Genomic DNA, 54,662 nt, shown 5'->3' on the forward strand with positions numbered 1-54,662 from the left:
GAGCCAGGCCCAGGTGTCGGGACGGTCAGGCATGCGTTTCATTCCATGATCCAGAGTGGTTGGGTTCAAGGGCGCGGTGCGGGCTGTTCAGTCCCATAGGTTCACCATCTGCCGTTGCGGGGCGGCGGCTCGGGCTTCTGGCATTTGCACCAGGAGACCTTGCGGCAAGGTCGGGCCGTGGTCGGCAAGGCCGGGGTTGGCTTCGAGTACTGCTTCGGTGACACCAGCGGTACGGCCGTAGTGACGCCAACACAGGGCATCGACGGTGTCGTTTTGTTGGGCGCGGATGCTGACGGCCATCAGATCAGCTCCACAGTGGTACGGCCGAGGCCGAGGAAGTCACGCACGGCCCAGCGCTGATCGCGGCGCAATTCGTCGATGCTCGGGGCCAGTTCTTCGGCGTTCTGGTTGCCGCTGTTGGTGCTGTCGTAGGAGCGGTAACGCTCGCAGATCTCCGCACCGGTCGCGGCGTAGATCGCCCGTTGATAGAGGTGAACGAGTTCAGATTTTCCTTCGATTTGCTCGGCCGGGACGTCCCCGAGGATGGCGTAGCCTTCGGCCTGTTTGGCGCGGCGCCAAGTGGCGAACTCGCGGTTCACGCTGATGGCGGCGGCGATGGTCGCGGTTTCCAGTCGGATCGGCGTGACGCTGGAGTCGATGCGCAAAGTGCCGCGCACGTCATCGAGGTCGATCGATGGCCAGAAGGGGTCGGTGTTGATGTGGCCGCTGGAGGCCGGAGTAGTGCTGCCGCCCGCTACGAATCCGCTCATGAATCTGCGCTCTGTTGTAGGTCGCCGGTGGTCGGGGCTTCACGTTCAGGAGGAGCGGCCAGGCCGATCCGCCCCGAGCCGGCGGGGTGCGTGGGGACGCTCGGTTAGCTGCCAGCGGCAGCAAGTTTGTTGAGCAGGCGTTCGGCCCGCTCCAGATCCTTTTTGCCACCGCAGGCGTCGTGCAGGTCGATGGCTTTTTTCAGCAAGTCGATGCCGGCTTGAACCTGGCCGGGTTGGCCGGGCTTTTCGTCGGTGACGCCTTCTAGTGTTGCGCGGCCCATGGCGAGGAACAGCTTGGCGCGTGCCTGGTCGGGCATGTCTTCGGCGTCGGTCAGTTCGGCGGTGCGGTGCAGGACGGCCAGGTCGAACGGCTCGCCGACCTTCTGCGCCTTGAATGCGGCAGTCGCGACCTCTTCGGCGACGAGGCAGCCGGTGGTGCGTTCGAAGCGGTCCGGCATGACCATTTTGTGTTGCAGCACGTACTGCGCGATGTCGAGGCCACCGGTGAAGTCGCCGGCATCGAAGCGCCAGACCATGATGGTGGTCAGCACTTCGTCTTGAGCGCCTTGGCCAGCGTCCAGCACGCCTTGCACGTAGGGGATGTACTCGGGCAACAGCTGACGTTTGAGTTCGGCTTTGCCCTGGTTCGATTGCACCTGTTTCAGGCGCAGGCGATCTTGCAGCAACTGGTTGAGCTGATGTTCGTAGGCCGTGGCGCCGGCCATGGTTTGCGTGGGTTCAACGGCTGCCGCCTCCTTGGCGGCAGTGACGCGTTGAAAATGACGACGGCAAGGGTTTGTCATGGTCGTTCCCTCAAACCAGGGTGATGTTTTCGGCCATGGCTGCACAGCCAAGGTCCTCGATCACATAGCTTTCGTTGACCGATTCGAAGTTCTCGATCCGGTCGCGTTTTGCGTTGTCGACGACGGTGCGGCGGCGGGTGCCTTCCTGCCAGTAGATCGACAGGTTATCGAGGCGAGTCACCAGAAGGCCGTTGGGCGGGAAATGCGGCACGCGAACGGCCGGCAGATTACCCAGACGTTTCTGGCTGGTCACGATGTCAGCAGCCAGCATTTCAGTTGGTGCCTGCGTTTTGTTGATGATCGGGAAGTACTTGTCTGCCAACAGCTGACGGCCGCAGATGACCACCAGATCGGTGTCTTCCTGATACCACGGGTCAATAAACTCGTTAACCATGCTGACAACCAGTGCATCGATGTTTTCGAAGTCCTTACCGGCTCCGATTTCGATCTTGCCGCTGCCAGCCGCTACCTCGGCCATAACGCGGGCTTCGTTTTCGGTGCGCATTTTTTGCAACCAACCGATGTTGACGTCCTGCAACAGCGGGTTGGTGGCCGGGTTCGACGTGGCGGCACGGCTGGTACCGTTCCAGCCGATCATGATCCGGTTGAGTGCCTGGGCTTTGATGATCGCGTCGCGAATACGCGCCTGGAAGTCTTTGAACTTCGCCCACTGATCCAGCTTTTGGTAACGCAGGCCGGTGTCGAAGTTGGTTTGCGTGCAGGTGTACCCGCGATTGTCCAGGCTGCTCGGGTCACGGGGTTCGCGATCCTTCACGGTGGTGTCGGTAGTGCTCGCAATCGTGCCATCGATACCGATGCCGATTTTTTCGCCGGACTGTTCGGAAACACCGTAAATATTGATCGAGCTGAGGAACGAACTGGATTCCTGAATACGGGTTTCCAGCGTCTGGGCAACGCTCGGCGCGGCGGTGAATTTGGTGGTGACGTCGCTTACGCCGTGCAACTGGGCCAGCTGTTGGAGGTAAGCGTTGAACAGAACTCGTGTGTCGTTACGCATGGTGATCGTCCTTCGTTTTCGGGGCTTTGGTGGGGCTGACTGTCAGCAGTCGGTCACGACCGAGTTATCGCCACCGGTTACCGGAGGGCGCGTCTTTTGGCTGTGGTCTTGGGTGGTGGAGAGCTTGGTCTTCAACTCGGTGAAGTCCTTGCTCAGTTGATCCAGCCGGGTACTCAGGCCGGCGGAGAATTTCTTCTCGGCGGTCAGTTGGTCCGGCAGGTCCTTGACGTGCTCGGCGACGGCTTCGACGGCTTGGCTAATCTGCGAGAACTCGGCGTCATCCTTGGCCTGTTTGCCGCCGAGAAGGATTTGCACCTTGCTGAACAGCTGAGCGCCGAGGCTTGGTTTGTCCTCGATTTCTTCAAAGGTCAGCTCGGTTTCCAGCGCTTCGGTGAACATCGAAGTCGCGGAGTAGTGGCGATCCTTGAACGGGTTTGCGTCTGGCTTCTGCGCCGAGAACGCCAAAACATCAGTGCCGAGGCTGGCCGGGGAGTCGGTTACCGCGAGCCCGACGATGTACGCCTCACCGGTGTCGGCAAAGCTGTCGTCGATTTCGATGGACGTGTAAATCTTCTGCTTCGCCTTGTTCATAGCAATCAGATCGGACGTCGGCTCAACCTGGGCAAACAGCGCCAGTTTCTTTTGGCCGTTGATGTCCACTTCTTCGGTCTTGACGGCCAACACGTCGCCGTAGGCCTTGAATGGGCTGTCAGGCATCACACTCCGGTAATGCTCCAGCCAGATGCGGGCGCCGTAAGTGGACGGGTTGAAGTTCTTCGCAGCCTGTTCCAGCCAGGTACGTTTGATGATGCGCTTGTCCGAGGTAGCGCCCTCGACGGCGACGCGGAACCAGTTGCTGCGAAATTTCTTCATGCCGGGAATCCTCATTGCGTAGGGCGCCTGCTGTTGGCTGAGCAGTGCGTTGCGATGAGGGGCATGGTCGTGACGCGCGCGAGTTGCGGCAACGAGGCGGGACTGTAAGGCCGGGGACTACAAGGGACGGTGCTATTGAGTCGCGGTCGCGGGCGGCAGCATCGCGGCCATGACTACGACCGCACTGCTGCCCATCGATCCCCGCCGCCAATCCAAGTTCCTCTACTGGATGGGTTGGCGTATCTGCGAGATTGCTGAGGCTACGGGCGAAAAGGAAAAAACGCTACACAGCTGGAAGGCCCGCGATGAGTGGGACCGGGCTGACAACGTCGAGCGTATCGGCGGAGCGCTGGAAGCGCGGTTGGTGCAGTTGATCCTCAAGGACAATAAGAGCGGCGGCGACTTCAAAGAGATCGACCTGCTGCACCGGCAGTTGGAGCGCCAAGCGCGGATCCAGCGCTTTCAGGGGGGCGGTACCGAAACCGACCTCAACCCGAATCTGGCGAAACGCAACGCCGAGCCGAAGAAAAAGGCGGTCAAAAACGAGATTGATGAAGACCAGATCGAGCTGCTACGCGAGGCCTTCGTCGATGGCTGTTTCGACTATCAGAAGGACTGGTACCGCGCCGGCAATCAGCGCACACGCGTCATCCTCAAGAGCCGGCAGATTGGCGCGACTTACTACTTCGCCCGCGAGGCGTTCATTGATGCGCTCGACACCGGGCGCAACCAGATTTTCCTGTCGGCTTCGAAGAACCAGGCCTACCTGTTCCGGGGCTACATTCAGGCGTTCTGCCGCGAGATTATCGGCGTCGAGCTGACTGGCGATCCCATCGTTTTGCCCAACGGCGCCGAGCTGTTTTTCCTCGGTACCAACGCGCGTACCGCCCAGGGCTATCACGGCAATTTCTACTTCGATGAGTTCTTCTGGACGTTCAAGTTCGAGGAGTTGAACAAAGTCGCTTCGGGCATGGCGATGCACAAGAAGTGGCGCAAGACCTACTTTTCCACGCCGTCGAGTATGGCCCATGAGGCCTACACCTTCTGGACGGGCGAGCGCTTCAACAAGGGCAAGCCCGCCGCGCAGCATACGAAGGTGGACGTGTCCCACGGCGCGCTCCAGCAGGGCCGGTTCTGTGAGGATCGGTTGTGGCGGCAGATCGTCACGATTCTGGACGCGGAGCGGGGCGGGTGCGACCTCTTTGACATTGAAGAGCTGCGCCGCGAATACAGTCCCGAGGCGTTCGCCAACCTGCTGATGTGTGAGTTCGTCGACGACGGCGCGAGCATCTTCCCACTGACCCTGTTGCAGTCGTGCATGGTGGACAGCTGGGTCGAGTGGGCCGAGGACTACAAGCCCTTCGCCATGCGGCCGTTCGGCGACCGCCAAGTGTGGATTGGCTACGACCCGGCTGAGACGGGCGACTGTTCCGGCATGGTCGTGGTCGCGCCGCCCCTGGTACCGGTTGGCAAGTTTCGCATCCTCGAACGCCACCAGTTCCGGGGCATGGACTTCGCCGCGCAAGCCGCGTTCATCAAGAGCGTCTGCGATCGCTACTGGGTGACCTACATCGGGATCGACGTGACCGGTCTGGGCAGCGGCGTGGCCCAGCTGGTACGCCAGTTCTTCCCGGCGGTGACTACATTCAGCTACTCACCCGAAGTCAAAACCCGTCTGGTACTCAAGGCCTACGACGTAATTCACAAGGGCCGGCTCGAGTTCGATGCCGGCTGGACCGACATGGCCCAGTCGCTGATGGCGATCCGCAAGACCGTCACCGCCGGCGGACGCCAGTACACCTACACCGCCGGCCGCAACGACAACACCGGCCACGCCGACCTGGCTTGGGCGCTCTTTCACGCATTGCACCACGAACCGCTTGAGGGGCAGACCACTGCCAATACCGGGCGTATGGAGATCTATTGATGACCGAACAAATGGCCAACCAGACGTTGCCCGCCACCACATCCACCACAGGCGCCGGAACTCAGGTGTTTTCTTTCGGCGAGCCGACGCCGGTGCTGGGTGGTCGGGAGGTTTTCGACTATCTGGAGTGCTGGTTCAATGGGCGGTGGTATGAGCCGCCGCTGTCGCTCGACGGGCTGGCCCGGTCGGTGGGGGCGAGCGTGCATCTGCATTCGGGATTGATGTTCAAGCGGAACCTGTTGAGCAAGACGTTTATCCCGCATCCGCTGCTTTCGCGGGCTTCGTTTGAGCAGTTTGCCTTGGACTTTTTGTGCTTGGGTAATGGCTATTTTGAGGGGCGGCGTTCGCGGCTGGGTGGGGTTCGCAAGCTTGAAACCCCCTTGGCCAAGTACATGCGTGCTGGGCCGGATGGGCAGTTCTACCAAGTGCGGGGGTGGAAGGATGAACACGCGTTTGAGCCGGACAGTATTTTTCATTTGCGTGAGGCGGATCTGCACCAGGAGATTTATGGGTTGCCGGAGTGGATCAGCGCTTTGCAGTCGGCGTTGCTGAACGAGTCGGCGACGCTTTTTCGGCGCAAGTACTACGAGAACGGCAGTCATGCCGGGTTCATCCTTTACATGACGGATGCGGCGCAGACCGAGGCTGACATCGATGCTTTGCGCAAGGCGTTGAAGGAATCGAAGGGGCCTGGCAACTTCCGCAATCTGTTCGTCTACTCGCCGACCGGCAAGAAGGACGGAATTCAACTGATCCCGGTCAGCGAGGTGGCGGCGAAGGATGAATTCAACTCGATCAAGAATCAGACGCGGGATGATGTGTTGGCGAGCTTGCGGATTCCACCGCAGTTGATGGGGATTGTTCCGCAGAATGCGGGTGGGTTCGGGTCGATTCGGGAGGCCGCAATGATATACGCTGCGAATGAACTGGAGCCTATTCAAACTCGGATGATGCAAATAAACGACTGGTTAGGCGACGAAATTCTTACTTTCACATCCCTAACATATGATCGTATTGAATGAATATATATGCTAATGGCACTGCGCCTAGTGCCATTTAGAGCGAAGCGATTTTAAGATTGCTCCGCGTCGCTGTCTGTTGGTTGGTTGATAAGTTTTGTAAGTTCTTTCCCCACTTCTGGATCTGCAAGCATTATGGATAAGACGCGCTCCAGTGCCTGTTTGTCATCACAGTTATATCTGTCGTTTCCAAATTTAATTTCGCAGGGATATCCATTCTTATCAACCTTTATTTGCCCAATGTCGGCTTTTCTGAGCTTTGTTGATAAGGGGTTTGTAGCCACTATGTAAGTCGTGTAGGTGCTTTTCTCCGTTAGTTTCTTTTGAGAAAATATACCCAGTCCGAGTATGGTTTCTATCGTGGTATCGTTTCGGGTCTCGCGGGAAATCGTGATTTTACCGCCACTCGCCTCCGAGATCTGTGCGTCCATTTCATCAAAAACCGAATCTATTTCAGAGATCTTAGCTGCAGTATTCGCGGCGGCCTTTATACCCAAGTCAAAAGAATTTTTAAAGTTTGCCATATTAATTCACCTTTTCAATAATTCCACAGACAGGGATGTGGTCGAACTTTGATTTTGCGCTGATCACCATTTCCGCCAAACCAGGGACATCTATAATGTGCGCGTTGTTTTGTGCAAGTCGCCATTTTTTTGCCGAGACAAAAGCGTGGGAATAAATTATCTGATCGAATGTATGCCATCGAGTAGTTTTACCATTTTTATAAAAATAGCTTCCACCAAATTTTTTGTTCACACCCTCGTCTTGTCCCATTTGTCCCCAGTAAGGGTTATAAAATAAGTGCTTGCGTTTGTGAACTAAGTCGATGTCTCTCGTTGCCATAAGATGATGACTTAATGAGGTGTCGAATGGGTCATCATTGTAATCGCCGAGCAAAATTATATGCGGAGGTGTGATGCTGTCATTAAGTAACTTGTCGACCTCTATGCGGAGATTGACCCCGAGCGCGTGTCGGTCTGCATGATTTTGATCACACCACAGGCGGCTTGGCCAATGCGAAGCGAAAATATGAAATATAGTCTCACTTTGATTTTCAGCTATAACAATTTTTTGAGCAATTTTAAGCGTACTGCTACCCTTTGCGTAGATAATGTTTTCGGTGTCTAGAATTGTTATTTTGGTTGGTTTTGATATATAGCATATGTCAAATTTTGATTTCCCCGCCTTTGATATGCCACAGCGAAAATCTAACTCGCTGAATATTTCTAGCTCTTTTATGTGGCTCAGGTCCTCCATGGATATTTCTCCGAGAGCCAAAAAGTCCACGTTGCAAACGGTGAAAAGATAAGCAATTACCTCTATCGCGTTCTGCCTAAGATTCACGCATTGCCTACTGTTTCCAGTCGGTGCGAGGCTTGTATTCCACCAAGCAAAGGTAACCCTTTCGTGTGCCTCGGAGTCTTTATATACCATTGTCATAAATTGATCATTTGTGTACTTTCTTTTAATTTCAGTTGTTTGGATTTACCCATCGTTGACCGAAATACAAAAAATCTACGGGCCTGATTCTTGAAATTAGGGGATTTCCAATCCAGTAAGCTTTTCTATCTGTTTTCTAATAAAAGCTTTTCCAAGAGCTGACAGTGTGTCAAGTGTGAAGCCACCAGCTGCGGAGACGCCATCCTTTGTCATTTTCCACACAACCTCATCCCGAACCGAGTCGAGGAAATCGTGCCCCGCCGGAGTAAGCGCTCTAAATGAAAATTGACCATTAGCATTCATGCCGTGTCCACCGGCTGAGTCAATCCAACGGCTCATTAATATTTGATCGACATGATACATAACTTGATCGGAAGTGTAGCCGTCAACGGTGAGGTCGTCCTGACAGCTCACCATGGCAATTCCCCTCGGGCGCAACGGTAGGGCCTCTAGCTTTAACATCAGAAGTCGAATCAGGTCTGGATCGCGTTGCATCCTTATTCTCCAAGGCGAGTGCATATTTGCACCAACACACCATAGCCTCCTCTATCAGTCTCGCCAAGGGTATCCGCCGGCGGTTGGGAGGTGTACACGCGGATCCTGAGGTGGTGTGGCCTGCCGATGACTCCCTTATTCATCGAGTCGCCCAACGAGGCGGCCTTTTTCCGCCTGTTAGATCGCGTCAAAATGTAGCGCTTAGTGAGCGTAACGGCACGTATCAAGTCTGGCGCGCGCCGTCGTCCCCCCACCTCGCCTGCGGGCTAAATGGGTCTTTTTTTCCGCAGTCCTGCACCAGACGAAGCGCCCCCACGACCGGGCGCTGTAGTAGGGGCGACGAAGGTCAAAAAGCCTGCGGATCCCTGCGAAGGGTGGGTGTCTGACAGGACGGACCTGGCGAAGCGGAAGGCAGGTGGCAAAACCTTTCGATGCGGCTTTTTTCAGGAACGCCGTCGGAAAAAAGTAATGTGGTAATTCGAATATCGGGACACCGGCGAAAGCCCCGTATTCATTGGCTTTGCTCGCTTACTTCGGAAAGTAATTTTGAGTAATGAAAAAGGTAATGTGGCTGTAAGTGCTTGATTTATAAGCGCTGCACAAAAACAAACATTACTTCCTCAAAAGATAATTATCTTACTTCTACATTACTCAAAAATTACTTTATGCCGATCCTTTGCAGCCCAGTAAAATCAAGGCTCTCAGCCAGATTGATTGTACGGCTTACCAAAATTACCTTTTTCCGATGCCTTTCCCGAAAAAGGGCATCACCTATAAGGCCGGTCAGCCGATGGCCGCGCAGCTCACTAACGCAGATGATGAACAGACGCTCTCACGCAGGTCATTTCCGCCCGTACGGAGACGCTTGTAGGAAGTGCTGGGGATTGGAGCGACAGGCATGCTTGCGATTGATGCGGGAGGAACGCTGCTCGTCCCGCCTGGGAGTAGACGGCAGACGGTTGGTACGAAATTGGTACGAGGTTTATTTGATTGGGCTGAAAGCCGCGTGTTTAGCGGCCTGTAGAATTAGCCGTGCCAATCCATCATCGGGGCGACGGAGAAGCGGCGGGAGAGTGAGGCGTATGGGGCGATGATAGGTAGCATTGGCGGTTTGATGTCATTGAGGCAGGAGGAAAAGTTTACCAGAACCAGCAGTACCGCTCAGAAAAGTCTGCAATTGGCTTCGCTGAGTCTTCTTACCCGTTCTTATTTTTCTTTAATTTCAATGGGATATGTATAAATTGGATTTTTAGGTTAAAAAGCTGTTAGCTTACCAAAGGGATGATGTCGCTGTGGCATCACATGTGCAGCTTAGTTGCAAGGAGCATAGAATGGATGTGGTTGCAGTTATTAACTATAAAGGTGGTGTTGGAAAAACGACTGTTACATCCAATATAGCAGCAGAGCTGGCTTTCAAAGGTAAAAAGGTGCTCTTGCTGGATACCGATGCGCAGGCAAGTCTGACATTTTCATTCGTGCAGCCTGATGTATGGGATCAGAAGTATAAAGAATCACTCACCATCAAATCATGGTTTGACGCAATATCTCAAGGAAAAGAGCCGCCACCTCTAAATAAATTTATCATATCTCCGCCTCATGTTAATGCTTACTTGAAGCGTGCTGGGTCCACGGGTCAGATAGATCTGATATGTTCGCATTTAGGTCTAATCAATGTTGATCTTGAGCTGGCGACTCTGTTGGGTGGTGCAAATCTTCAACAGTCAAAGTTAAACTATATAAAAGTTCATGGGAAGCTGCGAGACGCGATTGAGGCGTTAGAGCGTGATTCGGATTATGATGTGTTATTGATAGATTGTCCTCCAAATTTCAATATCGTAACCAAAAATGCTATCGTAGCCAGCCAAAAAATATTGATTCCGGCGAAGCCTGATTATCTCTCTACGTTAGGGATAGATTACCTTAATCAAAGTGTTGATCAGCTGGTGCGAGAGTTTAATGAGTATGCAGCTATGGATGCGAAAGTCGTAAGTGTTTCGCCGGAGGTTCTAGGTGTTGTGTTCACGATGATCCAAATAACAAGCGGCGTGCCTATTGCTGCTCAGCGTCAATATATTTCCCAAACTAAGCGCTCTGGCATCTTTACATATGAGAATTTCTTCAGGGAGAATAAGACTATGTTTGCGAGCGCGCCTGAAAGTTTGATTCCTGCAGTTTTACAATATCATTCTGGTGGTACTTACGCTAATATAGTTGAAGAGTTAGGTCTGTTTGTTGAAGAGTTTGAGGGTACTTTGGAGGAGGTGTGACAATGTTAAAGGAGAGATATGATTTAGCATTTGCATTACGTCGTTATGCGGAAGCTATTGCTTCCTTAAGTGATGATGATTTGCTCAAGCTCGCTGACGAAACATATTCTGTTGAGGTAAAATTCTTACGCCGTCGAGGCAAAAGCGCTTCTGATGTGGAATTTTCCAAGGAGAATGTCAAGGAATTGGCTGAACGGTTAATTTCTATTGAAAGTAGGGATCAAGCCTTGGCCTTTTTAAATTCCAATTTCAGAACCAAAAAGAGCCTGGATAGCGTAGCGCGACTTTTAGATGTTCCTGTTCTAAAGTCGGATAAGATTGACGGTCTGGCTGAAAAAATTGTTGAAGCGACGGTCGGCGCTAGAAAAAGGTCAGAAGCCATTCAAGGTTATCGGAAAAATAACTCTGTAGTGGCGGGGGCAGAATCCTCTAAAGACAGCGTGGATTAACTGCAGTCTTTACTAAGTTGGTCACAGCTAGAAGCTGTGCCAAACTTAGAAAGACTCAGCGTAAATGGGTGGTTTAAGATGGGTGTTATATTCCGTTTGGATCGCTAAGCGAATATTTGAAGCCCGTTCTTGAATAAGAGGGAAGTTGACGAGTTTATTCAGGCAGATAAAATTCGGCTGGACAGTTCCTGTCCCGTATCCTGTCTCTTTTCTACTTCTTTACGTCTACTTGGAGTTTTTACCATCCTATGTCACTGACGGTCGCTGAACAGGTTTGGTAGCTCATCAGTATTCACCAGTGATGCCATTCTATATAGACGCATTTTTTTTGCGACTATATAGAGTGGATTATTTTTGATAACAATAAGCTCTCTTGCGTACTGTGGTTGTTTTGACGTTAGCTGATTAGTGGTCTGCTATATCAATTCCATCCAGCCCAGTTAATAGGTCGTCAGAGAAATCTAGGATTGGATGCGGGATGTCAGCCAAAATTGACTCTCGATCGCAATGACGTAAAAAAAAGTACAGAGAAGAGTCTATGATCTTCAATAATTTACTACCTCGATCATAATCTACAAAAGGTGGTTGAATTCTCTTGTTTATTTGGTGTTGGGTGATATTGTGTAGGAATGCCCCGAGGTCGCCTGATCTTACGTCATCCGGCCTGTGATGTACCCTTCGAATTCCTTCAAGCAATGTAGAGCGAGAAAGTCCCTGCTCTATGTTGTCTAAGTCAGTTTTTAAGAGGAGGTGAATGAAGTAGAAGGGGAAGGCTAGAGAAGGCTTGCCGCTTTGGTTGCTAGTTTTTCGAGCGATATCAACGAATGATTCGAAGTTCCGAATATGCCTTCCGCCGTAATCGCTTGCTTTTGTTGCAAGCGCAGCGGCTAAATGATCTTTTGTTATTGTTGTTGTAAAGTTTGCTGTTTCCGTAATGCCGGCTGCGATGCAACATTGTTTGCAGAGTTCTTGGACCACGCCCACGCTGTCAAATGAGGATTTTATCAATGCTTCCTGAATGTTGCTAAAGTCAGCGTTAAGTAGGTTGGAGCCCTTTTCAATTAATTTTGCGAAATCTTCATTTAACCATGGTTCTACGGGAACTTCGGTGACACGGTCTAAAAGGTCTCCGTTGAATTGTACTAATCTATTTGCCTCGCGCCATATTCCAAGAACAATAAAAATTACACCTAGGTCTTGGAATACTCGTAAGTCATAGGCCAGTCGTTCCTGTACTTCTAGGGAGAGGTAGTGAAAGTTCTCAAGAACAATGAACTTCTCTACTCCTTTTTTTCTAAGTAATTCTGAGACGTCTTGGGCTAGCTCAAGGTTGTATTCGATGTACAGCTCTTTGGACGTGTTCGATTGTGTTTGTTTGTCGGCAGTTCCTCCCCCTAAGTTGCCTTCGCCCATGAATGGGACTTTTACTTTTATTCCTGCGTTAATATTTGAAGAGATTTCGAAGCTTAAACCTTGAGTGTCGCTTTCGAAATATGTGATATTGGATTGTCGTAGTATTGAGCGGTAAATGTCGATTGCTTGTGTCTGGGGGGAACATTCAACCTTGACATATTCGTCTGGATTTAAGTGTTTTAGTGTTAAGGAGGTTTTCCCTTGTTTTGATGAGCCGTAAACTATCACTTGATTTTTGTCTTTCAAAGCAGCACTAAAAAGCTCGTCTACACTTGGTCTTTCTATGTATGATTCAATAAGTTGACTGCGTACGCCGAAAACATCACTCGTTTTGTACTTCATTTGCCGTCCTTTATGAAACTGAAGTTTAATGATTTGTAACGGGTTGTGGTGTTTTTAAGCTGCTGTAGTGGCTATTGATATCGTCATTGCTTGAGTTTTTAACTAGATTGGCTGCGGGTTAGCTTGGAATTGGTTTTGTATTGATGATGGCGCCAGCCGTGTTTAGGTTCCAAGAAGATAGCGTCATGCCAAAAAAATGTACTCCCTCTATAACCACCATTCAATAAAAATAAATTGTTTAAAAGATTCTGGGTTAGGTGGATGTTGGACTATACAACCTTGCATTTCCCCTACTGCTAAGACTGAATCCCCCGGCTTGTGCCTCTAGCCCGCAGGTTCTATCGTCCCTACGTCACTGAAAACCAGTGATCGGGTTTGGTAGCCCGTTCCGTCAGAAGCACAAGACTACCGTCTTGCGACGACGTTTCTCGTCTTCGTTTTATGGTGGTCATGCGCGGGGCGTCTTCGGATGCGCCGGGGTTCCTGACGACCGGTCTACCAACCTGCGTATGGCCTCCACCCTTCGTTTGGTAGCGAGAGTGATGGCTCCTTTTCGTTAATCCGTCAGGAGTTACACCATGTTCAAACCAACACCCACCCCGCCAGAAACCGACCCCCGCATCCCCCTACGAATCCGCCAATTCCAAAAAACTCCACGAAGCCGCCGAGCGCGCCCTCGATCACTATCTCCTTCCCACCAGCCTAATCATGGGCAGCACCGATGAGCCCGAACGCATGTACCTCGCCAATCCGAAGTACGACATGGAATCCCTGTTGGCCAATGCCTGCGAAACCCTGGGTTCTGCCTCCGAAATGCTCAACAACTTTGCCGCGACGCTGGATAACTCGCGCCGCAAATCTGCGCTAGGCATTGCGCAGGTGGTGATGTTGGCGGAGTTGGCGGTGAATCAGGCGTTGGATAAGGTTGAAATCAAGCCGTAAACCCGTGTCCCTCTGTGGCATGCGGCACGCCGTTGCTGCAGAGGGGCGGGGTTCTGCATTGACATTTTCATCGTCTTTTCACGTCAATGGCGATGTGCCACAAATCATGATGGCAATGCGTCATCACGCCGCTCAAAAAGTTCAACGATTATACAAAAATATAAAGTTGTACAAGTTTTCGCAAAATTAATAGCATCCCTCCAGACACCTTTGCTGAAACGATAAATCCAGCGTGCAGAAGCTCTGTTTGCGATGTGACGGGTTTGTCTGCCGGTGCTCGCGTCGGGTCTCTTTTCGACGCTTCAACAGCATCGGCATTTGCATTTCCGGGACAGCTGGAGCGTCCCGTATTACGCCTTGGATGACGACCCCCGAATGTCTGGACGGTGACTGTGGTTACCGGAGATCAATTTTTGTGCCTGGCGTTTCGCGTCAGGACGTTTGAGGCTGAATATGGCAGTAGCATCGAATTTCCTCGGTGACATCAAAGTTTCCCGCAAGCTGGGAACCGGCTTCGGCATTCTTCTGCTGGCCGTTTTGGCGGTTGCCTTCATTGGCTATAACAGCAACAGCGTGCTGGTTGATCGCTTGAGTACGACGCGCCTGATCGGCACGTTGAATGACGCTACGCAAAATATGCGTCTGTCCGAGAAACAGTACGAAGCCGCCGCTGACGCAGCGTTCGCCGAGTCCTATAACGCGCAGTTGAATGTCTTGCAGGGCCTTGTGGGCAAGGCGCTGGACACCTTGACCCGCGCTGAAAACCAGCAAGCCTTGAAGGCTTTGCAAACCACGATTGTTGCCTACGACCAGAAGGTCAAACGGCTGATCGCTGCCGATCAGTCGACCACGGATGCGCTGAAACCGCTGACGGCGCTGTCGGACAAGTACGCGCAAACTTTTGCCGGCATGCTTGAAGGCACCACGACCAGTGCCTTGGCGTCTGCCGATGGAGAACGCGTTCGGGAGCTGCGCACGGTGGCCGATTTGCGCAATGGCATGACCACGTTTCGCCTGATGTTGCGTCGTTACATTGCGGTGCCCAACGACGTGAACAAAAAACTGCTGATGGAAACCATCGATAGCTTCTTGAGTGATATCAGCAAGGCGCGCACCAGCCTGCCGACGGCGCTGTCGAGCCAACTGGAAGAAGCCCACGCCGGCATGCGCCGTTATCGCGAAGTACTGGTGGAAGTGGCGGGGCTGTTTGAGCAGAAGCAGAACATGCGCGAGCAGGTCGACCAGGAAAGCAAGGCGATGGACAAGATCATGAGTGGCCTGATGGACACCCAGCAGCGCCTTGCGCATGAGGATCAGCATTCGGCTTTTATTCAGATGGCGGTATTGACTGCGTTGGCGCTGGTGATCGGGCTGTTGGCTTCGGTGGTCATCTCGCGCCAGATCACTGCGCCGCTAGCGCTGACGGTTGATCTGGCACGACGGATTGCCAAAGGCGACCTGACGGTCCAGGCCAGGTCTGCGCGCAAAGATGAGTTGGGCGATCTGCAAAACGCGATGCAGGAGATGGCGCAGAACCTGAACACGCTGGTGCAAGGTATCGGCAATGGCGTCACGCAGATTTCCACTTCTGCGGAAAAGCTCTCGGCGATGAGCGAGCAGACCAGCGCGGGTGTGCGTCAGCAAAAGAGCGAGGTCGATCAGGTCGCCACAGCGATGCATGAAATGGCTTCGACGGTGCAAGAGGTTGCGCGTAACACCACCGATGCCTCCGCTGCCGCGACCCTCGCCGATCAGCAGGCGCGCCATGGCAGCACGGTGGTCAAGCAGGCGACGGTGCAGATCAGCGAACTTGCCATGGCCATTGAAGAGTTGGGCGGTGCGATGAATGTGCTGACTCAGGACAGCGAGCAGATCGGCAAAGTCATCGATGTGATCAAAGCCGTCGCCGAGCAGACCAATCTGCTCGCGTTGAACGCCGCTATCGAAGCCGCGCGGGCGGGTGAGCAGGGTCGTGGTTTTGCTGTGGTGGCAGACGAAGTGCGCTCGCTGGCACAGCGCACGCAGGACTCGACCAAGGAAATCGAAGCGCTGATCGTCACCCTGCAACAAGGCACGCAAGCGGCCGCGACGCTGATGACCTCAAGCCGCGAACGCACCCTCGATACGGTGGTACTGGCGCAGAAAGCCGAATTGGCGATTACCGAGATCAATCAGTCCATCGGTACGATCCAGGAGATGAGTCTGCAGATATCGGCCGCCGCCGAGCAGCAAAGTGCCGTGGCCGACGAAATCAACCGCAGCATTGTCAGTGTGCGTGATGTGGCTGACCAGTCGGCTGTCGCCAGCGAAGAAAGTGCGGCGGCGACGATCGAATTGGCGTCCCTGGGGCAGGACCTGCAGCGAATGACCGCGCATTTCCGCACCTGATCTTTTCAACTTGGCGCACGCGGTGCCTTCAACTATTCAGGCGCCGCGGGGGCTGAAGTTATTGCGTTGTTTGCAGATAACTAAGGCCAGCAGCTGTTTTATTTATCGCCATGGAAGGTTGCACCCCGTCATCAGGTGGTTCATGACCGACTTTCCAAAATCATTCGCGTCTCCCGGAGGCTGCCAGGGCTGTAGGAACAAAGGCGTGCCGGAGATGGATTTCGCCTTCGCTTTCCAGCCCATTGTGGACCTGCGCGATCAAACGACGTTTGCCCATGAAGCGTTGGTTCGCGGCGTGAACGGCGAAGGCGCCTTGTCTGTCCTGGAAAAGGTGGACGATCAGAACCGTTATCGATTCGATCAACTGTGTCGAGTGCGGGCGATTTCCACGGCGGCTGACTTGGGCATGACGCAGTACCTGTCGATCAACTTTCTGCCGAATGCCGTTTACCGGCCGGAGATGTGTATTCGCAGCACGCTGGAAGCGGCGCGCACGTACGGCTTTCCGCTGGAGCGGCTGATCTTCGAGGCTGTGGAAGGCGAGCACGTCGAAAGCAACAAACACTTGATGAATATCTTGCGTGAGTATCGTGAGTTTGGTTTCAAGACGGCGATCGACGACTTTGGCGCAGGCTATTCCGGCCTTAACTTGTTGGCGGATTTTCAACCGGACCTGATCAAGCTGGATATGGCGCTGATCCGCAATATTCACCGTGACCGCGTACGCCAGACGATCGTGCGCAACGTGGTGAACATGTGCAGAGAGCTGGGCGTGGAAGTGATCGCTGAGGGCATAGAAAGTGCCGAGGAAAGAGACTTTCTCGCCGATTGCGGCATTTACCTGATGCAGGGCTACTGGTTCGCCAGGCCGGCCTTCAAATCATTGGCGCAGATCTCGACGAGTGCGTGGCAGGGGAGATCATCCAATCCGCGATCTTGTGCAAAACATTGATCACCACCAACACTGGCTGCCGTGGATGTCCTGCGCCTTAATGTCGGTTGTTCCGCGGTCACGGGGTGCGTCGGGTTTCCAGCAACGTAAATAGCCCCATGCCTGCGAGCATCGCCAATACGAAAACCATTGCTTGCCAGTGGCCCGTCAACAGGATGGTCACTGCCGGGCCAGGGCAGATGCCGGCTATCCCCCAACCGACGCCGAACAGCAGGCCGGCCAGGAATGCATTCAGTTTGAGCATGCTCAGATTCCCGACACCGCGTGCATTGAGCGAACCGTTCCCTCAATGCGCGCGTCGGCCGGGTTCCGTGGCTTACTGCGGCACCGCAATCCACTCACCCAACGTCTGCTGATACTTGCCACTGACCTTGCTCAAATGCAGCCACTGATCGACATACAGTTTCCAGCTGATGTCGTCGCGTGGCAGCAGGTAAGCCTTCTCGCCGTATTGCATGTATTGATGCGGATTCACCGCGCACAAACCGGGTTTGAGTTTCTGCTGATACAGCGCTTCCGAGGCGTCGGTGATCATCACGTCGGCTTTGTTGTCGAGCAGTTGCTGGAAGATCGTTACGTTGTCGTGCAGGGCCAGTTGCGCTTTGGGCAGGAAGGCGTGGACGAAGGCTTCGTTGGTGCCGCCGGCAGGTTCCACCAGGCGCACGTTGGGCTGGTTGATCTGGTCGATGGTCTGGTATTTGGACTGGTCGGCGCAGCGCACCAGCGGGATCTTGCCGTCAGTGTCGAGGGTGTTGCTGAAGTAGGCTTTTTTCTGCCGTTCCAGTGTGACCGAGATGCCGCCCATGCCGATGTCGCATTTGCCGGCCTGCATGTCGGGCATCAGGGTTTTCCAGGTGGTCTGCACCCATTGCACCTTGACGCCGAGGCTGTCGGCCAGGGAGCGGGCCATGCTGATGTCGATGCCTTCGAAGTCGCCGTCGCTGCGCTTGAAGGTGTAGGGCTTGTAATCGCCGGTGGTGCAGACGCGCAACTGGCCTTGTTGCTGAATGCTGTCGAGGTGGGACGTGGCGGGGTCGGCGTGAGCGCCAGTCGCCAGGGTCAGCAGGCCGCCGAGGATCATCGTGCTTTTTAGTGTTGTCATTGAGATCGGGCTTCTGAAAGGGAAGGTGGCCCAGTGTAGTGAAAGCCTTCCACGGGTGTCATCCCGGGTCCGGACTCAATGTGCCAAGCCACGCCACCAGCGCCACGATCAGCAGGGCAAGGGCCAGCTCCATCACGACACTGCGTCGCAGCGCGTTCGCGGCGATGAGGTGCTGGCCGTCGCGCAGCGATCGTTGCAGTGACGGTCCAAGATGAAAGCGGTTCAACGCAGCCAGCACCAGCATCACGGCAAACACCAGCACCTTGAACGCCAGCAGCTGTCCGTAGATGCCGAACAGCACTCCGTCGAGCCTTGGGCCGACGATGAAAAGATAATTCATCACGCCGGTGACCGACACCGTCAGCACGATCAACGCGCCCACCCATTCGAAGCGTTTCACTGCATCGGCGAGCAGGCGAAGGCGTGTGTCACCGATCCGCCCGCTCACCATCAACACCAGCGCCAGCAAGGCACCCAACCACGCTCCCGCCGCAAGCAAGTGCAAGATGTCGCTGAGAAAGTGCCAGAACCGCAGCCATCCTTCGTCCATCGCGCCATGCCCGCTCCACGCCAGCGAAGCGAGGGCAATGGCGCCTGCCAACGACGCTGGCCACAGACCCGGTCGGATCGCCACGATGGCCAACGCTGTCATCCGCAGTGCCCACGCCAAGCCGACGTCCGTTTCCAACACCATCATCTGCAGGTGCGGCCACAAGGCCGCGAGCTGTGTTTCGCCACTCATGGCGCGGGTCATCAGCACCAGCCCGGCCACTGACAGCAATGCCCCTGTCACCGCCATGCCCCGCAACAACGGACGGAACCGCAGCAGCGCGTTGAAGCTGTACAAGCCAAACAACGCCAGCCCGAACAACAGCAGCAAATCCACATACAAGGCGAACCGCAGGATGATGTTGAGCAGGTCCGCCATTGTTCACTTCACTTTGAACGTGACGTTACCGGTGATCGGGTGCGTGTCGGCGGACACCGCGCGCCACTGCACCTGATAGGTGCCGGCAGGCAGCGGGGCGAGCGGGGTGATCAGCATGGTTTTCGGATCGCTGCTGGCGCTGACTTTGGCTTTCATCGGCATCGGCGAGTGAGCCATGCCACCCATTTCGGTCATTACCAGTTTGGCCCCGGAGAATTGCGTGACCAGATTCTCGGAAAAGTGCAGCTCGATCCTGTTCGGCGCGGCACCTTCCGCGCCTTCGGCCGGCGTTGACGAAAGCAGTTTCGGGTGGGCCTGGGCGAGGGTGCTCAGGAGCAATCCGCTGGCAAATATCAGGGGCAGGGTCAATGTGCGCATGCAAGGTCTCCGGTTTGTTTTTGTAGAAGAATTCAGAACCACAGCCTGACCCCGAGGACGAGGCGCGCCTCACTGCGGTCCTCGTCTTCTTCGCGGGCATAGTCAGCGGTGTTGCCGTAAGTGCGATTCCACTTCACGCCGATATAAGGCGCGAATTCGCGGCGGATTTCATAGCGCAACCGCAGGCCCGCCTCGGTATTGGACAACCCTGAGCCGATGCCTCGCTGCGGATCGTTTTTGCCGTAGATATTCAGTTCAGCGGTCGGCTGCAGGATCAGTCGATTGGTCAGCAGGATGTCGTAGTCGCCCTCCAGGCGTACCGCACTCTGGCCGCCCTCGCCAATGAACGCCGTGGCTTCGGCCTCGAAGTTGTACAGCGCCATGCCCTGCACGCCGAACGCGGCCCAGGTTTGCGGTGCGCCGGGTTTGAAGTCCTGACGCACGCCGCTGACCACGTCCCACCACGGTGAAATGGCGTGGCCCCACAGCGCTTGAATTTCCGCGTCTTCAGTCTTGCCATTGTTGCGCTCGCCTTCAGAGCGCAGCCACAGCCGATCGGTATCCCCGCCGATCCAGCCGGACAGATCCCAGGCCAAAGCGCTGCCGTCATCGGCGTTCTGCCATTCGAGTTTGTCGGCAAGAAAGTAGCTGTTTATAACGCTGTCATGCACCTGATGACCGCCGGGGCTGGTGAACACCGCAGCGCGGTCGGCGTCGGTCACGGGCGGAATCGGCGTGCGGCTTTCGCTGGGCGCGGCGGGCTGCATCATGCCGTCGTCCATGCTTTGCATCGCCGAATGATCCATCCCGGGCATCTGGCTGTGGTCCATGCCGTGCATGGCGTCGGCGGCCATGGCGGAGGTGCCGGCGAGTAGCAGCGAGAACACGCTGAGTCGAGTCATGATCGGTCTCTTCATTCTTCCACCCGCACTTCGCGGAACATGCCCGTTTCCATGTGATAAAGCAGATGACAGTGATAGGCCCAGCGGCCGAGGGCGTCGGCGGTGACGCGGTAGCTGCGGCGGCTGCCGGGCGGCATGTCGATGGTGTGTTTGCGCACCTGAAAGTTGCCGTTTTCGTCTTCCAGATCGCTCCACATCCCGTGAAGGTGGATCGGGTGGGTCATCATGGTGTCGTTTACCAGCACCAGGCGGATGCGCTCGCCGTATTTCAGCCGTAGAGGCTCGGCATCGGAGAATTTGATGCCGTTGAACGACCAGGCGAATTTCTCCATGTGGCCGGTCAGGTGCAGTTCTATCGTGCGGCCCGGATCGCGGCCGTCCGGGTCCTCGAAGGTGCTGCGCAGGTCGGCGTAGGTCAGCACTCGGCGGCCGTTGTTGCGCAGGCCGAGGCCTGGGTCGTCGAGCTTTGGCGCGGTGATCATGGCCTGCATGTCCACCAGCGGATTGTTGTTTTCACTGTCGGGATGGGCTTGCATCGGGCCCATGCTGGAGTGATCCATGGCGCTCATGTCCATGCTGCCGTGATCCATGCCGCCCATGCCCATGTCGTCCATGCTCACCAACGGACGCGGATCCAGCGTCGGCACTGCTGCCGACATGCCGGCGCGTGTGGCGAGAGTGCCACGGGCGTAACCGCTGCGATCCATCGCCTGAGCGAAGAGGGTGTAGGCCTCGGTTTCAGGTTCAACGATCACGTCATAGGTCTCGGCCACGGCAATGCGCAGTTCATCGACGCTGACCGGTTTGATGTGCAGGCCATCGGCAGCCACCACAGTCATTTTCAATCCCGGAATACGCACATCGAAATAGGTCATGGCCGAGCCGTTGATCAGGCGCAGGCGCAGTTTTTCGCCGGGACGGAACAGCCAGGTGAAGTTGTCATCGGGGGCCTGGCCGTTGATCAAAAAGGTATACGTGGCGCCACTGACGTCGGCGATGTCGGTGGGGTTCATGTTCATTTGCGCCCACATCGTGCGATCGGCAACCGTGGCGCCCCAGCCTTTCTCACCGACATCGTTGATAAAGTCGCCGACGGTGCGTTTGTGGAAGTTGTAGTAGTCGGACTGTTTTTTCAGGGTCTTCATCAGTCTGGCCGGGTCTTCGTCGGTCCAGTCGCTGAGCATCACCACGTAGTCGCGATCGTACTGGAAAGGCTCTGGCTCCTTGGCCTCAATGACCAGCGGCCCGTAGACGCCGGCCTGCTCCTGTAAGCCGGAATGGCTGTGATACCAGTAGGTGCCGTGTTGCCGAACCTTGAACTGGTAAACGTACACGCCGCCCGGTTCGATGCCGTGGAAACTCAGACCCGGCACGCCGTCCATGTTCGCCGGCAGCAGAATGCCGTGCCAGTGAATCGAGGTGTCGGCGGTGAGCCGGTTTCGCACCCGCAGCGTCACGGTATCGCCTTCGCGCCAGCGCAACAGCGGGCCGGGCAGGCTGCCGTTGATGGTCATCGCTGTGCGCGCCGAACCCGTGAAATTGACCGGGGTTTCGCCGATGAACAACTCGAATTCGTTGCCGCTCAGTTCGTTGACGGGCGCGGCGCCGTTCAGCGCCCAGACCGGTGTCCGCCAGAGCCCGAGGCCACCGAGCAAGCTACCGGCGGCCAGGCCTTTGACAAAAGTGCGTCTTGTGAGAATGGAAGGCATGCGCTGGAAATCCCCGTCTGGCTCATGACAGAGAGACTAGCCAGCCCGGGCTTTCAGTTGGCTGAGGCAAACATTACAGTTTTGTCAGTTAACCCGGGCGGCTTAAAGCTCCAGCCCTTGCTGCACCACTTGCAGCAGATTGTTTTCCGTCAGCGCGATCGCATCCAGCTCCTGGCCGGTCTCGATAGTCTGCAACCACCAGTGACTCTCGCCATGCTCGTCAACCGTGCGCAGCAACGACTGATCGCGCCCCGGCACCTTGATCTCGACACGTCCGCAACCGTCCTCGGTAAACCGCGCAATCGGATCGAACATCAAACTGTGATGGTTGGCTTCGATCACCAACTGGTCGATGGCGTAGTCGTGGCTTTCGCCGTCCGGCGAACTTTCGCAAACGTGCGTAGGATTGCGCCGAATCTTCAACCCTACTTCGGTGACTGGCTGTAGCCAGGCTTCGATGCGGTGGTACAAGTCGTACACCTGAGCAGGCCAGCAATCGATTTCCAGCGCCGCATCAGCCTGGATATGCCGTGTCTGCTTGAGTCTGGCGGCGAGTTCGTCTGCTTTACTCATGTCGGTTCCCTTGTTGGATGTCTGCCTGTTCAGCGTAGACCTTTGAACGGCGCAGGGCCTTGCCTTGCGTCATGCGCTTGCAATACAAGCGTGTCGAAATCAGCACTGGCCAGGTCTGGCCAACAACGAAAACCACGGACGCAGGCGTCCCAAGGAACGGGTTAATGAAAAAGCTGTTTACAATTCTGGCGCTGATCGCGCTGACGGCCGGTAGCATCGGCATGAGTTCGGCGCGTCAGCCGGAGTCGAATAAAGCGCAGGCGGAATCGGTGGCGGGGGTGTTCGACTACTACCTGCTGGCGCTGTCCTGGTCGCCGACTTTTTGTCTGACGCACAAGGACGACGCGCAGTGCACCGGCAAGGGTTATGGTTTTGTCCTGCACGGTTTGTGGCCGCAATACACCAAGGGCGGCTGGCCAGAATCCTGCCCGCCGCTGACCAGGCTATCGGCGGCAGAAACCAGCAAGGGCCTGACGATGTACCCGACGAAAAAACTCCTTGATCACGAATGGTCCAAGCACGGTACCTGCAGCGGTCTTGGCGCGGAGGGCTATCTGGACAAGTCCGATCAGGCCCTCGGCGCGGTGAAGATTCCGCAGGCGTTACAGCCGTTCGGCTCGACGTCGTACTACTTCGAAGCGCAGGAGATTGTCGATCTGTTTCGCAAGGCCAATCCGGGTCTTCCCGAGGATGGAATTGCGGTGGTTTGCAGCGGCCCGCAGCTGTCGGAAGTGCGGGTGTGCATGGACAAGGATTTGCAGTTCGGCGCGTGTGGCAAAGGGGTGAAGACGCAGTGCCGGGCGGGGGATATTCGGGTGCCGCCGGTACGGTGAGCATCAGTAACAGCCTATGAAAAGAGGCGCTCGCACGAGCGCCTTTTTTTCGCCTGACGATTTGTAGCGTTTGGCAAATTCGCGCATGCTGCGCGCCTCAAAGGATCTGCACGACACATTGCAAGGAGCTGTTCATGAGCGGAAAACCCGCTGCCCGCGTCACCGACCCCACCGCCTGCCCGTTGCCGGGACATGGCACCAACCCGATCGTCAGCGGCTCGCCGAACGTGAATTTCGACGGACTGGCGGCTGCGCGCATCACTGACAAGTCCGCTTGCGGCAGCGCGATCAGCGGCGCTGTATCTGGCACCGTGTTCATCAATGGCCTGAACGCGGCGACGCTGGACAGCACCGGTGGCCACGGTAATGTCGTCATCGGCGGTTCAGGCACGGTGATCATTGGCGACACCGTAGTCGCGGCGCCTTTCAGTGGTCTGCTGCCGATGCCGGTGCACTTTACCGACAAGCTGAAACTGGTCAACGATGTGACCGGTGAACCGATGCTCAACCATCCCTACATGATCCAGCGCGCCGACGGGCGCATGGAGCATGGCGTGTCTGATGCCGACGGATTTACCCATGAAGTCAGTTCGCACCTGCCTGAAACCATCAAGCTGTTTCTGGAGGAGTGATGCAATGACGGCTGAGACGGTAACGTGCGCGAAGGGCAACACTTACAAGCTGCACAAGGAGCATACGCTGACCGACAAGAAGGATGTCAGTGCCAAGCCTGTGCCGGTGGAAAGTACCAAGGCGATCGTGCTTTTTATTGGCGGGGCTGGGGATAAGGAGAGTTATTACTTTTCAGGGCCTTTCGAAAACGTCAGCGATGCTAAAACCGTTTTCGATAAGCGAAATGACGCGTTGGAGAAGGCGGGGAAGTATAAGTCCAAGTGGCTTGGTTATAACGAAGTGCGAGGGAAGAAGGACATTCAGAAAAATGTGCTTAGTTTGATTCCCTATAAATCCTGCCCCATCTTCATCGTCGGTCACAGTCTGGGCGGCTGGAATGGTGCGCATCTGTCCAGTGTCATGTCCGGGTGGGGCTACGAAATCAAGATGCTGGTAACGCTCGACCCAGTGGGGGAAGGCACGCTGGTCTGGCTAGGGTCCGACATTTATGGAGACAAGCCAACGCCGGTAGCTAATTACTGGATCAACATAAAGGCTGTGCCATCGAGGCCTGATCAATCCGACTCAGTAGCTGATTTCGGAGAAAAATGGCAGATCAATAGCGGGCCAGATATCAATGTGAATATGAATACGAACCACGCTAATGCTTCAGCGATGTTCTTGTCGCCCATCGCCCAAGGACGGTCAGTGAGTGACCTTATGTACGATGCAATCAACAAGGAAACCTGTTGAATGAAGAAGTTGTCGGTTGGGCTCATGCTCATTTTCTGTACCTCTTGCGCCAAGGATCACAGTGTTCCTCCCGCAAACCTGAACTTTCATACTTTAGAAAGGGAGGGCAATAGCTCCCTTTACGCTTTTTATTATGGCTCTGACGTAGATCTATTGGATTTATTCAACAGGGGCAAAAGGGTAGGTGCCGCTTCGACAATGCTGAAGTGCGCACTGGGTGAAGACGAGGATTTTTCGATTACTAACCGGTTCAGGTATTCCGCATACGGTTTAATCGACGAAGATGCGTCGAACAAAGCACGGGGCAGATTCAACTATGTAACAAGTGCCTTTTTAAGCCAAACCCAAGATAACGGCAGCACGCAGGACAATCTTTCAGTACCGGAACTCAACGACCTGCTATCCCGCAAAAAAAACATACCCTGCAAAGTCGTCATCACCGCCTTCGGCTACAAACCCTACTACTCAAACACCATGAACATCCCCACCGCCGACCTGCTCCGCGAAATCAACAAACCCCAATAACCCTCCGGGGGGGATTCACGCAAATCCCCCCGCATCCACCCCCAATTCCCCACGCAAAAACTCCACCAGCCCCCGCTGCAACCCGCTCAACACTCCCTCGCGGCTAACCAGCGCCAGTTCCGTCGGCGCCAACTCCGGCAGATCCCTACACACCTCGTGCTCTGGCAATACCGCCGAAACCGGCAACACCGAAACCCCTAACCCAGATGCCACTGCGGCTTGAATTCCGGTCAGGCTGTGGCTGCCGAACGCCACTCGCCATGGTCGCTGCGCCACATCGAGCAGGCGAATCGCCCGCTGTCGGTACAGGCAGCCCTGCGGAAACAGTGCCAGCGGTAGCACACCGCTGGAGGTGTCGAATTCGGTGCCTTTGACCCATACCAGTCGTTCCGGCCAGGTAGCCCATGCCGGGCCGCTGTCGGGCTCGCGTTTGATCAGGGCAATGTCGATGTCGCCGGCGTCGAGGCGTTGGCGCAGATCGAGGCTCATGCCGCTGATGGTTTCCAGGCGCGCTTGCGGATGGTTGCGGGTGAAGCCGGCGAGGATCAGTGCCATGCGCCGGGCGTCGAAGTCTTCCGGCATGCCGATGCGCAGCACTTCCAGGTCGACGTCACTGGCCAGCGCTTGCGTAGCTTCGGCGGACAGTGCCAGTAACCGACGCGCGTAGTGGATCAGCAGTTCGCCGTGTTCGGTGACCGCGACGTTCAATCCGCTGCGGTCGCGCAGGAGTAGCGGGTGGCCGACCAGATCCTCGAGTTTGCGCACCTGCTGGCTGACCGTCGATTGCGTGCGATGCACCCGTTCGGCAGCGCGGGTAAAGCTGCCTTCGTCGACCACGCAGACAAAGGTTTTCAGCAGTTCCAGATCCAGCATGGCGGTATTCCTGTCAGTGGTTTTGCGAATGACTATCGCCTATTTATTTAATTTCACACTATCACCGCACGCTCATAAGCTGAAGTCCTCACTCTGGAGGAATCGACCGATGACCTTGAACAACACGCCACGCCCGCAATGGCTGACCTTCGATTGCTATGGCACGCTGATTCAGTGGGACGAAGGCCTGAAAACAGTGGTTGAGAAAATGCTCAGCGACAAGGGCGAGCACGCCGTCGACGCCGCTAAGCTGATCGAAGTCTACGACCTTCACGAGCATCGTCTGGAACAAACTCCGCCGCACCGTTCCTTTCGGGAACTGAGCACCCTCGGCCTGCACCTGGCGCTGGCAGAGTTGGGCTTGCCGAGCCAGCCCGAGGACAGTCAACGCCTGGCGACAGCCATCCCGAACATGCCGCCATTTGCCGAAGTGGTCGACACCCTCGCGCAGCTCAAAGCCTTGGGCTTCAAGCTGTGCATCGTCTCCAACACCGACGACGAGATCATTGCCGGCAACGTTGCGCAGCTCGGCGGCCATATCGACCGGGTGATCACCGCGCAACAGGCCGGTGCCTACAAACCGGCGCCGCGTCTGTTCGACTACGCTCATGAGCAATTGGGCGTGACCCGGGATGAAGTGGTGCACATCTGCGCCAGCCCCATGCTCGATCACACGGCGGCGCGGGACATGGGTTTTCGTTGCGTGTGGATCGATCGCGGCACGGGTCGTCAGTTGTTGCCGGACTATCGCCCCGACGCGATCCTCTCCAGCCTCGATCAAGTGCTGCCGCTGTTCAAATCCCTCGGCTGGACCTAAGGAGAATTGCCATGGCTCATATCTTGAGCGGCACTGGCAAAGCCAGACCCAGCGCAACGCTTAACCTGGAAACCGAGGCGATCATCACCGCCCGCAACGAACTCGCCGCGTGCTTTCAACTGGCCGCGCTGCATGGGCTGGAGGAGGGCATCTGCAATCACTTTTCGGCGATGCTGCCGGGGCATGACGATCTGTTTCTGGTCAATCCATACGGCTACGCTTTTTCGGAAGTGACCGCGCAGAATCTGCTGGTCTGTGACTTCGCCGGCAATGTGGTCGATGGCGATGGCGATGGCGAGCCCGAAGCAACTGCGTTCTACATCCACGCGCGCCTGCACAAACAACTGCCACGGGTAAAAGTCGCGTTCCATACGCACATGCCCCACGCCACCGCGTTGTGCCTGTTGCAAGGCCCGCCGCTGCTGTGGCTGGGGCAGACCGCGCTGAAATTTTACGGGCGCACAGCGGTGGACGAGGATTACAACGGCCTCGCACTGGACGCATCCGAAGGCGACCGGATCGCCAGCGTCATGGGCGATGCCGACATTCTCTTTCTGAAAAACCACGGTGTGATTGTCGCCGCGCCGACCATCGCCGAAGCCTGGGACGATCTGTATTACCTGGAACGCGCCGCGCAGGTGCAACTGCTGGCGATGGCCACTCAGCGCGAATTGAAACCGGTGCCTCATGCGATTGCGCAGCGCGCCTATGAACAGATGCGTGAAGGCGATGCGCAAAGTGCCCGCGCACACCTGACCAGCGCGATGCGACGCCTGGCCCTGCACAACTGATTAACCGTAAAAGAGCAATCGTAAATAAATCGACGAAAAGCGATCATCCAAACTCGCGACGCGCCGATAACTGGGCGGGAGGCGGGCGTTTGCCCGGTACATCCCGGTGGGCTACGCTCACACATACAAGGGTTTCGGGCTCGCGCCCCTGTCGTACCTGCCCAGGACATGCTTTTGCCAATCCCCATTCACGATCCGCATCAGGCCCCCGGCACGCTCAAACGGTTGCCGCTTCGCAAAGCGGCGGTGCTGTTCATCGTTGCGGTGAGCCTGTGCCTGTGCGGTCTGCTGTACCTGCAACTGGAGCAGTCGCGGCGCCAGGATCTGGCAGTGGCGAAGATGGCCTCGGGCAACCTGACCCGGGCCATGGCGCAGCAGGCCGAAGACACTGTACGTGCAGCGGATCTGGTAATGACCAGCCTGGTCGACTGGATTCAGGACGATGGTTACGGGGCGGCGCAGCGACCTCGGTTGCAGCGGATTTTTGCCCGCCGCGCGCAGCAACTGGATCAGCTGCATGGCATCTTTCTCTTCGATCGCGAAGGGCAGTGGATCATCACCTCGTTCGCCGATCTGCCTCGTGGCAACGGCGTGGCCGATCGCGACTATTTCAAGTTCCATCAGCAGAATGCGTCGACCGTTGCGCACATCGGCCCGGCGATTCGCAGCCGCGAAAACGGCGAATGGATCATCCCGATTTCCAGACGCGTGAACGACCAGCTCGGCAACTTTCAGGGCGTGCTGATGGCGGGCATCCGCATGTCCTACTTCGATCAGTTCTTCAAAAGCTTCAGCCTCGATGACAGCGGCATCATGTTTCTGGCGCTGACCGACGGCACCTTGCTGGCGCGACGGCCCTTTGATGAGTCGTTGATCAATACCTCGGTGGCCCACGGCGAGATCTATCAAACCCTGTTGCCGAACGCTAACGCTGGCACCGCGATGCTCAACTCCGTGGTCGACGGCGTGACCCGCTTGTATGGCTATCGCCAGCTCGCCTCGTATCCGCTGGTGGTCTCTGCCGCGACGTCGCAAGACACGATTCTGCAGGGCTGGTATGACCGCGCATTTCAGTCCAGCGTGATTGTCGCGCTGGTGATTCTCGGGGTTGGCCTGTTCGGCTGGGTGTTCATTCATCAAGTGCGCGACGGCGAGCGTATCGAGAAAAATCTGCGCAAGGCGCAACTGGCGCTGGAGCAGATCGCCACCCACGACAGCCTCACCGGATTGGCCAATCGGCGCTTGTTCGAGCGCTCGCTGGACATCGAGTTTGCTCGTGGTGCGCGCCAGGTCAGCCCGGTCAGCCTGATCATGCTCGATATCGATTTCTTCAAGCGTTACAACGATGCTTACGGCCATGTCGCCGGCGATCAATGCCTGGCGCAGGTGGCGCAAGTGGTGAAGGCCTGCTGCCAGCGCAAGTCGGATCTGGCGGTGCGTTATGGCGGCGAAGAATTTGCCGTGCTGTTGCCAGACACGGACATCAACGGCGCGCTGGCGATAGCCGGGCAGATTCGCCGTAGCGTGATCGACAAGCACATCATCCACAGTGGGTCGCCGACCGGTTATCTCACCGTGAGCTTGGGCTGTTATGCGTTTATTCCACACGGCAACGACAGCCCGCAGGTGTTTATCCAGCGCGCGGACGCGGCGTTGTATCAGGCGAAAAATGCCGGACGCAATCGCGCGGCGGTGTATGCGCCGGAAGAAGGTTTCGCCGAGCTGATGCGTTCGGATCGCTGATTCTTTCAATCAACAGAAATCAGAAGTGGGAGCGAGCCTGCTCGCGAATGGGTGTGTCAGCTTGCATCAAGGTTGGCTGACAGACCGCTTTCGCGAGCAGGCTCGCTCCCACATTGGGTCCTGATGTATGCAGGACTATCTGGGATGGCTCTTGTTCGTTCAGCTGCCCGTGCCACCGCCCGCGCCACCCGTGCCGCCGCCGGCCGAACCGGTGCCACCGCCCGCGCCGGAACCCGAGCCACTGGCGCCGCCATTGGTACCCGTGCCGGTGCCCATGCCCGAGCCAGTACCGGTGCCGGTGCCGTTATTGGTTCCGCCAGAACCGCTGCCACCCGATGGCGAGCCCGGGGTGTTGTCTGGCGGCATGGTCGAGCTGCTGGCGCCGCCGGACTTGGTGCCCGTCGCATCGGTGCTGTCATTGGCCGCGAAGCTGGCGGCGGACGCCGTGGCGAGCAGGCCGGCCAACAATAACGAAGTGAATTTGCGCGTCATCATGGTACGTCTCCTGATAAAGGGGATTACCTGATATTGGTCTTGCGCACTGAAACCTTGGTGCCCGTCGAGTGACGAGCGGTCAGTCGCCGCGCCGAGTGGCCTACCGTTCTTCTGCAATATTGGCTATTTGCCGAACCACCCCCGGGGACTAACGTAGCCACACATTCAATCGCTACCCCGGAGCCCACCATGCAACCTCGTGCCGATTTCTACACCGCTTCCCCTGATGCCATGAAAGCGATGATGGCGCTGGAAAATGCCGTCTCGAAACTGTCGCTGGAAAAGAGCCTGCTCGAACTGGTCAAGCTGCGCTCTTCGCAAATCAACGGCTGCGCATTCTGCATCGACATGCACACCGCCGACGCGATCAAGGACGGCGAAACCCCACGCCGCCTGTTCGCCGTGACGGCATGGCGGGAAGCGCCGTTCTTCAGCGAGCGTGAACGCGCCGCGCTGCTGTGGACCGAGTCGCTGACACAACTGAGCCTGACCCACGCGCCGGACGAAGACTATGAAGTCGTCGCTGCGCAGTTTTCGCCGAAGGAACTGGTTGACCTGACGGTGGCGATCAACACCATCAACGGCTGGAATCGACTGGCGGTGGGCTTCCGCAAACTGCCGCAGGCCTGAGGCATTCACGCTTTTCCCTTGTGGGAGCGAGCCTGCTCGCGAAGGCGACGTGTCAGTCACCATCATCGTTGCTGACATACCGCATTCGCGAGCAGGCTCGCTCCCACAGGGTCCTATTCAATGCCCATCGGAGCTCGGCGTCGTCGGTGGTTGCACCTTGCGCATCAAAAACACCATCACCGCGTGCATTGCTTTGTATTAATACGAAGCATTACTATTCACGCCCCTTTCTCACCACGCCGCCCATCCCCCATGCGCTCCCGCAGATCCGGCTTTTTCGAGCATTACGAAGAGTTGATCGGCACCTGGACTCGTCGCCTGCGCAATCGCGCGCAGGCCGAGGATCTGGCGCACGACACCTTTGTGCGGGTGCTCGAGGCGGATTCGGCGGCGGTGCAGCAGCCGCGTGCGTATTTGCACCAGACCGCGCGCAATATCGCCGTTGATGGTTATCGGCGTGAGGACCGGCGGGGCGCCCTGGAGTCGGAGGCGGTCGAGGACACTGCGTCGTCGGCGGGCGATCCGGAGCATTACATGCACGCGATCCAGTTGGCCGATTCCATCGAACGCGCGCTCACCGAGCTGCCGCTCAACTGCCGCAAGATCTTTGTCTGGCAGAAGATCGAAGGCCTGACTCAGGCAGAAATCGCCGAACGCCTGGGGCTGTCCAAGAACATGGTCGAAAAGTATATGATCCGCACCCTGCGCCATCTGCGTGAGCGGCTGGATGGCTTGCAGTCATGAGCGTTCGCACCTTTTCATTCTCAGCCGGACAGGACATTCCATGATGGAGACGGGTGATTGCGCCTGTGGGCAAGCGGCGGTGCGTGACGAGGCGGCGGCATGGTTCGTGCGTCTGCAGGAGCCGGATGTCAGCATCGAGCAACGGCAGCGCTTCGAGGCCTGGCTGAACGAGCATCCGCAGCACCGTGAGGAATTCCAGTTGCTGCAAGGCTTGTGGACGGCGGCTGATCTGCTGCCGACGTCGCGTCTTCAGGCGCTTGCGCAAACTCCCCGCCGCGAACGCCGGCCGTTGCTGCGTTATGCCGTGGCCGCGAGTGTTCTGACCGTGGCGCTGGGACTTGGCCTGTTCAGCGGGCTGAATCATCCGGGCGGTTACCGCGCCGAGTTCGCCACGGCGCCGGGCGAGCGCAAGCATGTAGCGTTGCCGGATGGTTCGGTGATCGATATGAACAGTCGCAGCCGCTTGCAGGTGCGTTATGAGAAGGATTGGCGGCTGATCGAATTGAGCGCGGGCGAGGCGATGTTCAGTGTTGAACACGACGCCTCGCGTCCGTTTATTGTCGAAGCCGGCAGCGGCAAGGTCACAGTCACCGGTACGCGTTTCGATGTGCGCCGCGATGCCACGCAGACCCGCGTTGCGGTGGAGCAGGGCACGGTGAAGGTGCAGGGAAGTGCTGCCCCGGACAACGAATTCATCAACCTCACCGCAGGCCTCGGCACTGCGGTCGATGCTCAGGGCAAAGTCCTGCCGGCCTACGCGGTCAACCCGGCGGAACTGACCGCATGGCGCAACGGCAAACTGGTGTTCAACAACGCCAGCCTCGGCGAAGTAGCGGCGGAAGTATCGCGCTATCGCGACAAACCGCTGACCGTATCCCAGCCGAACGTGGCCAGCCTGCGCCTGACCAGCGTGTTCAAGTCCGACGACACCGACGCCTTGCTCAAAGCCTTGCCGGGCATCCTGCCAGTGTCCATTCGCACCTTGGCCGATGGCAGTCAGGAAATAATTTCCAGATAGCATTCAGGTTTTTTTCCAGTTCATCGTCTTCCTGTTCAACTGCAACTGGTTTGCATTAACAGCTGCACACTCTTGCGATCCACAGGACTGCGTACGACGTGAACATCACCACAATCCACAATAAAAAATCCCCTTGGTTGCCACTGGCTCTCGCGCTGGCGGTCAGCGCCGCGATGCCGTCGGCGTTTGCCGCTGAAGCCATTCATATCCGCGCGCAACCGCTGGGCCAGGCCTTGAGCGAACTGGGCCAGCAAACCTCGCTGCAGGTGTTTTTCAGCCCTGAGCTGGTGGCCGGCAAACAGGCGCCAGCGGTCGACGGCGACCTTTCGCCGGAGCAGGCGCTGCGGCAGCTGTTGCAGGGCAGCGGTCTCGATTATCAGATCAATGAAGGCTCGGTGACGCTCGCTCCAGCCGCCACCTCCGCAGCCAGCAACGGCCCGCTGGAGCTCGGCGTGACCGACATCAAAGTGGTCGGCGACTGGCTCGGTGACGCCGACGCGGCGGTGGTGCAGAACCACCCCGGCGCACGCACGGTGATTCGCCGCGAAGCGATGGTCGAGCAGGGCGCGATGAACGTAAGCGACGTGCTCAAACGCGTGCCCGGCGTGCAGGTGCAGGACTCCAATGGCACCGGCGGCAGTGATATTTCCCTCAACGTCGGCGTACGCGGTCTGACTTCGCGCCTGTCGCCACGCTCGACCGTGCTGATCGACGGCGTACCTGCCGCGTTTGCTCCGTACGGCCAGCCGCAACTGTCGATGGCGCCGATTTCCTCGGGCAACCTCGACAGCATCGACGTCGTGCGTGGCGCCGGTTCCGTGCGTTACGGGCCACAGAACGTCGGCGGCGTGATCAACTTCGTGACCCGCGCGATCCCGGAGAAAACCACCGGCGAAATCGGCACCACCCTGGAAACCACGCAGTACGGCGGCTGGAAACACATTGACACCGCATTTCTTGGCGGCACCGCCGACAACGGCATGGGCGTCGCGTTGCTGTACTCCGGCGTCAACGGCCACGGCTATCGCGAGCGCAACAACGGCAACGACATCGACGACGTGCTGCTCAAGACGCACTGGGCGCCGACCGACCAAGACGATTTCAGTCTCAATTTCCACTACTACGACGCCAGCGCCGACATGCCCGGCGGTCTGACCCAGCGTCAGTACGACGACAAACCGTACGAATCGGTGCGTGACTACGACCAGTTCACAGGCCGACGCAAGGACGTGTCGTTCAAGTGGATTCGCCAGATCGACGAGCGCACCCAGGCAGAAATCCTCACCTACTACACCGACAGCTTTCGCGGCAGTACCATCGCTGCGCGCGATCAGCGCACCCTCAGCTCGTACCCGCGTTCCTACTACACCCTCGGCATCGAGCCGCGCGTGTCGCGGGTGTTCGATGTCGGCCCAACCACCCAGGAAGTCAGCGTCGGTTATCGCTATCTGAAAGAGGCCATGCACGAAGAATCGAGCCGTCTGGCGCTGGTCAACAATCAGCCGGTGGTCACGCCGACCTCCGACGGCCATGTGTTCCAGGATCGCACCGGTGGCACCGAGGCCAATTCGGTGTATGTCGACAACAAGATCGACGTCGGCAACTGGACCATCACCCCAGGCATTCGCTTCGAACACATCAGCACCGATTGGCACGACCGCGCCGTGCTCGACACCGCTGGCCGGCCGGTCCAGGAGAAAAACCGCAGCATCGAAAGCAATGAGCCGCTGCCGGCGCTGAGCGTGATGTATCACCTGTCCGATGCCTGGAAGCTGTTCGCCAACTACGAAACCTCATTCGGCAGCCTGCAATATTTCCAGCTCGGCCAGGGCGGTTCGGGTGACAGCACCGCCAACGGTCTGGAGCCGGAAAAGGCCAAGACCTACGAGATCGGCACGCGTTACAACGATGATGTCTGGGGCGGCGAGGTGACGCTGTTCTACATCGACTTCGATGACGAACTGCAATACATCAGCAACGACGTCGGCTGGACCAATCTCGGCGCGACCAAGCACCAGGGCATCGAAGCCTCGGCGCACTACGACATGGCCGCCCTCGATCCACGCCTCGATGGTTTGACCGCCAACGCCGGTTTCACCTACACCCGCGCCACTTATGAAGGCGAAATCCCCGGCTTCAAGGGCCGCGATCTGCCGTTCTATTCGCGGCAAGTTGCGACGGTCGGTTTGCGTTACGAGATCAACCGCTGGACGTACAACATCGATGGCTTCGCCCAATCGAAACAGCGTTCGCCGGGCACCGGTGTGAATGCGGATGGCAGCTTCAACGGCAACTACATCACCGAAGGCACAGCGGATGGGCAGTACGGCGACATCCCGGGTTACGTGACCTGGAACGTGCGCGGCGGTTATGACTTCGGTCCGCAGGTGTCGAACCTCAAGCTCGGTGCCGGGGTGAAGAACGTCTTCGACAAGCAATACTTCACCCGCTCCAGCGACAACAACTCGGGGATGTATGTCGGCGCACCGCGCACGTTCTTCGTGCAGGCCAGCGTAGGTTTTTAAAGCACAAGATCAAAAGATCGCAGCCTTCGGCAGCTCCTACAGGGGAACGCAAATCCATGTAGGAGCTGCCGAAGGCTGCGATCTTTTGCTTTAGACCTTCAGAACTTTGCCGCCGATCGCCACAGCCACCAGCAACACCGCCATCAATCCAAAGGCAAAACTCAGACTGCTGGCATGCGCGACAAAACCGATCACCGCCGGCCCGGCGAGAATCCCGGCATAACCCAGCGTGGTAATCGCCGGTACCGCGATGCTCTCCGGCATCACCGTCTGCTTGCCCACCGCCGTGTACAGCACCGGCACGATGTTCGAGCAACCGGCGCCGACCAGCGCATACCCGACCAGCGCCGCTTGCCAGCTCGGCGCGAAGGTGGCGAGAAATAACCCCGCCGCCGCCAACAGACCGCCGAACAGAATGATCCGCGTCGCACCCAGCTTGCGCACGATGCGGTCACCCAGCAGACGGCCGGCGGTCATGGTCAGGGCAAACGCTGCGTAACCCAGGCCCGCGTAGGCCGTGTCGATCCCGCGTTCCTGAGCGAGAAACACGGCGCTCCAGTCCAGCGCCGCGCCTTCGGTGAGGAACACGATGAAGCACATGCCGCCGATAAACAGCACGATGCCATGGGGAATGGCGAAGGCCGGGCCGGAGCTTTCGCTGCCGTACGGCAACATGTGCGGCACGCATTTGAGCAAGGCGCCTATCAGCAACACGACGACGACCAGCATCGCCGCCAGCGGTGTCAGGCCGAGGCCCAGCAGGGCGCTTACACCCGCCGCACCGACGATGCCGCCGAGGCTGAACAAGCCGTGGAAACCCGACATCATGTGCTTGCCGCTGGCGCGCTCGACGATCACCGCTTGCAAGTTCACCGTCGAATCCACCGTGCCGAGACCGGCGCCGAACATGAACAGCGTGGCGATCAGCGCCGGGATCGACGACACCGTCGCCAGCAAGGGCAGTGCCGCGCAGATCAACAAGGTGCCGGCGGTGGCCACACGTCGGCAACCAAAACGCGTGGCAAGAATCCCCGCCAGCGGCATCGCCAGAATCGAGCCGACGCCCAGGCACAACAGCAATAACCCCAGCGTGCCCTCATCCAGCCCGGCTCGCGCCTTGGCATACGGCACCAGCGGCGCCCACGCGGCGATGCCGAGGCCGGCAATGAAAAAGGCAACGCGCGTGGACATCTGTTGCAGGCGTCCGGGGACGAACGTGTCTTGGGGGTTGAGGCTGGTCATATCGATCCTTGGCAAAAAAACAACTGCATCCCGAGTGACATTCTGATGGCGTTGAGGTTCGATCTCAGGCCTTTCGGGGCATAACGGTGAACATCCTACCCTGTGAGAGCGAGCCTGCTCGCGAAAGCGGTGGGTCAAATATGGAATTGTCGACTGACGCACCGCCTTCGCGAGCAGGCTCGCTCCCACACTGGTTTGCGGTTTACAGTCGGATTTTCGCCAGCATGGATACGGGAACAAGGCATGACGAAGTTCTACGACGCACGCGGCAATATCTACGCTGTAGTCTCACCCCAAGCCTTGCGCGAGGCCGGAATCGCTTTGCCAGCGAGGGCCGCAGAGTGCGCCGTATCCAGGCAGCAATGGAGCGAGGCAGCCATCGCTTTGTGCTGTCACTGGCCCGAAGGCCAACGCCCGGCCGACAGCAAACCCCACCGCAGCGACGGCCTGCTGATCGGCCCGTTTCAGGCATCTGCGCCGTTCGATGTGCTGATCGTCAACACTGACGGAAGTCTCGCCGAGCGCAGCGGTAACGGCCTGACGATTTTTTCTCAGGCATTGACCGAGCAAGGCTTGATGGCGGAGCAGGGCGCAGTATTGCGCGTTCATCATGACAAGGGCGAAGCGCTGGAAACCGCGGTGACACCGGCCCAAGTCGAGGACGTGCGCGGTTTCTGGCTCGACCTCGGCCAGCCCGGCTTCGGCCCGGAGGCTGTGGGTGCGCAGACGGTTGAAAACGTTCAGTTCAACAATCGCGACGTCAGCCATGTCCAGCCCCTGGCGGAACTCGATCCTGACTGGAGCCACAGCCAATTCGTCCGTATCGGCAATCCGCACTGTGTAACGCTGCTCGGCGATGCGGCCGCTTTGCCGAGCAACGAACAGATGCGTGAACCCACCCTGAACCAACGGCTTACAGCGATCGCCTATGCAGTGCCCAACGGTGCCGGTAATCCCTGCCCGGCGGGCGTCAATCTGCAATGGGCCGTGCAGGTGTCGCCGCAGCACATCCTCGCCCGGGTATTCGAACGTGGTGAGGGACCAACCGCGTCATCCGGCACCAGCGCCAGTGCGGTCGCGTGTGCCGCGTGGCGGGTGGGTTGGGTCGAGGCGGGTGAAGTGCGGGTGGTCATGCCGGGTGGCACCACACCGGTTTTGCTTGAGGTTTCGGAAGGGGAGTTGCTGCGCGTGAGATTGTTTGGCACGGCGCGGTTGATCGCTTGATTCGGCCGACGCCATCGCTGGGATCTTCTGTGAGAGCGAGCCTGCTCGCGAAGAGGTCGGCACATCCAACATCGAGGCGCCTGGCATGGCGCTTTCGCGAGCAGGCTCGCTCCCACAGGTTTTGGTCTCGGCCCATCGGGTTCAGCGTACTTCTCAACTGAACTCCACCACCGACATCTGCCGCTTCATCAACACCTTGCCGCCACGAATCGAATACAGCGGCAGGCCCTGGCTGCGGATCACTTCGTAGTCGCTGTCCGCCGAGAGAATCAGCAGGTTCGCCGGGCGGCCCTGTTCCAGTCCGTAGCGCTCGCCCAAGTGCATGGCTTTGGCGCTGTTGTCGGTGACCAGATCCAGCGCACTTTGCAGGTTACGATAACCGAGCATGTGGCAGATGTGCAGACCGGCTTCGAGCACGCGCAGGATGTTGCCATTGCCCAGCGGATACCACGGGTCGACGATCGAATCCTGGCCGAAACACACGTTCATCCCGGCTTCGAGCAGTTCGTTGACGCGGGTCACGCCCCGGCGTTTGGGGAAGTTGTCGAAGCGCCCTTGCAGGTGAATGCTTTCGGTCGGGCAGGAGACAAAACTGATCCCGGAATGGCCGAGCAGGCGGAACAGTTTGGCGCAGTAGGCGTTGTCATAAGAGCCCATCGCCGTGGTGTGGCTGGCGGTGACGCGGGCGCCCATGTCGCGGCTGCGCGCTTCTTCGGCAAGCACTTCAAGGAAGCGTGAATGCGGATCGTCGGTCTCGTCGCAATGCACATCGACCAGGCAGCCGGTGCGCTCGGCCAGGTCCATCAGGAACTTCACCGAGCTGACGCCCTGATCGCGGGTGTATTCGAAATGCGGAATGCCGCCGACCACGTCGGCACCCATGCGGATCGCTTCTTCCATCAACTCGCGCCCGTTGCGGAACGACTCGATGCCTTCCTGCGGGAACGCGACGATTTGCAGGTCAATCAGGTGACGGCTTTCCTCACGCACTTCGAGCATGGCCTTGAGCGCGGTGAGTTGCGGGTCGGTGACGTCAACGTGGGTGCGCACGTGCTGAATGCCGTGGGCGGCCAGGGCCTGAATGGTCTTCTTGGCGCGGGTCTTGGTGTCTTCTTCGGTGATGGTGACCTTGCGCTCGCCCCAGCATTCGATGCCTTCAAACAGCGTGCCGCTCATGTTCCAGCGCGGCTCGCCAGCGGTGAGGGTGGCGTCGAGGTGGATGTGCGGCTCGACGAAGGGCGGCACCACCAGATTGCCGCCGGCATCGAGGTCATCCGGGCCGAGGGTCGGCGCTTCGGTCTGACGGGCGATGCTGTGGATCAGGCCGTCTTCAAGGTGCAATTCGTGCAGGCCTTCCTGGTTGCGCAGGCGGGCGTTGATGATGTGCATCAGGCAAATCCTTTTATAGGTCTTGTAGTGGTGCGCTGACGCGACGGGCGCCGAGCATACCGGTGACGATGACATACGTTAGCGCGGCAGCGGCAATGCCTACCAGCGGCGCGACCCAGGGCGAACTGAACGCAGCGACGGTGCCCACCCCGTAGGCCCCGAGCCCCGGCCAGTTGAACGCCGGCAACCGTGCGTCGGCTAGGCCCGGATAGTGCCCGCGCCAGCGGTAGAAGAAGTCAGCCATGATCACTCCGCCAATCGGCGGAATCACCGTGCCGAGCAGAATCAGATACGGCACCAGCATGTCGTACATGCCCAGCAGGGCGAGCAGGGTGCCGATCACCGCACCACCGAGGGTAACGGTTCTGCGCCGACCGGTACGCAGCAGGTTGCAGCCGGCGACGGCGAAGTTGTAGATGGTGTTGTCCTGAGTGCTCCAGATGTTCAGCAACAGCATGGCCATCGCGGCCATGGCGAAACCTTGCAACAGCAACACTTCAACCACATCCGGCTGTTGATAGACGATCGCGCCATATGCGCCGATCAGCACCATCAGGCCGTTGCCGATGAAAAAACCGATCAGGCTGGCCAGCACTGCCACTTTTGCCGAGCGCGAAAATCGCGTCCAGTTGGTGGCTTGGGTCGCGCCGCTGACGAAGGTGCCGAAGACCAGGGTGATCGCTGTCGACCAGTCCAGCGAACCGCTCGGCACCACGCTGAGCAAGCCTTCGAAGCCGCCGACTTTCACGGTCGCTGCCCACATCGACAACATCAGCAGCAACATCATCGCCGGCACCGCGATGTACGAGAGAATCTCCAGTCCGCGATAACCGATGTACGCCGTAGCGCAGAAGCCCAGACCGAACAGCACCATCAGGACCAGCACGGTGGTTTCATCGAGATTGAAATACTTGCCGATCACCACCGCTGCCGTCGCCGTGCCCCAGGCGTACCAGCCGATCTGGGTAAAGCCGAGGATCAGGTCGCTGAGCTTGCTGCCGACTTCGCCAAAACAGAAGCGGCCCATCAGCACCGAATTGAGGCCGCTCTTGAAGGCGATGTAACCCAAGCCTGCCGCGTACAGACCGAGCAGCAGGTTGCCGACAATGATCACCGCCATCATCTCGGCGAAACCGAACGCAACCCCGAGCTTGCCGCCGGCAAACATGGTCGCGGTGAAAAACGTGAAGCCCAGTAACACCATCGCCGTCGAGGCCAGGCCTTTGCGCGCGTGCATGGGCACTTCACTGAGCGGGTAATCGTTGCCGGAGGCGTTCTGCGTCATGGGGCAGTCCTTGCTGGAAGGGGAAGACGCAGAAGGGTTGCAGCGGTCGTGCCAAGCGACGCAAGTGACCGAATGTGGAGACGCGACTGGGGTTTTCAGCGCGAAAGCAGTGCACTTAATGCACCAGGAGCCCAATGTGGGAGCGAGCCTGTGATGTGCACGGCAGATGAGTCAAACCTGGCGCCGGACTCTTGTGGGAGCGAGCCTGCTCGCGAATACGGAGTGTCAGTCATCGAATAAATTGACTGGAACGACGCTTTCGCGAGCAGGCTCGCTCCCACAGGGGCGGGGAGATGTGTGTTGCTTATTCGCCGCGATAGATGCAGCCGCTGGTGCACGTCTCATGAATGCGGATCGCGCTGAGTTCCGGCAGCAACGGCTTCATCTCATTCCAGATGAATTTGGCCAGCACTTCGCTGGTCGGGTTTTCCAGGCCGGGAATGTCGTTCAGGTAGTTGTGGTCGAGGCGTTCGTAGAGCGGCTTGAAAATCGCTTTGATCTCGGAGAAATCGCGAATCCAGCCAGTGTGCGGATCGAGGTCGCCGCTCAGGTGCAGCGCGACCTTGAACGAGTGACCGTGCAGGCGTCCGCACTTGTGGCCGTCCGGGACGTGCGGCAGGCGGTGGGCGGATTCGAAAGTAAACTCTTTGAAGATTTCCACGGTAGTTTCGGCTCTGTTCAGATGGCGTTCGCCGCAGCGATTCGGGCAGGCGGCGAGTTTATCAGCTTGTCTTTGGCCGTGCTGACTAAAGGGTCAGCAAGCGCTCGGCGAGGCGACCATTGGCCGTCAGTTTGAGAAATTCGTCGCCCAGTCGGCGGCTCTCGTCCATCGCCGTGTGCCAGTATTTCTGTCGGCTCGGCGCATCGCCCATGAAGCGTTTGAAGTCGTTGCGATCGGGCAGTTTGCCGTAGGGCAGGCGCGCCAGATATTCCTTCGACGGCGCGACCAGCAGCACATCCTGCAGACGCTGCACCGAAGCGCGGCGCCATGGCAGGGTCTTGTCGAACCAGCCGGGAATCACTCGATCGGTGAAGTGCGGATAGAGCACGATACCGTCGCCGCTGTAGGGCAGGTCGAGGTGGTAGTCGAGCAGGCCGCCGTCACGGAACGTACCCGCGCCGGCGCCGGGCAAGTCGCGTACGCCTTCCATGACCATCGGGATCGATCCGGAAGCGAGCAGGGCCTGGCGCAGGTTGCCGGTGTTGAGGGCAACGAAGCGCGAGGGGAAATCGGTCAAGGCATCAAGCGGCGGCGCCAGGCGCGGATCGTGGATGATCAGCCGTTCGAAGTGCCGCGACAGCCGTGCACGACCGCGCAGGTTGTCGGCGATCACCGAACCCAGCGCCAGACCGAGGCGCCCGCGATGGTCTTCGGCGAGGCGGCCCTGGCTTTTCACCACCATGATGTTCAGTCGGTAATCGGCGTTTTCGAGGATGCTCGCATCGCGGCCGTCGAGCAGATCATTGAGCATGCGCTGCGAGCTCTGGCTGATCTCGGCCATGGTCACGCCTTTGTTGAAATGCTGCTCGGCGTAGAGCTGGCCGAGGCGGCGAATGCCTTCGGCGGCGTCCGGCAGGCAGGCGCTGGCGAAGCGCCAGGAACCCACCGAGGCGCCGATCAGCGAACGCTCGCGCGGCGCACTCGGCAGCCACTCGCCGAACAACGCCAGATCGAGCCCCTGAATCCCCAACGCCTTCGGCCCACCGGCTGCGCCGGGCAGGGTGCCGACGTCCGCGGCGTGCAAACCCTGCGCACGAATCCGCGCCATGGCCCGTGGGCCGGCCTTGAGGGTGAGGGCGGGAAACTTGATGTGGATGGCGGTCATACCGGTCTCGATCGTTAGCAAGCTGGCGATTATAAGCACATGTTGCAGGCCCATGTAGGAGTGAGCCTGCCCCACAAGGGGGCAGACGCAAACCAGTGTGGGAGCGAGCCTGCTCGCGAAAGCGGTGGGTCAGAAACATCGTTGCGGCTGACACTGCGCCTTCGCGAGCAGGCTCGCTCCCACAGGGGACCTTGCCAGCAATGGGGCACAATGATGGCCATTCAGTTTCAGTTAAGTTGACCCCGCTAAGGTGCCCACCGTAAGCAACATATAAGAATTCGGAGACACCCATGAAAACCCTGACTGCCCTGACCACTGCGTCGATCATCTGCCTCACCGCCAGCATTGCATGCGCGCGCGATCTCGGACCTGACGAAGCGCTTCGTTTGCGCGACGCTGGTACTATCGTCTCCTTCGAGAAGCTCAACGCCATCGCCCTGGAAAAACACCCCGGTTCGGAAATCACCGAAACCGAGCTGGAGGAAGAGTACGGCAAGTTCATTTACCAGATCGAACTGCGCGACCCGAAAGGGCTGAAGTGGGATCTGGAGTTGAACGCGGTCGATGGTGAAGTGCTCAGGGATCATCAGGATACGTAATGAAGCTGAATAGTCGCGCCACCCGCCTCACGGCGCTGGCGCTGGTGTTGTTGTGCAGTACGGCCATGGCTCGCGATCTCGATCAGGACGAGGCGCTGGCCCTGCGTCGCGATGGCGTGATCCTGCCGCTGGAGCAAGTGCTGCAGCAGGCCATGGATCGCTACCCCGGCGCCAAGCTGCTGGAAGTCGAGCTGGAAGAAAAACACGACGTGTACATTTACGAAGTCGAATTGCTGACGGTCGAGGGCGTGGCGCGCGAGCTGCACCTGAAGGCCGATACCGGCGAGTTAGTCAAAGACAAGGAAGATTGATCGATGCGTTTGCTTCTGGTGGAAGACCACGTACCGCTGGCCGACGAACTGCTCGCCGGCCTGCAACGCCAAGGCTACGCGGTGGATTGGCTGGCCGACGGCCGTGACGCGGTGTATCAAGGCAGCAGCGAGCCCTATGACCTGATCATCCTCGACCTCGGCCTGCCCGGCGTGCCGGGGCTGGAGGTGTTGGCGCAGTGGCGCGCCGCCGGCCTGGCGATTCCGGTGCTGATCCTCACCGCGCGTGATTCCTGGGCCGAGCGCATCGAAGGGCTGAAGGCCGGCGCTGACGATTACCTGACCAAACCGTTCCATCCGGAAGAGCTGTACCTGCGCATTCAGTCACTGTTGCGCCGCTCCAAGGGCCAGGCCAACCAGCCGACCCTGCAAGCCGCCGGCCTGCATCTGGACGAAGGCCGCCAGTGCGTGGTTCGCGACGGCGCCGACATCCAGCTGACCGCCGCTGAATTCCGCCTGCTGCGCTATTTCATGCTGCACCCCGAACAGATCCTCTCGAAAAGCCACCTCGCCGAACACCTCTACGACGGTGAGACCGAGCGTGACTCCAACGTCCTCGAAGTCCACGTCAATCACCTGCGGCGCAAGCTCGGCAAAAGCGTGATCGAAACCCGTCGCGGCCAGGGTTACCTGTTCGGCGGGCAAGCTTCATGAGATCAATCCAGCGCCGTTTGAGCCTGGGTTTGATCAGTGTGATGGTGATCGTCGGTCTGGTACTGGCGCAAACCAGCCTGTGGTTGTTCGAAGTCGGTTTGCAGCGCTACCTCGAAGCCGGCCTGCGCAACGACAGCGAAAGCCTGCTGGTGGCGCTGGTGCGCGGCCCGCAAGGTCTGCAACTGGATGAGCGGCATCTGTCGCCGGCCTATCAGCGGCCGTTTTCCGGGCATTACTTTCGCATCGATTTCTCCGACAGCCACTGGCGTTCGCGCTCGCTGTGGGATCAGGAACTGCCGCTGCTGCAACACCCGGGGCTGCACAGCAACCTGCAACTTGGCCCGGGCGGGCAGCGCTTGCTGATACTGCGCTCGGACTATCGGCGCTTGGGTCAGTCGATCTCGATCAGCGTCGCCCAGGATTACACGCCGGTCAGCGACAGCTTCCAGCGCATGCGCCAGATCGGCCTCGGCCTGGGGCTGGCGGCGTTGCTGTTGATCCTGTTCCTGCAACGCCTGACCGTGCGCCGCGCCCTTAAACCGCTGGAACGCGCGCGCGAGCAGATCGCTCAGTTGCAACAGGGCCAGCGCTCGCAACTCGACGATCAGGTGCCGGTGGAACTGGAGCCGCTGGTGGCGCAGATCAACCATTTGCTTGCCCACACCGAAGACAGCCTCAAGCGCTCGCGCAATGCCTTGGGCAACCTCGGCCACGCGCTGAAAACCCCGTTGGCGGTGCTGCTGAGCCTGGCCTCCAGCGACAAGCTCGATGAGCATCCCGAGCTGCGCAGAATTCTCAAGGAGCAACTGGAACAAGTGCAGCAGCGCCTCAATCGCGAACTCAATCGTGCGCGGTTATCGGGGGATGCGCTGCCCGGCGCGTTGTTCGATTGCGATGCCGAGCTGCCGGGGTTGCTGGCGACCTTGAACATGATTCACGGCGAGCATCTGGCCTTGAGTTACGTCGCACCGCCGGGCTTGCAACTGCCGTGGGACCGCGAGGACTTGCTCGAACTGCTCGGCAACCTGCTCGACAACGCCTGCAAATGGGCCGATGCCGAAGTGCGCTTGAGTGTCATCGAGCGGTCTGACGGCTTTGCTCTGAGCGTGGAAGATGACGGCCCGGGGATTCCCGAGGAGCAGCGGTCTCAAGTGTTCAGCCGTGGCACGCGGCTGGATGAGCAGACCCACGGGCATGGGCTCGGCCTTGGGATCGTGCGGGATATTGTCGATACGTGGGGTGGCTTGCTGGTGCTGGGCGAAAGCGAGTGGGGCGGGTTGAAAGTGGTGATTGAACTGCCTAAGCGCTAATTGCCAAAACACCCTACATCCCCTGTGGGAGCGAGCCTGCTCGCGAATGCAATCTGTCAGATAAATGTTCGCTGACTGACACGACGCTTTCGCGAGCAGGCTCGCTCCCACATTGGGTTTTTGCGGTGGATTCTAGACCCGAAACTGATCCATCAACCGCTGCTGCTGATTCGCCAGACTGTTGAGCGACTGACTGACCCGCGCCGACTCGTTCGCCTGCCCGGACAGCGATTCGGTCACATCGCGAATTGTCGCCACGTTGTTGTTGATCTCCTCAGCCACTGCGCTCTGTTCTTCGGCAGCGCTGGCGATTTGCAGGTTCATGTCGCTGATCACCGTCACCGCATCGCCGATCTGCCGCAGCGCGGTCACGGCCTGGCCCACCTGCTCGACACTGCCCTGGGCCTGACGATGGCTGTTGCCCATCGAGCCGACCACTTCCTGCGTGCCGTTCTGCAATTGCTCGATGACCTGGCGGGTTTCCTCCACCGACTCCTGAGTGCGGCGCGCAAGGTTGCGCACTTCGTCGGCGACCACGGCAAAGCCGCGTCCGGCCTCACCGGCGCGGGCGGCTTCGATGGCGGCGTTGAGTGCCAGGAGGTTGGTCTGCTCGGCGATGGCGCGGATGGTTTCCAGCACCGTGCCGATCTTCTCGCTGTTCGCGGCCAGCCCTTCGACCTGAACCATCGCTGCGCTCATATCGGCGGCGAGGGTGTCGATGCTTGCGGTGGTGCGGTCGATCACGGTCAGGCCCTGACGGGTGGCGCGGTCGGCGTCCTTGGCGGCTTCTGCAGCCTGGGCGGCACTGCGTGCAACGTCCTGGGCGGTGGCGCTCATTTCGTGGGAAGCGGTGGCGACCTGATCGACCTGACGATATTGCTGCTCCATGCCGGCGCTGGTCTGGGTGGCGATGGCCGAGGACTGGTCGGCGGTTTTGCGCGCATCCTGCACCGAGCGCTTCACCTCGGCGATGATCGGCTGCAACTTGTCGAGGAACTTGTTGAACCAACCGGCCAACTGGCCAAGCTCGTCCTGCTTGTCGTAGGCCAGACGCCGGGTCAGGTCGCCTTCGCCGCTGGCGATGTCTTCAAGCATGTGCGCCACACCAAGGATCGGCCTGGTCACGCTGCGCGCCATCAGCCACACCAGCAGCAGACCGATCAGCGCGGCGAGCAGGCCGAGGCTCAGTTCGATCAGCGTGCCCGAGGTATTGCTCGCATCCAGTTGCTGTTTGAGCGCTTCGGCGCGGCTGACCAGGACTTTCTCCGGCACATCGAGCAACACGCCCCACGCCGGTCCGTCGGGAATCGGCTGGAACGGCGACAGCACTTTCAACTGGCCGTTGCTGTGCAGGCTGCTCACGCCAGTGCTCGCGGCGAGCAGGCGCAGCAACTCGCTGCCGCTGGCCTGATCCACCGCATCCAGGCGCTGGCTGAGTTTGCCGGCATCCGGGCTGTAACCGGCGAGCAGGCCGGCGGGGCTGACAATACTGACGGCGGTCTGACCGTCATACAGCTTGCGGCTGGCGTTCTGGCTGATCGCTTGCAGGCTGTTGAGGTTGATGTCGACCGACAGCGAGGCGATGACTTTGCCGTTGACCTGCAGCGGGAAGACGATACTGGTCATCAGCACTTTGTGGCCGTCGATGACATAGAAGTACGGCTCGATCACACACGGTTTGAGCGTGGTGCGCGGGCAGGTGAACCAGGCGTTGGCGGCCTGACCGCTGGGGCCGGTGCTGGTGTCGCTCATGTCGCTTTCCGGCAGCGCCATCGAGGTGACTTTGCCCGGGGTCGGCTGCGACCAGTACAGGGCGAAACGGCCCTTGTCGTTGCTGCCCAGTTCAGCCTGATCGGCGAACAGTTCGTCCTTGCCGTCCAGCGCGTTGGCTTCGAACACCAGCGACAGGCCGAGCAGGTCCGGGTTGGCTTGCAGCGCGGATTTGACCTGACGGGTCATGTCCTCGCGCAGGTCGAAGGCATCGAGAAAACGCTTCTCGGCCTGCTCACGCAAAAACAGTACCTGCCGCGAGAAGCCGTGGCCGTACTGATAGGCGTCCATGAATTGCTGACGAATGCCGGCGGCCTGCACTTCACCTTGCGACTCGATCCGCGCCTGCGCCGACTCGGTGAGCATCTCCATGCTCGAGGTCTGGACCAGCGCCGAGCTGTGTTCCATGCGATACAGCGAAAGACCGACCAACAGGGTCACGATACCGGCCAGGCAGAGGCCGGCGAGCAGGGTGATTTTCCATTGGATGGAAAGTTGTCTGAGCGACATGGAAAACATCCTTATCCGATAAATATCTGAGACTTTGCACTGTAGCGGCCGCGTTTCGGCTTTCTTTATGTCGTGAACGCAATATGACCGATTGCCGCATGCGGGGCCTGTGGTCCTGTGGTCCTGTGGTCCTGTGGTCCAGTGGCGAGGGGATTTATCCCCGTTCGGCTGCGAAGCAGTCGTGACACCTGCGTATAGGGTTGTTTTGAAGTTTGCCGGGGGCGGCTTCGCCACCCGACGGGGATAAATCCCCTCGCCACGGGGCTTTGACAGCGCCGCCACTCTGCGGCACAGTGCGCGCCCTCTAACAAGACCCTCCATACACATCCGCCGGCCAACCCCGGGCGGACTCATCCTGTCTGGCGGTGTGTTTTCACCCGCAGTGTTTTTTGAGGTAGTGAAATGAATGCAGTCATAGCAGCCGTCGGCGTCATGCTGATCCTCAGCCTGTCGCGCGTGCATGTGGTGATCGCGCTGATCGTCGGGGCGCTGGTCGGTGGCCTGACCGGCGGTCTGGGCATCGACGCAACACTCAAGGCGTTCAACAGCGGCCTGGGCGGCGGCGCGACCGTGGCGTTGTCCTACGCCTTGCTCGGCGCTTTCGCCGTGGCGATTGCCAAGTCGGGCCTGGCCCATGCGCTGGCCGACAAGGCTTTGGCGATGGTGGATCGGCAGCATGCAACCGGCGGCGGTAACGTCAAATGGCTGCTGATCGGGCTGCTGTGGGTGGTGGCGATTGCCTCGCAGAACATCCTGCCGATTCACATCGCCTTCATCCCGCTGCTGGTGCCGCCACTTCTATATGTACTGACCAAGCTGCAACTCGATCGCCGTCTGATCGCCTGTGTCATGACATTCGGCCTGATCACCCCGTACATGTTTCTGCCGGTGGGCTTCGGCAACATCTTCCTCAACGAAATCCTGCTGGCCAACGTCGCCCGCAGCGGCGTCGACATCAGCGGCATCAATGTCACCCACGCCATGGGCATTCCGGCACTGGGCATGGTTTTCGGCCTGGCGATCGCGTTCATCAGCTATCGCAAGAAGCGCGTGTATGACCTGGCGAAGATCGAACAGGTCGAGCAGACGGCGGTGCACTACAACCCGCTGAGCCTGATGATCGCCGGTGTGGCCATTGCTTCGGCATTCGTGGTGCAGTTGCTGCTGGACTCGATGATTATCGGCGCTCTGGTCGGGTTCCTGATTTTCTCGGTGTCGGGCATCGTCAAATGGCGCGAGACCGATGATCTGTTCACCGAAGGCATGAAAATGATGGCGATGATCGGCTTCATCATGATCGCCGCCTCAGGTTTTGCCGAGGTGATGAAAGCCACCGGGCAGGTACAGACGCTGGTCGAATCGTCGGCGGCCTGGATCAATCACAGCAAAGGCGTCGGGGCTTTGTTGATGCTGCTGGTGGGCTTGCTGGTGACCATGGGCATCGGTTCGTCGTTCTCCACCGTGCCGATTCTCGCAGCGATTTTCGTGCCGTTGTGCGTGCAACTGGGCTTCAGCCCGATCGCCATCGTCTGCATCGTCGGCACTGCCGGCGCGCTGGGCGATGCCGGTTCACCGGCCTCGGACTCGACCCTCGGCCCGACCTCGGGCCTGAACATCGACGGCCAGCATCACCACATCTGGGACACCGTCGTACCGACCTTCCTGCACTACAACCTGCCGCTGCTGGTGTTTGGCTGGGTGGCGGCGATGGTTCTGTAAGAATCCACAATTGCCCCTTGTGGGAGCGAGCCTGCTCGCGAAGGCGTCGTGTCAGTCGACACACAGGTTGCTGAGCCAACGCTTTCGCGAGCAGGCTCGCTCCCACAGGGGGGGCGGCGATGTTTCAAGACTCAACTTTTGCTCCGGCGTGCCGTTAAAGCCTTTAACCACGCCAACAAAATCAAAAGAGTGAGTCCCCCGATGCGCCTGAGTCTCAAGGCTAAAGTCCTGTCCCTTGCCGTTCTGCCGGTGCTGCTCTTTGCGCTGGTCATCAGCGTGACCACGCTGTTCATCCTCCAGGAACAGGCGCGCAAGGAGGTCGAACAGACCCGCGAGCGGCTGCTCAGCGACGCCAAGGCCACCCTGCAAAGTTACGTCGCCGTGGCCATGACCACGATCAAACCGCTTTACGACGCCGCCGCACCGGGCGACGACGCGGCGCGGGCGCAGGCGATCAAATTGCTTTCGGGCATCCGCTACGGCAAGGATGGCTACTTCTTCGGCTACGACTCCGAGACCGTGCGTCTGTTCAAGGCCAACGACCCCGACGGCGTGGGCAAAAGCTTCAAGGACAACCGCGATCCGAACGGCGTCTACGTCAACCTCGGCCTAGTCAAAGTGGCCAAGGACGGCACCCACTATCTGCAATACAGCTCGCCGCTGCCGGGCAACGCCAAGGTGCTGGTGCCGAAGCTCGGCTACACCGAATACCTGCCCAAGTGGGACATGGCGGTCGGTACTTCGGTCAACCTCGACGGCATCGAAGCACAAGTGGCGCAGGTCGAGGCGCAAGTGCAGGAGCGCGTGCAAGGCGTGGTGCTGAGCATTGTCGGCGTTGCGGTGCTGGTGCTGCTGGTGATCGCGGCGGCGGGCATGCTGCTGGCCAACACCATCCTGCGCCCGCTGACCCTTATGAAAGCCAACCTCGACGACATCGCGGCGGGCGAGGGCGACCTGACCCGGCGCCTGAACATCACCAGCCAGGACGAACTCGGCGAACTGGCCGGCTCGTTCAACCGTTTCGTCGACAAGATCCACGGCCTGGTGCGGCAGATCACCGAGATGACCACGCAACTCACCGGGCTGGTCACCCAGGTCTCGGAACAGGCGCAGCGTTCCGATCAGGCCATGGAGCGTCAGCGCCACGAAACCGATCAGGTCGCCACGGCGATCAACGAAATGTCCGCCGCCGCCCAGGAAGTCGCCAAGAGCGCACAGAACGCCGCCGTCGCCGCTCAGCAGACCGACGAAGAAGGCCAGAGCGCCAAGCGCGTAGTGGCGGGTAGCATCAAACAGATTCATGCATTGGTCGACGACATCCGCAACAGCGGCGTGTCGCTGGACAGCCTGCAGCAGGACGTCAGTTCGATTGTCGGCGTGCTTGGGGTGATCCGTTCGATTGCCGAGCAGACCAACTTGCTGGCGCTCAACGCCGCGATCGAAGCGGCGCGCGCCGGTGAGGCCGGTCGTGGCTTTGCGGTGGTCGCCGACGAAGTGCGCGCGCTGGCCAGCCGCACGCAGATCAGCACCCAGGAAATCCAGGGCATGATCGACCGCTTGCAGGCCGGCACGCAGCAGGCGGTCGAAGCGATGCGCCGTTCCAGCGAGGCCGGCGACGGCACTTCGCAGCAAGCCAATCAGGCCGGTGCATCGCTGGACGCGATGGCGCAGTTGATCGCGACGATCAACTCGATGAACGCGCAGATCGCCAGCGCAGCGGAAGAGCAGACGGCCGTGGCCGAAGAGATCAACCGCAGCGTGCATCAGATTGCCGTGGCGGTGGACAGCGTCGCCGATGAAACGCAACTGGGCGCGCAGACGTCGCGCAGTCTGGCGGAGCTGGGGCAGCGGTTGGGCAAGCTGGTCGGGCAGTTCCGTATCTGACGCAATTCTGGAGCCCTGCATAAACCCTGTGGGAGCGAGCCTGCTCGCGAAAGCTGTGTATCAGACGCTGCTCTGATATCAGACGGACCGTATTCGCGAGCAGGCTCGCTCCCACATTTGGATTTGTGTAGGGCTTAAGATCTGTCCCAATAGGGAATCTCGCCAAAACACTCGACAAAAAAATCAATCACCGTCCGCACCTTCACCGACAACCTTCGGCTCCCCGGCCACAGCACGGCGATCTGCTGCGGTTCCAGACTGTTCGACACCTGATACTCCCCCAGCACCGGCACCAGCGTGCCTTCGCGCACCGCTTCGCCAATCAGCCACGACGGAAACATCACCAGCCCGAGGCCTTGCTGAGCGGCCTGGGTCAGGGTGTCAGCGTGGTTGCCGGTGATCGGGCCTTTGACGGTGTACGGCGTCCAGTCCTCGCCTTCACGGCGGAAAAACCAGCGCTGCTGACCGGCCGCGCCTTTGTAGGCCAGGCACTGATGTTGCGCGAGTTGGTCGGGATGCTGCGGCGTGCCGTGGCGTTTGAGATAGGCCGGGCTGGCGGCGACCTGAAAGCGGTGCGGCGCCAGAATGCGTGCCTGCATGCTCGAATCGTGCAGCGCGCCGATGCGAAACAGCAGGTCGGCGCCTTCCTGCAACGGATCGACGTAATGGTCGGTTTGCTGGATATCCAGTTGCAGCTTCGGATAGCGCGCGCAGAGCTGGCCCAGCCAGGGCGTCAGATGGCGCTGGCCGAACACCACCGGGGCGTTGATGCGCACCAGTCCGGTGGGTTCGCTTTGCTGTTCCTGCAACGCCTGTTCGGCTTCTTCCAATTGCACCAGCAGTAACCGCGCATGGTGGCCGAGCGTGCGTCCGGCTTCAGTCGGGGTGACGGCGCGGGTGTGGCGGTAGAGCAATTGCTGGTTGAGCGCCTGTTCCATCAATTGGATCTGCCGCGAAATGGAGGAGGGCGCGACCCCTTCGCGGCGGGCGACTTCGGAAAAACTGCCGTGGTCGAGGACCGCTACAAACAGCCTTAACGCTTTGAATCCGAGTTCGTTGAGCCCGTGCATGCTGTGTCTCGCTGTGCGTGTTGCGCAAAAGTGTTGTCCGGATGCTCCCATTTATCGCACAGCGGCGCCAGCCGATAATCCGCGCCATTGTTTTTGAGCGTGGAAGGTTATGTATGCAGACGTTGGATGAAGGGGTGGTTGCTGCACCGGTGAAAAGATCGGTGTTGCGTCTGCTGTTGCTGCCGCTGGTGATCCTTGCCGGCATGGGCTTATCGGTAGAAGCCGGTTTGCTCGGGCCGCTGGGTGAGCAGGTCGGGCATTTGTGGGCGACTTTGAGCATCTTCGGCGTGGGTTCGGCGATCCTGTTTTTGCTCCTGCTGTTTGCCGGTCCGCAAAAAGGTCCGGCGCTGACCGAACTGCCGCGCTGGCAGTTGATCGGCGGTTTTCTCGGGCCGATCTACGTGGTGGTGCTGACGCTGGCGACGCCGCATATCGGCATTGCCATGACGATGATTGCGATTTTGTCCGGTCAGGTCGGCAAGAGTGTGCTGATCGACCATTTCGGCTGGTTCGGCGCGACGCGCAAGAAGGTCAACGGCGAGCGCTGGCTGGCGTTGGGCTTGATTGTGGTGGCTTTGGTTCTGATTGCGCGGGGGTGAGTGATGGGTCTGGTGATTTTGTTGGCGGTGGTGGTGTTGGCCGGTGCGGTATTGAGTGTGCAGGCTGCGATCAATGGTCGTCTGGGTGAAACGGTGGGGGTGCTGCGTAGCAGTCTGCTGACCTTTGCGGTGGGCGCGGTGGTGACCGGGTTGTTGATTCTGTTTTTCGAGCCGGCGCAGGCGGTGAGTCTGCTTGAGGTGCCGAAGTGGCAGTTGACCGGGGCGCTGTTCGGCGTGGTGTACATGATGGTGATGGTTGGCGCGGTGCCGGTGGTCGGGACGGCTGTGGCGACGGTGGCGGTGATTGTCGGGCAGTTGGGCATGGGGATGTTGATCGACAATTTTGGCTGGTTGGGGAATCCGGCGATCGGCTTGTCTCCGAGCCGGATGCTGGCCATGGTGTGTCTGGCGGTGGCTTTGGTGTTTATGTATCGGAGTTCGCGGCAGGCGCAGTGATTTTTGAGTACATATCCGGTGCTGCGGGTGTTGCCCTCCGCTCAGCCTGCCGACGGGCTCTGAGATCAAGATCAAAAGCTGTTCGAGCTAACGTTCATTGCTTTGTGCGGCGAACACCTGTGGGAGCGAGCCTGCTCGCGAAAGCCATCTCTGTGTCGCCCAATCTCTCAACAGTTGGCCAGCCTGCAACACCACCTTCTACACTGTCCCTTATGGCTTGCTCGCAAGCCTCAGACAACCACCACGCAAGGAGTCTGTCCCATGTCCGATAAAAAATGCGACTGCCCGGGCTGCAACTGCACGATCAAAGAAGGCGAACATTCCTACGCTGTACACGGTAAACACTATTGCTGCGAGGCTTGCGCTCATCACCACAAACACGGTGAAGAGTGTGCAATGAAGGGTTGCGGTTGCGCTCATCCGAAATAAGCGCGGCAAAAAAAAGTGGAGCCTAATCAGGCTCCACTTCCATTTTCAGACTGTCGTCTTCCTGCCGCTCAAAGTGCCTCACCGTGCCTTGCAAGGTTCGCCCTTCGACCTTGACCACCACAATCTTCGCTTGGTCGAGGTCTTCCGGTAGCGGTGCCTGGACGCACAAGGTGAAGCGATAAGGGTCATCCGCGACCGTTTCCAGTGCGACTTGGCAATTCACCGTTTTGGTGATCTGGCCGAAGAAGGTGGTCAGGCCGTAGTCCAGTCGGGCCGGGTGGTAAGTGTCGGTCATCGGTCGATTCCCCCTGTCGATTGCCAAGCCTGCGGTGAAGGCGGTGGGGTCAGTTGGTCTGGCGCCAGGTGACGTTTTCCAGGCCGAATTTTTCTGCCATCGGTTTGCTGGTCTTTTGCACTTTCTCGCGGCCGAAGCGCGGGATGCGACCTACGCCCGCGTCGCAGCTTGCCCAATGCCAGGCTTCGGCGTTGTCCATTTTGTCCGAGCGGATAATGAACGACTTGGGGGTGCCATGCAGTGTGTAGTCGATGACGTAAAGTTTTGCGTTGTTCATAAAGCCCGAATTCCTCCCTGTGGTATTAAACGGATCGCGCTGTGCCGGGAAAATTCATTCGGATTGTCCGACGGTAGCTATCGTTGGCGAGGGCGGGGCAGGCTGGTTACCATGGCGGCTTCGCCAACCCCCCTGTGAACGCTCGCCATGGCCCTCGCCGCGCCCCCTGATCTGACCGACACCGATGTGCCCGTGCAACCGCTGGCGCGAACCTATCCGCGTGGTTTGTTCATCGAGCCGCACGAGCATGTCTGGGGGCAGTTGCTGTATGCGATGAGCGGGGTGATGTGGGTGGAAACCCCGCACGAAGCGCTGGTGGTGCCGCCGCAGCGGGCGGTGTGGTTGCCGCCGGGAGTGCCGCACGGGATTCGTGTGGTGTCGGATTTGCAGATGCGCAATATCTACCTGCGCCCGGCGCTCGCGGCGACCCTGGATGCGACGGTGCAGGTGATCGAGGTCGGTGGTCTGCTGCGCGAGTTGATTGTCGGGCTGGTGGCGCAGAGCGATGCCGGCGAGGCCGAGTATTACGAGGCGCTGGTCGGGCTGGCGTTGCTGGAATTGCGCCGGGCCAGGCGTTCGCAACTGAAGATTCCGCTGCCGGATGAGTCCGACCGGCGTCTGATGAATCTGTGTCAGGCCGTGATGGCCGCGCCGTCGCTGGAGATCCCGTTCGAGCAGCATGCGCAGAACGCCGGGGCCAGCGTGCGTACGCTGGCGCGCTTGTTCAAGGACAGCCTCGGCATGGG

General features: G+C 58.8%; 55 protein-coding genes and 5 pseudogenes (2 of these 60 only partly in view). 31 read left to right on the forward strand and 29 right to left on the reverse strand.

Annotated features, from left to right (window positions below):
* The 6 genes from AC0IXA_RS03555 to AC0IXA_RS03580 form a co-directional block, all read right to left on the reverse strand.
* Positions 1 to 42, reverse strand: partial view of a phage holin, lambda family gene (locus AC0IXA_RS03555; protein ID WP_197047888.1) — the 5' end (the start) only. It extends 282 nt beyond the left edge of the window; only the first 42 of its 324 coding nucleotides appear in the window; it begins with the start codon at positions 40 to 42; its stop codon lies beyond the left edge, outside the window.
* A 45-nt stretch (positions 43 to 87) separates the two neighbouring features.
* On the reverse strand, positions 88 to 300 hold the full coding sequence (locus tag AC0IXA_RS03560) for a tail protein X (RefSeq protein ID WP_471811746.1): 213 nt from the start codon (positions 298 to 300) through the stop codon (positions 88 to 90).
* On the reverse strand, positions 300 to 770 hold the full coding sequence (locus AC0IXA_RS03565) for a head completion/stabilization protein (RefSeq protein ID WP_471811748.1): 471 nt from the start codon (positions 768 to 770) through the stop codon (positions 300 to 302). The genes AC0IXA_RS03560 and AC0IXA_RS03565 overlap by 1 nt, the downstream gene beginning before the upstream one ends.
* 104 nt (positions 771 to 874) lie before the next feature.
* On the reverse strand, positions 875 to 1,573 hold the full coding sequence (locus AC0IXA_RS03570) for a phage terminase small subunit (protein WP_471811750.1): 699 nt from the start codon (positions 1,571 to 1,573) through the stop codon (positions 875 to 877).
* Between the two features lie 10 nt (positions 1,574 to 1,583).
* Positions 1,584 to 2,591, reverse strand: a complete 1,008-nt coding sequence (locus AC0IXA_RS03575) for a phage major capsid protein, P2 family (RefSeq protein WP_122699254.1) — start codon at positions 2,589 to 2,591, stop codon at positions 1,584 to 1,586.
* Positions 2,592 to 2,633: 42 nt separating this feature from the next.
* Positions 2,634 to 3,464, reverse strand: coding sequence for a GPO family capsid scaffolding protein (locus AC0IXA_RS03580; RefSeq protein WP_471811752.1), 831 nt, complete (start codon positions 3,462 to 3,464; stop codon positions 2,634 to 2,636).
* A 169-nt stretch (positions 3,465 to 3,633) separates the two neighbouring features.
* On the opposite strand from AC0IXA_RS03580, the gene AC0IXA_RS03585 reads away from it, so the two are divergent.
* Positions 3,634 to 5,391 (forward strand): terminase ATPase subunit family protein, encoded by a 1,758-nt coding sequence (locus AC0IXA_RS03585; protein WP_471811754.1) that lies wholly within the window; start codon positions 3,634 to 3,636, stop codon positions 5,389 to 5,391.
* A gap of 11 nt (positions 5,392 to 5,402) precedes the next feature.
* The gene (locus AC0IXA_RS03590; protein WP_471812186.1) at positions 5,403 to 6,413 is read left to right on the forward strand and encodes a phage portal protein; all 1,011 of its coding nucleotides are present in this window, start codon (positions 5,403 to 5,405) and stop codon (positions 6,411 to 6,413) included.
* A 50-nt stretch (positions 6,414 to 6,463) separates the two neighbouring features.
* On the opposite strand, the gene AC0IXA_RS03595 is transcribed toward AC0IXA_RS03590, so the two are convergent.
* The 3 genes from AC0IXA_RS03595 to AC0IXA_RS03605 form a co-directional block, all read right to left on the reverse strand.
* Complete coding sequence (locus tag AC0IXA_RS03595) at positions 6,464 to 6,934, reverse strand: hypothetical protein (protein ID WP_471811756.1); 471 nt, start codon at positions 6,932 to 6,934, stop codon at positions 6,464 to 6,466.
* A 1-nt stretch (position 6,935) separates the two neighbouring features.
* Positions 6,936 to 7,850 carry an endonuclease/exonuclease/phosphatase family protein gene (locus tag AC0IXA_RS03600; protein ID WP_471811758.1) on the reverse strand — a complete coding sequence of 305 codons (915 nt, stop codon included), beginning with the start codon at positions 7,848 to 7,850 and terminating at the stop codon, positions 6,936 to 6,938.
* A gap of 96 nt (positions 7,851 to 7,946) precedes the next feature.
* Positions 7,947 to 8,345 (reverse strand): DUF2513 domain-containing protein, encoded by a 399-nt coding sequence (locus AC0IXA_RS03605; protein ID WP_471811760.1) that lies wholly within the window; start codon positions 8,343 to 8,345, stop codon positions 7,947 to 7,949.
* A 1,331-nt stretch (positions 8,346 to 9,676) separates the two neighbouring features.
* Between AC0IXA_RS03605 and AC0IXA_RS03610 the strand changes: the two genes are divergently transcribed.
* Positions 9,677 to 10,612, forward strand: coding sequence for a ParA family protein (locus AC0IXA_RS03610; RefSeq protein WP_423519806.1), 936 nt, complete (start codon positions 9,677 to 9,679; stop codon positions 10,610 to 10,612).
* Positions 10,613 to 10,614: 2 nt separating this feature from the next.
* Positions 10,615 to 11,061: a hypothetical protein gene (locus AC0IXA_RS03615; RefSeq protein ID WP_423519808.1), complete on the forward strand. Its 447-nt coding sequence runs from the start codon at positions 10,615 to 10,617 to the stop codon at positions 11,059 to 11,061.
* A gap of 405 nt (positions 11,062 to 11,466) precedes the next feature.
* Here the strand turns inward: AC0IXA_RS03615 and AC0IXA_RS03620 are convergent, their stop codons facing one another.
* Positions 11,467 to 12,816, reverse strand: coding sequence for a hypothetical protein (locus AC0IXA_RS03620; protein WP_423519809.1), 1,350 nt, complete (start codon positions 12,814 to 12,816; stop codon positions 11,467 to 11,469).
* A gap of 578 nt (positions 12,817 to 13,394) precedes the next feature.
* Here AC0IXA_RS03620 and AC0IXA_RS03625 point away from each other — a divergent pair.
* From AC0IXA_RS03625 to rimA, 4 genes and pseudogenes are all read left to right on the forward strand, one after another.
* A pseudogene (locus AC0IXA_RS03625) lies at positions 13,395 to 13,758 on the forward strand (DUF6124 family protein).
* Positions 13,759 to 14,211: 453 nt separating this feature from the next.
* Positions 14,212 to 15,288, forward strand: a pseudogene (locus tag AC0IXA_RS03630) (methyl-accepting chemotaxis protein); the annotation flags it as partial.
* A gap of 78 nt (positions 15,289 to 15,366) precedes the next feature.
* Positions 15,367 to 16,146: a methyl-accepting chemotaxis protein gene (locus tag AC0IXA_RS03635; protein WP_372339877.1), complete on the forward strand. Its 780-nt coding sequence runs from the start codon at positions 15,367 to 15,369 to the stop codon at positions 16,144 to 16,146.
* Positions 16,147 to 16,288: 142 nt separating this feature from the next.
* Positions 16,289 to 17,098 carry a S6 modification regulatory phosphodiesterase RimA gene (gene rimA / locus AC0IXA_RS03640; RefSeq protein ID WP_471811763.1) on the forward strand — a complete coding sequence of 270 codons (810 nt, stop codon included), beginning with the start codon at positions 16,289 to 16,291 and terminating at the stop codon, positions 17,096 to 17,098.
* 58 nt (positions 17,099 to 17,156) lie between these two features.
* Here rimA and AC0IXA_RS03645 read toward each other — a convergent pair.
* The 7 genes and pseudogenes from AC0IXA_RS03645 to AC0IXA_RS03675 form a co-directional block, all read right to left on the reverse strand.
* Positions 17,157 to 17,315 (reverse strand): annotated as a pseudogene (locus tag AC0IXA_RS03645) (DUF6691 family protein); the annotation flags it as partial.
* A gap of 99 nt (positions 17,316 to 17,414) precedes the next feature.
* Positions 17,415 to 18,200 carry a transporter substrate-binding domain-containing protein gene (locus AC0IXA_RS03650; RefSeq protein ID WP_471811765.1) on the reverse strand — a complete coding sequence of 262 codons (786 nt, stop codon included), beginning with the start codon at positions 18,198 to 18,200 and terminating at the stop codon, positions 17,415 to 17,417.
* A gap of 58 nt (positions 18,201 to 18,258) precedes the next feature.
* Positions 18,259 to 19,128 carry a copper homeostasis membrane protein CopD gene (copD, locus tag AC0IXA_RS03655; RefSeq protein WP_471811767.1) on the reverse strand — a complete coding sequence of 290 codons (870 nt, stop codon included), beginning with the start codon at positions 19,126 to 19,128 and terminating at the stop codon, positions 18,259 to 18,261.
* Positions 19,129 to 19,131: 3 nt separating this feature from the next.
* Entirely contained in the window at positions 19,132 to 19,506 is a 375-nt protein-coding gene (copC, locus tag AC0IXA_RS03660) for a copper homeostasis periplasmic binding protein CopC (protein ID WP_137214691.1), read from the reverse strand.
* A 32-nt stretch (positions 19,507 to 19,538) separates the two neighbouring features.
* A complete protein-coding gene (locus AC0IXA_RS03665) occupies positions 19,539 to 20,408 on the reverse strand; it encodes a copper resistance protein B (protein ID WP_471811769.1) in 870 nt (289 codons plus the stop codon).
* An 11-nt stretch (positions 20,409 to 20,419) separates the two neighbouring features.
* Positions 20,420 to 22,117 carry a copper resistance system multicopper oxidase gene (locus tag AC0IXA_RS03670; protein WP_471811771.1) on the reverse strand — a complete coding sequence of 566 codons (1,698 nt, stop codon included), beginning with the start codon at positions 22,115 to 22,117 and terminating at the stop codon, positions 20,420 to 20,422.
* Between the two features lie 102 nt (positions 22,118 to 22,219).
* On the reverse strand, positions 22,220 to 22,690 hold the full coding sequence (locus AC0IXA_RS03675) for a hypothetical protein (RefSeq protein ID WP_471811773.1): 471 nt from the start codon (positions 22,688 to 22,690) through the stop codon (positions 22,220 to 22,222).
* 164 nt (positions 22,691 to 22,854) lie between these two features.
* Here AC0IXA_RS03675 and AC0IXA_RS03680 point away from each other — a divergent pair, with 164 nt between their 5' ends.
* From AC0IXA_RS03680 to AC0IXA_RS03695, 4 genes are all read left to right on the forward strand, one after another.
* Positions 22,855 to 23,523 carry a ribonuclease T2 family protein gene (locus AC0IXA_RS03680; protein WP_471811775.1) on the forward strand — a complete coding sequence of 223 codons (669 nt, stop codon included), beginning with the start codon at positions 22,855 to 22,857 and terminating at the stop codon, positions 23,521 to 23,523.
* A gap of 104 nt (positions 23,524 to 23,627) precedes the next feature.
* Positions 23,628 to 24,155, forward strand: a complete 528-nt coding sequence (locus AC0IXA_RS03685) for a PAAR domain-containing protein (RefSeq protein ID WP_471812188.1) — start codon at positions 23,628 to 23,630, stop codon at positions 24,153 to 24,155.
* A gap of 4 nt (positions 24,156 to 24,159) precedes the next feature.
* Positions 24,160 to 24,888, forward strand: a complete 729-nt coding sequence (locus AC0IXA_RS03690; RefSeq protein ID WP_133340438.1) for an alpha/beta hydrolase — start codon at positions 24,160 to 24,162, stop codon at positions 24,886 to 24,888.
* Positions 24,889 to 25,413 (forward strand): hypothetical protein, encoded by a 525-nt coding sequence (locus AC0IXA_RS03695; protein WP_471811777.1) that lies wholly within the window; start codon positions 24,889 to 24,891, stop codon positions 25,411 to 25,413.
* A gap of 15 nt (positions 25,414 to 25,428) precedes the next feature.
* Here the strand turns inward: AC0IXA_RS03695 and AC0IXA_RS03700 are convergent, their stop codons facing one another.
* Positions 25,429 to 26,286: a LysR substrate-binding domain-containing protein gene (locus AC0IXA_RS03700; protein WP_471811779.1), complete on the reverse strand. Its 858-nt coding sequence runs from the start codon at positions 26,284 to 26,286 to the stop codon at positions 25,429 to 25,431.
* Between the two features lie 109 nt (positions 26,287 to 26,395).
* On the opposite strand from AC0IXA_RS03700, the gene AC0IXA_RS03705 reads away from it, so the two are divergent.
* The 3 genes from AC0IXA_RS03705 (at position 26,396) to AC0IXA_RS03715 (ending at position 29,637) form a co-directional block, all read left to right on the forward strand.
* Positions 26,396 to 27,103, forward strand: a complete 708-nt coding sequence (locus AC0IXA_RS03705) for a haloacid dehalogenase type II (RefSeq protein WP_471811781.1) — start codon at positions 26,396 to 26,398, stop codon at positions 27,101 to 27,103.
* A gap of 11 nt (positions 27,104 to 27,114) precedes the next feature.
* Entirely contained in the window at positions 27,115 to 27,894 is a 780-nt protein-coding gene (locus AC0IXA_RS03710) for an aldolase (protein ID WP_471811783.1), read from the forward strand.
* 174 nt (positions 27,895 to 28,068) lie between these two features.
* Positions 28,069 to 29,637 carry a sensor domain-containing diguanylate cyclase gene (locus tag AC0IXA_RS03715; protein ID WP_471811785.1) on the forward strand — a complete coding sequence of 523 codons (1,569 nt, stop codon included), beginning with the start codon at positions 28,069 to 28,071 and terminating at the stop codon, positions 29,635 to 29,637.
* Between the two features lie 159 nt (positions 29,638 to 29,796).
* On the opposite strand, the gene AC0IXA_RS03720 is transcribed toward AC0IXA_RS03715, so the two are convergent.
* Positions 29,797 to 30,132, reverse strand: a complete 336-nt coding sequence (locus tag AC0IXA_RS03720) for a hypothetical protein (protein ID WP_073471403.1) — start codon at positions 30,130 to 30,132, stop codon at positions 29,797 to 29,799.
* A 189-nt stretch (positions 30,133 to 30,321) separates the two neighbouring features.
* Between AC0IXA_RS03720 and AC0IXA_RS03725 the strand changes: the two genes are divergently transcribed.
* The 4 genes from AC0IXA_RS03725 (at position 30,322) to AC0IXA_RS03740 (ending at position 35,049) form a co-directional block, all read left to right on the forward strand.
* Positions 30,322 to 30,762, forward strand: a complete 441-nt coding sequence (locus AC0IXA_RS03725) for a carboxymuconolactone decarboxylase family protein (RefSeq protein ID WP_016775423.1) — start codon at positions 30,322 to 30,324, stop codon at positions 30,760 to 30,762.
* A 252-nt stretch (positions 30,763 to 31,014) separates the two neighbouring features.
* Positions 31,015 to 31,506 (forward strand): sigma-70 family RNA polymerase sigma factor, encoded by a 492-nt coding sequence (locus AC0IXA_RS03730; protein ID WP_130926840.1) that lies wholly within the window; start codon positions 31,015 to 31,017, stop codon positions 31,504 to 31,506.
* Positions 31,507 to 31,546: 40 nt separating this feature from the next.
* The gene (locus AC0IXA_RS03735) at positions 31,547 to 32,524 is read left to right on the forward strand and encodes a FecR family protein (protein ID WP_471811788.1); all 978 of its coding nucleotides are present in this window, start codon (positions 31,547 to 31,549) and stop codon (positions 32,522 to 32,524) included.
* 98 nt (positions 32,525 to 32,622) lie between these two features.
* The gene (locus AC0IXA_RS03740) at positions 32,623 to 35,049 is read left to right on the forward strand and encodes a TonB-dependent siderophore receptor (RefSeq protein WP_471811790.1); all 2,427 of its coding nucleotides are present in this window, start codon (positions 32,623 to 32,625) and stop codon (positions 35,047 to 35,049) included.
* Between the two features lie 90 nt (positions 35,050 to 35,139).
* Here the strand turns inward: AC0IXA_RS03740 and AC0IXA_RS03745 are convergent, their stop codons facing one another.
* Positions 35,140 to 36,291 (reverse strand): MFS transporter, encoded by a 1,152-nt coding sequence (locus tag AC0IXA_RS03745; protein WP_471811791.1) that lies wholly within the window; start codon positions 36,289 to 36,291, stop codon positions 35,140 to 35,142.
* Positions 36,292 to 36,534: 243 nt separating this feature from the next.
* Between AC0IXA_RS03745 and AC0IXA_RS03750 the strand changes: the two genes are divergently transcribed.
* Positions 36,535 to 37,515, forward strand: coding sequence for a diaminopimelate epimerase (locus tag AC0IXA_RS03750; protein ID WP_471811793.1), 981 nt, complete (start codon positions 36,535 to 36,537; stop codon positions 37,513 to 37,515).
* Positions 37,516 to 37,668: 153 nt separating this feature from the next.
* Here the strand turns inward: AC0IXA_RS03750 and codA are convergent, their stop codons facing one another.
* The 4 genes from codA to AC0IXA_RS03770 all read right to left on the reverse strand — a co-directional run bounded on the left by codA (position 37,669) and on the right by AC0IXA_RS03770 (position 42,015).
* The gene (codA, locus tag AC0IXA_RS03755; RefSeq protein ID WP_471811795.1) at positions 37,669 to 38,904 is read right to left on the reverse strand and encodes a cytosine deaminase; all 1,236 of its coding nucleotides are present in this window, start codon (positions 38,902 to 38,904) and stop codon (positions 37,669 to 37,671) included.
* A gap of 13 nt (positions 38,905 to 38,917) precedes the next feature.
* Positions 38,918 to 40,189, reverse strand: a complete 1,272-nt coding sequence (gene codB, locus AC0IXA_RS03760) for a cytosine permease (protein ID WP_471811797.1) — start codon at positions 40,187 to 40,189, stop codon at positions 38,918 to 38,920.
* A 304-nt stretch (positions 40,190 to 40,493) separates the two neighbouring features.
* The gene (queD, locus tag AC0IXA_RS03765; RefSeq protein WP_007915588.1) at positions 40,494 to 40,850 is read right to left on the reverse strand and encodes a 6-carboxytetrahydropterin synthase QueD; all 357 of its coding nucleotides are present in this window, start codon (positions 40,848 to 40,850) and stop codon (positions 40,494 to 40,496) included.
* A gap of 85 nt (positions 40,851 to 40,935) precedes the next feature.
* Positions 40,936 to 42,015 carry a patatin-like phospholipase family protein gene (locus tag AC0IXA_RS03770; protein ID WP_471811799.1) on the reverse strand — a complete coding sequence of 360 codons (1,080 nt, stop codon included), beginning with the start codon at positions 42,013 to 42,015 and terminating at the stop codon, positions 40,936 to 40,938.
* Between the two features lie 290 nt (positions 42,016 to 42,305).
* On the opposite strand from AC0IXA_RS03770, the gene AC0IXA_RS03775 reads away from it, so the two are divergent.
* Genes AC0IXA_RS03775 through AC0IXA_RS03790 form a run of 4 tightly spaced genes read left to right on the forward strand, consistent with a single transcriptional unit; the run spans position 42,306 to position 44,907 of the window.
* Positions 42,306 to 42,614: a PepSY domain-containing protein gene (locus AC0IXA_RS03775; RefSeq protein WP_471811801.1), complete on the forward strand. Its 309-nt coding sequence runs from the start codon at positions 42,306 to 42,308 to the stop codon at positions 42,612 to 42,614.
* Positions 42,614 to 42,925, forward strand: a complete 312-nt coding sequence (locus AC0IXA_RS03780) for a PepSY domain-containing protein (protein WP_016775413.1) — start codon at positions 42,614 to 42,616, stop codon at positions 42,923 to 42,925. Before AC0IXA_RS03775 ends, AC0IXA_RS03780 begins: the two co-directional genes overlap by 1 nt.
* A 3-nt stretch (positions 42,926 to 42,928) precedes the next feature.
* Entirely contained in the window at positions 42,929 to 43,597 is a 669-nt protein-coding gene (locus AC0IXA_RS03785) for a response regulator transcription factor (protein ID WP_110603823.1), read from the forward strand.
* Entirely contained in the window at positions 43,594 to 44,907 is a 1,314-nt protein-coding gene (locus tag AC0IXA_RS03790) for a sensor histidine kinase (protein ID WP_471811804.1), read from the forward strand. Before AC0IXA_RS03785 ends, AC0IXA_RS03790 begins: the two co-directional genes overlap by 4 nt.
* A 132-nt stretch (positions 44,908 to 45,039) precedes the next feature.
* Here the strand turns inward: AC0IXA_RS03790 and AC0IXA_RS03795 are convergent, their stop codons facing one another.
* Positions 45,040 to 45,795, reverse strand: coding sequence for a methyl-accepting chemotaxis protein (locus AC0IXA_RS03795; RefSeq protein WP_371699990.1), 756 nt, complete (start codon positions 45,793 to 45,795; stop codon positions 45,040 to 45,042).
* A gap of 102 nt (positions 45,796 to 45,897) precedes the next feature.
* Positions 45,898 to 47,649: pseudogene (locus tag AC0IXA_RS03800) on the reverse strand (methyl-accepting chemotaxis protein); the annotation flags it as partial.
* On the opposite strand from AC0IXA_RS03800, the gene AC0IXA_RS03805 reads away from it, so the two are divergent.
* The 3 genes and pseudogenes from AC0IXA_RS03805 (at position 47,590) to AC0IXA_RS03815 (ending at position 50,790) form a co-directional block, all read left to right on the forward strand.
* Entirely contained in the window at positions 47,590 to 48,906 is a 1,317-nt protein-coding gene (locus tag AC0IXA_RS03805) for a Na+/H+ antiporter family protein (protein ID WP_056791374.1), read from the forward strand. The pseudogene AC0IXA_RS03800 and the gene AC0IXA_RS03805 sit on opposite strands and share 60 nt — an antisense overlap.
* 201 nt (positions 48,907 to 49,107) lie before the next feature.
* Positions 49,108 to 49,932 (forward strand): annotated as a pseudogene (locus AC0IXA_RS03810) (cache domain-containing protein); the annotation flags it as partial.
* A 102-nt stretch (positions 49,933 to 50,034) separates the two neighbouring features.
* A complete protein-coding gene (locus AC0IXA_RS03815; protein ID WP_370593524.1) occupies positions 50,035 to 50,790 on the forward strand; it encodes a methyl-accepting chemotaxis protein in 756 nt (251 codons plus the stop codon).
* Positions 50,791 to 50,924: 134 nt separating this feature from the next.
* On the opposite strand, the gene AC0IXA_RS03820 is transcribed toward AC0IXA_RS03815, so the two are convergent.
* Positions 50,925 to 51,860 (reverse strand): LysR family transcriptional regulator, encoded by a 936-nt coding sequence (locus AC0IXA_RS03820; RefSeq protein WP_471811806.1) that lies wholly within the window; start codon positions 51,858 to 51,860, stop codon positions 50,925 to 50,927.
* Positions 51,861 to 51,973: 113 nt separating this feature from the next.
* On the opposite strand from AC0IXA_RS03820, the gene AC0IXA_RS03825 reads away from it, so the two are divergent.
* The 3 genes from AC0IXA_RS03825 (at position 51,974) to AC0IXA_RS03835 (ending at position 53,344) form a co-directional block, all read left to right on the forward strand.
* On the forward strand, positions 51,974 to 52,459 hold the full coding sequence (locus tag AC0IXA_RS03825) for a DMT family transporter (protein ID WP_016775407.1): 486 nt from the start codon (positions 51,974 to 51,976) through the stop codon (positions 52,457 to 52,459).
* Positions 52,460 to 52,462: 3 nt separating this feature from the next.
* Positions 52,463 to 52,915 (forward strand): DMT family transporter, encoded by a 453-nt coding sequence (locus AC0IXA_RS03830; protein WP_016775406.1) that lies wholly within the window; start codon positions 52,463 to 52,465, stop codon positions 52,913 to 52,915.
* Between the two features lie 261 nt (positions 52,916 to 53,176).
* Complete coding sequence (locus AC0IXA_RS03835; RefSeq protein WP_016775405.1) at positions 53,177 to 53,344, forward strand: metallothionein; 168 nt, start codon at positions 53,177 to 53,179, stop codon at positions 53,342 to 53,344.
* Between the two features lie 22 nt (positions 53,345 to 53,366).
* Here the strand turns inward: AC0IXA_RS03835 and AC0IXA_RS03840 are convergent, their stop codons facing one another.
* Positions 53,367 to 53,639, reverse strand: a complete 273-nt coding sequence (locus tag AC0IXA_RS03840; protein WP_471811809.1) for a hypothetical protein — start codon at positions 53,637 to 53,639, stop codon at positions 53,367 to 53,369.
* Between the two features lie 49 nt (positions 53,640 to 53,688).
* The gene (locus AC0IXA_RS03845; protein WP_016775403.1) at positions 53,689 to 53,916 is read right to left on the reverse strand and encodes a DUF6555 family protein; all 228 of its coding nucleotides are present in this window, start codon (positions 53,914 to 53,916) and stop codon (positions 53,689 to 53,691) included.
* 147 nt (positions 53,917 to 54,063) lie between these two features.
* Between AC0IXA_RS03845 and AC0IXA_RS03850 the strand changes: the two genes are divergently transcribed.
* On the forward strand, positions 54,064 to 54,662 hold the 5' portion of the coding sequence (locus AC0IXA_RS03850) for an AraC family transcriptional regulator (protein WP_471811811.1). Its footprint extends 169 nt past the window's final position; 599 of the gene's 768 nt are visible here — the first part of the coding sequence; its start codon is at positions 54,064 to 54,066; its stop codon lies off the right edge, out of view.

Source organism: Pseudomonas sp. AC083 (assembly GCF_979253165.1).

Excerpts from the sequence above, each read along its gene's own strand:
- AC0IXA_RS03560 (WP_471811746.1), bottom strand. The coding sequence starts at position 300 with ATGGCCGTCAGCATCCGCGCCCAACAAAACGACACCGTCGATGCCCTG.
- AC0IXA_RS03565 (WP_471811748.1), bottom strand. The coding sequence starts at position 770 with ATGAGCGGATTCGTAGCGGGCGGCAGCACTACTCCGGCCTCCAGCGGC.
- AC0IXA_RS03570 (WP_471811750.1), bottom strand. The coding sequence starts at position 1,573 with ATGACAAACCCTTGCCGTCGTCATTTTCAACGCGTCACTGCCGCCAAG.
- AC0IXA_RS03575 (WP_122699254.1), bottom strand. The coding sequence starts at position 2,591 with ATGCGTAACGACACACGAGTTCTGTTCAACGCTTACCTCCAACAGCTG.
- AC0IXA_RS03580 (WP_471811752.1), bottom strand. The coding sequence starts at position 3,464 with ATGAAGAAATTTCGCAGCAACTGGTTCCGCGTCGCCGTCGAGGGCGCT.
- AC0IXA_RS03585 (WP_471811754.1), top strand. The coding sequence starts at position 3,634 with ATGACTACGACCGCACTGCTGCCCATCGATCCCCGCCGCCAATCCAAG.
- AC0IXA_RS03590 (WP_471812186.1), top strand. The coding sequence starts at position 5,403 with ATGGCCAACCAGACGTTGCCCGCCACCACATCCACCACAGGCGCCGGA.
- AC0IXA_RS03595 (WP_471811756.1), bottom strand. The coding sequence starts at position 6,934 with ATGGCAAACTTTAAAAATTCTTTTGACTTGGGTATAAAGGCCGCCGCG.
- AC0IXA_RS03600 (WP_471811758.1), bottom strand. The coding sequence starts at position 7,850 with ATGACAATGGTATATAAAGACTCCGAGGCACACGAAAGGGTTACCTTT.
- AC0IXA_RS03605 (WP_471811760.1), bottom strand. The coding sequence starts at position 8,345 with ATGCAACGCGATCCAGACCTGATTCGACTTCTGATGTTAAAGCTAGAG.
- AC0IXA_RS03610 (WP_423519806.1), top strand. The coding sequence starts at position 9,677 with ATGGATGTGGTTGCAGTTATTAACTATAAAGGTGGTGTTGGAAAAACG.
- AC0IXA_RS03615 (WP_423519808.1), top strand. The coding sequence starts at position 10,615 with ATGTTAAAGGAGAGATATGATTTAGCATTTGCATTACGTCGTTATGCG.
- AC0IXA_RS03620 (WP_423519809.1), bottom strand. The coding sequence starts at position 12,816 with ATGAAGTACAAAACGAGTGATGTTTTCGGCGTACGCAGTCAACTTATT.
- AC0IXA_RS03635 (WP_372339877.1), top strand. The coding sequence starts at position 15,367 with ATGAGCGAGCAGACCAGCGCGGGTGTGCGTCAGCAAAAGAGCGAGGTC.
- rimA (WP_471811763.1), top strand. The coding sequence starts at position 16,289 with ATGACCGACTTTCCAAAATCATTCGCGTCTCCCGGAGGCTGCCAGGGC.
- AC0IXA_RS03650 (WP_471811765.1), bottom strand. The coding sequence starts at position 18,200 with ATGACAACACTAAAAAGCACGATGATCCTCGGCGGCCTGCTGACCCTG.
- copD (WP_471811767.1), bottom strand. The coding sequence starts at position 19,128 with ATGGCGGACCTGCTCAACATCATCCTGCGGTTCGCCTTGTATGTGGAT.
- copC (WP_137214691.1), bottom strand. The coding sequence starts at position 19,506 with ATGCGCACATTGACCCTGCCCCTGATATTTGCCAGCGGATTGCTCCTG.
- AC0IXA_RS03665 (WP_471811769.1), bottom strand. The coding sequence starts at position 20,408 with ATGACTCGACTCAGCGTGTTCTCGCTGCTACTCGCCGGCACCTCCGCC.
- AC0IXA_RS03670 (WP_471811771.1), bottom strand. The coding sequence starts at position 22,117 with ATGCCTTCCATTCTCACAAGACGCACTTTTGTCAAAGGCCTGGCCGCC.
- AC0IXA_RS03675 (WP_471811773.1), bottom strand. The coding sequence starts at position 22,690 with ATGAGTAAAGCAGACGAACTCGCCGCCAGACTCAAGCAGACACGGCAT.
- AC0IXA_RS03680 (WP_471811775.1), top strand. The coding sequence starts at position 22,855 with ATGAAAAAGCTGTTTACAATTCTGGCGCTGATCGCGCTGACGGCCGGT.
- AC0IXA_RS03690 (WP_133340438.1), top strand. The coding sequence starts at position 24,160 with ATGACGGCTGAGACGGTAACGTGCGCGAAGGGCAACACTTACAAGCTG.
- AC0IXA_RS03695 (WP_471811777.1), top strand. The coding sequence starts at position 24,889 with ATGAAGAAGTTGTCGGTTGGGCTCATGCTCATTTTCTGTACCTCTTGC.
- AC0IXA_RS03700 (WP_471811779.1), bottom strand. The coding sequence starts at position 26,286 with ATGCTGGATCTGGAACTGCTGAAAACCTTTGTCTGCGTGGTCGACGAA.
- AC0IXA_RS03705 (WP_471811781.1), top strand. The coding sequence starts at position 26,396 with ATGACCTTGAACAACACGCCACGCCCGCAATGGCTGACCTTCGATTGC.
- AC0IXA_RS03710 (WP_471811783.1), top strand. The coding sequence starts at position 27,115 with ATGGCTCATATCTTGAGCGGCACTGGCAAAGCCAGACCCAGCGCAACG.
- AC0IXA_RS03720 (WP_073471403.1), bottom strand. The coding sequence starts at position 30,132 with ATGATGACGCGCAAATTCACTTCGTTATTGTTGGCCGGCCTGCTCGCC.
- AC0IXA_RS03725 (WP_016775423.1), top strand. The coding sequence starts at position 30,322 with ATGCAACCTCGTGCCGATTTCTACACCGCTTCCCCTGATGCCATGAAA.
- AC0IXA_RS03730 (WP_130926840.1), top strand. The coding sequence starts at position 31,015 with ATGCGCTCCCGCAGATCCGGCTTTTTCGAGCATTACGAAGAGTTGATC.
- AC0IXA_RS03735 (WP_471811788.1), top strand. The coding sequence starts at position 31,547 with ATGATGGAGACGGGTGATTGCGCCTGTGGGCAAGCGGCGGTGCGTGAC.
- AC0IXA_RS03745 (WP_471811791.1), bottom strand. The coding sequence starts at position 36,291 with ATGACCAGCCTCAACCCCCAAGACACGTTCGTCCCCGGACGCCTGCAA.
- AC0IXA_RS03750 (WP_471811793.1), top strand. The coding sequence starts at position 36,535 with ATGACGAAGTTCTACGACGCACGCGGCAATATCTACGCTGTAGTCTCA.
- codA (WP_471811795.1), bottom strand. The coding sequence starts at position 38,904 with ATGCACATCATCAACGCCCGCCTGCGCAACCAGGAAGGCCTGCACGAA.
- codB (WP_471811797.1), bottom strand. The coding sequence starts at position 40,189 with ATGACGCAGAACGCCTCCGGCAACGATTACCCGCTCAGTGAAGTGCCC.
- AC0IXA_RS03770 (WP_471811799.1), bottom strand. The coding sequence starts at position 42,015 with ATGACCGCCATCCACATCAAGTTTCCCGCCCTCACCCTCAAGGCCGGC.
- AC0IXA_RS03775 (WP_471811801.1), top strand. The coding sequence starts at position 42,306 with ATGAAAACCCTGACTGCCCTGACCACTGCGTCGATCATCTGCCTCACC.
- AC0IXA_RS03780 (WP_016775413.1), top strand. The coding sequence starts at position 42,614 with ATGAAGCTGAATAGTCGCGCCACCCGCCTCACGGCGCTGGCGCTGGTG.
- AC0IXA_RS03785 (WP_110603823.1), top strand. The coding sequence starts at position 42,929 with ATGCGTTTGCTTCTGGTGGAAGACCACGTACCGCTGGCCGACGAACTG.
- AC0IXA_RS03790 (WP_471811804.1), top strand. The coding sequence starts at position 43,594 with ATGAGATCAATCCAGCGCCGTTTGAGCCTGGGTTTGATCAGTGTGATG.
- AC0IXA_RS03795 (WP_371699990.1), bottom strand. The coding sequence starts at position 45,795 with ATGGAGCAGCAATATCGTCAGGTCGATCAGGTCGCCACCGCTTCCCAC.
- AC0IXA_RS03805 (WP_056791374.1), top strand. The coding sequence starts at position 47,590 with ATGAATGCAGTCATAGCAGCCGTCGGCGTCATGCTGATCCTCAGCCTG.
- AC0IXA_RS03815 (WP_370593524.1), top strand. The coding sequence starts at position 50,035 with ATGGAGCGTCAGCGCCACGAAACCGATCAGGTCGCCACGGCGATCAAC.
- AC0IXA_RS03820 (WP_471811806.1), bottom strand. The coding sequence starts at position 51,860 with ATGCACGGGCTCAACGAACTCGGATTCAAAGCGTTAAGGCTGTTTGTA.
- AC0IXA_RS03825 (WP_016775407.1), top strand. The coding sequence starts at position 51,974 with ATGCAGACGTTGGATGAAGGGGTGGTTGCTGCACCGGTGAAAAGATCG.
- AC0IXA_RS03830 (WP_016775406.1), top strand. The coding sequence starts at position 52,463 with ATGGGTCTGGTGATTTTGTTGGCGGTGGTGGTGTTGGCCGGTGCGGTA.
- AC0IXA_RS03835 (WP_016775405.1), top strand. The coding sequence starts at position 53,177 with ATGTCCGATAAAAAATGCGACTGCCCGGGCTGCAACTGCACGATCAAA.
- AC0IXA_RS03840 (WP_471811809.1), bottom strand. The coding sequence starts at position 53,639 with ATGACCGACACTTACCACCCGGCCCGACTGGACTACGGCCTGACCACC.
- AC0IXA_RS03845 (WP_016775403.1), bottom strand. The coding sequence starts at position 53,916 with ATGAACAACGCAAAACTTTACGTCATCGACTACACACTGCATGGCACC.